The sequence below is a fragment of the Allobosea sp. BE125 genome, assembly GCF_031456075.1.
GTDB lineage: Bacteria > Pseudomonadota > Alphaproteobacteria > Rhizobiales > Beijerinckiaceae > Allobosea.
The window spans coordinates 55701-112352 of the sequence record NZ_JAVDTY010000002.1 but is presented as its reverse complement, the minus strand read 5'-3'; the positions used below and the strand labels follow the sequence as shown (position 1 = coordinate 112352).

At 65.8% G+C, this 56652-nt stretch carries 50 protein-coding genes (1 of these 50 cut by a window edge); 20 read left to right on the top strand and 30 right to left on the bottom strand.

The genetic code is table 11. The annotated features are described in order from the left end of the window. The 3 genes from tpiA to J2Y55_RS05820 form a co-directional block, all read left to right on the top strand. Positions 1 to 66 carry the end of a triose-phosphate isomerase gene (tpiA, locus tag J2Y55_RS05830; protein WP_310149082.1) on the top strand. Its footprint begins 696 nt before the window's first position, so only the last 66 of its 762 coding nucleotides appear in the window; its start codon lies beyond the left edge, outside the window; it ends in the stop codon at positions 64 to 66. A 146-nt stretch (positions 67 to 212) separates the two neighbouring features. Then, the gene (gene secG, locus J2Y55_RS05825; RefSeq protein WP_092165732.1) at positions 213 to 611 is read left to right on the top strand and encodes a preprotein translocase subunit SecG; all 399 of its coding nucleotides are present in this window, start codon (positions 213 to 215) and stop codon (positions 609 to 611) included. Between the two features lie 280 nt (positions 612 to 891). Beyond that, positions 892 to 2520: a CTP synthase gene (locus J2Y55_RS05820; RefSeq protein WP_310149077.1), complete on the top strand. Its 1629-nt coding sequence runs from the start codon at positions 892 to 894 to the stop codon at positions 2518 to 2520. A 186-nt stretch (positions 2521 to 2706) separates the two neighbouring features. On the opposite strand, the gene J2Y55_RS05815 is transcribed toward J2Y55_RS05820, so the two are convergent. Further along, positions 2707 to 3084: a GFA family protein gene (locus tag J2Y55_RS05815; RefSeq protein ID WP_310149074.1), complete on the bottom strand. Its 378-nt coding sequence runs from the start codon at positions 3082 to 3084 to the stop codon at positions 2707 to 2709. A 150-nt stretch (positions 3085 to 3234) separates the two neighbouring features. Here J2Y55_RS05815 and J2Y55_RS05810 point away from each other — a divergent pair, with 150 nt between their 5' ends. The 5 genes from J2Y55_RS05810 to J2Y55_RS05790 all read left to right on the top strand — a co-directional run bounded on the left by J2Y55_RS05810 (position 3235) and on the right by J2Y55_RS05790 (position 6822). After that, entirely contained in the window at positions 3235 to 3636 is a 402-nt protein-coding gene (locus tag J2Y55_RS05810; protein WP_310149071.1) for a DUF350 domain-containing protein, read from the top strand. A 12-nt stretch (positions 3637 to 3648) separates the two neighbouring features. Next, complete coding sequence (locus J2Y55_RS05805) at positions 3649 to 4254, top strand: DUF1190 domain-containing protein (RefSeq protein ID WP_310149068.1); 606 nt, start codon at positions 3649 to 3651, stop codon at positions 4252 to 4254. A 1-nt stretch (position 4255) separates the two neighbouring features. Next, a complete protein-coding gene (locus tag J2Y55_RS05800) occupies positions 4256 to 5425 on the top strand; it encodes a glutathionylspermidine synthase family protein (protein ID WP_310149065.1) in 1170 nt (389 codons plus the stop codon). A gap of 80 nt (positions 5426 to 5505) precedes the next feature. Continuing rightward, positions 5506 to 6381 carry a VOC family protein gene (locus tag J2Y55_RS05795; RefSeq protein ID WP_310149060.1) on the top strand — a complete coding sequence of 292 codons (876 nt, stop codon included), beginning with the start codon at positions 5506 to 5508 and terminating at the stop codon, positions 6379 to 6381. Positions 6382 to 6432: 51 nt separating this feature from the next. Next, a complete protein-coding gene (locus tag J2Y55_RS05790) occupies positions 6433 to 6822 on the top strand; it encodes a DUF350 domain-containing protein (RefSeq protein ID WP_404978823.1) in 390 nt (129 codons plus the stop codon). A 37-nt stretch (positions 6823 to 6859) separates the two neighbouring features. Here the strand turns inward: J2Y55_RS05790 and mdoH are convergent, their stop codons facing one another. Continuing rightward, positions 6860 to 9046 carry a glucans biosynthesis glucosyltransferase MdoH gene (gene mdoH, locus J2Y55_RS05785; protein ID WP_310149053.1) on the bottom strand — a complete coding sequence of 729 codons (2187 nt, stop codon included), beginning with the start codon at positions 9044 to 9046 and terminating at the stop codon, positions 6860 to 6862. After that, entirely contained in the window at positions 9034 to 10593 is a 1560-nt protein-coding gene (locus J2Y55_RS05780) for an OpgD/OpgG family glucan biosynthesis protein (protein ID WP_310149050.1), read from the bottom strand. The genes mdoH and J2Y55_RS05780 overlap by 13 nt, the downstream gene beginning before the upstream one ends. A gap of 324 nt (positions 10594 to 10917) precedes the next feature. Here J2Y55_RS05780 and glmU point away from each other — a divergent pair, with 324 nt between their 5' ends. The 3 genes from glmU (at position 10918) to J2Y55_RS05765 (ending at position 15146) form a co-directional block, all read left to right on the top strand. Next, the gene (gene glmU / locus J2Y55_RS05775; RefSeq protein WP_310150619.1) at positions 10918 to 12288 is read left to right on the top strand and encodes a bifunctional UDP-N-acetylglucosamine diphosphorylase/glucosamine-1-phosphate N-acetyltransferase GlmU; all 1371 of its coding nucleotides are present in this window, start codon (positions 10918 to 10920) and stop codon (positions 12286 to 12288) included. A gap of 120 nt (positions 12289 to 12408) precedes the next feature. Continuing rightward, on the top strand, positions 12409 to 14235 hold the full coding sequence (gene glmS, locus J2Y55_RS05770) for a glutamine--fructose-6-phosphate transaminase (isomerizing) (RefSeq protein ID WP_310149045.1): 1827 nt from the start codon (positions 12409 to 12411) through the stop codon (positions 14233 to 14235). A gap of 200 nt (positions 14236 to 14435) precedes the next feature. Continuing rightward, on the top strand, positions 14436 to 15146 hold the full coding sequence (locus tag J2Y55_RS05765; protein ID WP_310149043.1) for a DUF502 domain-containing protein: 711 nt from the start codon (positions 14436 to 14438) through the stop codon (positions 15144 to 15146). Positions 15147 to 15185: 39 nt separating this feature from the next. On the opposite strand, the gene recG is transcribed toward J2Y55_RS05765, so the two are convergent. After that, on the bottom strand, positions 15186 to 17288 hold the full coding sequence (gene recG, locus J2Y55_RS05760; protein ID WP_310149040.1) for an ATP-dependent DNA helicase RecG: 2103 nt from the start codon (positions 17286 to 17288) through the stop codon (positions 15186 to 15188). Between the two features lie 158 nt (positions 17289 to 17446). Between recG and J2Y55_RS05755 the strand changes: the two genes are divergently transcribed. Both J2Y55_RS05755 and mfd read left to right on the top strand, forming a co-directional pair. Next, positions 17447 to 17743, top strand: coding sequence for an FAD assembly factor SdhE (locus J2Y55_RS05755; protein WP_310149037.1), 297 nt, complete (start codon positions 17447 to 17449; stop codon positions 17741 to 17743). Between the two features lie 135 nt (positions 17744 to 17878). Beyond that, positions 17879 to 21427 (top strand): transcription-repair coupling factor, encoded by a 3549-nt coding sequence (gene mfd, locus J2Y55_RS05750; protein WP_310149035.1) that lies wholly within the window; start codon positions 17879 to 17881, stop codon positions 21425 to 21427. A gap of 15 nt (positions 21428 to 21442) precedes the next feature. On the opposite strand, the gene J2Y55_RS05745 is transcribed toward mfd, so the two are convergent. Next, the gene (locus J2Y55_RS05745; protein ID WP_310149032.1) at positions 21443 to 22462 is read right to left on the bottom strand and encodes an AMP-binding protein; all 1020 of its coding nucleotides are present in this window, start codon (positions 22460 to 22462) and stop codon (positions 21443 to 21445) included. Between the two features lie 10 nt (positions 22463 to 22472). Next, complete coding sequence (locus tag J2Y55_RS05740) at positions 22473 to 24326, bottom strand: extracellular solute-binding protein (protein WP_310149029.1); 1854 nt, start codon at positions 24324 to 24326, stop codon at positions 22473 to 22475. A gap of 240 nt (positions 24327 to 24566) precedes the next feature. Here J2Y55_RS05740 and J2Y55_RS05735 point away from each other — a divergent pair, with 240 nt between their 5' ends. Beyond that, entirely contained in the window at positions 24567 to 25376 is an 810-nt protein-coding gene (locus tag J2Y55_RS05735) for an invasion associated locus B family protein (RefSeq protein WP_310149026.1), read from the top strand. A gap of 118 nt (positions 25377 to 25494) precedes the next feature. On the opposite strand, the gene hspQ is transcribed toward J2Y55_RS05735, so the two are convergent. Together hspQ and J2Y55_RS05725 are read right to left on the bottom strand one after the other, a co-directional pair. Next, a complete protein-coding gene (gene hspQ / locus J2Y55_RS05730) occupies positions 25495 to 25824 on the bottom strand; it encodes a heat shock protein HspQ (RefSeq protein WP_069691631.1) in 330 nt (109 codons plus the stop codon). Between the two features lie 127 nt (positions 25825 to 25951). Further along, a complete protein-coding gene (locus tag J2Y55_RS05725) occupies positions 25952 to 27001 on the bottom strand; it encodes an HpcH/HpaI aldolase/citrate lyase family protein (RefSeq protein ID WP_310149021.1) in 1050 nt (349 codons plus the stop codon). A 343-nt stretch (positions 27002 to 27344) separates the two neighbouring features. Between J2Y55_RS05725 and J2Y55_RS05720 the strand changes: the two genes are divergently transcribed. Together J2Y55_RS05720 and J2Y55_RS05715 are read left to right on the top strand one after the other, a co-directional pair. Beyond that, positions 27345 to 28316, top strand: coding sequence for an AEC family transporter (locus J2Y55_RS05720; RefSeq protein WP_310149017.1), 972 nt, complete (start codon positions 27345 to 27347; stop codon positions 28314 to 28316). 35 nt (positions 28317 to 28351) lie between these two features. Beyond that, positions 28352 to 29479, top strand: a complete 1128-nt coding sequence (locus J2Y55_RS05715) for a CaiB/BaiF CoA transferase family protein (RefSeq protein WP_310149014.1) — start codon at positions 28352 to 28354, stop codon at positions 29477 to 29479. Positions 29480 to 29502: 23 nt separating this feature from the next. Here the strand turns inward: J2Y55_RS05715 and J2Y55_RS05710 are convergent, their stop codons facing one another. Together J2Y55_RS05710 and J2Y55_RS05705 are read right to left on the bottom strand one after the other, a co-directional pair. Continuing rightward, complete coding sequence (locus J2Y55_RS05710; protein ID WP_310149011.1) at positions 29503 to 30678, bottom strand: UbiH/UbiF family hydroxylase; 1176 nt, start codon at positions 30676 to 30678, stop codon at positions 29503 to 29505. A 55-nt stretch (positions 30679 to 30733) separates the two neighbouring features. Beyond that, complete coding sequence (locus tag J2Y55_RS05705; protein ID WP_310149009.1) at positions 30734 to 32380, bottom strand: SulP family inorganic anion transporter; 1647 nt, start codon at positions 32378 to 32380, stop codon at positions 30734 to 30736. A 137-nt stretch (positions 32381 to 32517) separates the two neighbouring features. Between J2Y55_RS05705 and J2Y55_RS05700 the strand changes: the two genes are divergently transcribed. Beyond that, positions 32518 to 33492 (top strand): quinone oxidoreductase family protein, encoded by a 975-nt coding sequence (locus J2Y55_RS05700; protein ID WP_310149006.1) that lies wholly within the window; start codon positions 32518 to 32520, stop codon positions 33490 to 33492. A 111-nt stretch (positions 33493 to 33603) separates the two neighbouring features. Continuing rightward, positions 33604 to 33978, top strand: coding sequence for a hypothetical protein (locus tag J2Y55_RS05695; RefSeq protein WP_310149003.1), 375 nt, complete (start codon positions 33604 to 33606; stop codon positions 33976 to 33978). A 107-nt stretch (positions 33979 to 34085) separates the two neighbouring features. On the opposite strand, the gene rimO is transcribed toward J2Y55_RS05695, so the two are convergent. From rimO to kdpF, 19 genes are all read right to left on the bottom strand, one after another. Further along, complete coding sequence (gene rimO / locus J2Y55_RS05690; protein WP_310149000.1) at positions 34086 to 35405, bottom strand: 30S ribosomal protein S12 methylthiotransferase RimO; 1320 nt, start codon at positions 35403 to 35405, stop codon at positions 34086 to 34088. Between the two features lie 99 nt (positions 35406 to 35504). Further along, positions 35505 to 36374: a sulfurtransferase gene (locus J2Y55_RS05685; RefSeq protein WP_310148997.1), complete on the bottom strand. Its 870-nt coding sequence runs from the start codon at positions 36372 to 36374 to the stop codon at positions 35505 to 35507. Further along, positions 36371 to 36808: an OsmC family protein gene (locus J2Y55_RS05680; RefSeq protein WP_069691622.1), complete on the bottom strand. Its 438-nt coding sequence runs from the start codon at positions 36806 to 36808 to the stop codon at positions 36371 to 36373. The genes J2Y55_RS05685 and J2Y55_RS05680 overlap by 4 nt, the downstream gene beginning before the upstream one ends. 65 nt (positions 36809 to 36873) lie before the next feature. Next, positions 36874 to 37920, bottom strand: a complete 1047-nt coding sequence (locus tag J2Y55_RS05675) for a sulfate/molybdate ABC transporter ATP-binding protein (protein ID WP_310148991.1) — start codon at positions 37918 to 37920, stop codon at positions 36874 to 36876. Positions 37921 to 37934: 14 nt separating this feature from the next. After that, the gene (gene cysW, locus J2Y55_RS05670) at positions 37935 to 38828 is read right to left on the bottom strand and encodes a sulfate ABC transporter permease subunit CysW (RefSeq protein WP_310148988.1); all 894 of its coding nucleotides are present in this window, start codon (positions 38826 to 38828) and stop codon (positions 37935 to 37937) included. Then, positions 38821 to 39666: a sulfate ABC transporter permease subunit CysT gene (gene cysT / locus J2Y55_RS05665; protein ID WP_310148986.1), complete on the bottom strand. Its 846-nt coding sequence runs from the start codon at positions 39664 to 39666 to the stop codon at positions 38821 to 38823. The genes cysW and cysT overlap by 8 nt, the downstream gene beginning before the upstream one ends. Positions 39667 to 39669: 3 nt before the next feature. Continuing rightward, positions 39670 to 40707: a sulfate ABC transporter substrate-binding protein gene (locus tag J2Y55_RS05660; RefSeq protein WP_310148983.1), complete on the bottom strand. Its 1038-nt coding sequence runs from the start codon at positions 40705 to 40707 to the stop codon at positions 39670 to 39672. A gap of 263 nt (positions 40708 to 40970) precedes the next feature. Continuing rightward, entirely contained in the window at positions 40971 to 42428 is a 1458-nt protein-coding gene (cysG, locus tag J2Y55_RS05655; RefSeq protein ID WP_310148979.1) for a siroheme synthase CysG, read from the bottom strand. Further along, on the bottom strand, positions 42425 to 42592 hold the full coding sequence (locus J2Y55_RS05650) for a hypothetical protein (protein WP_310148973.1): 168 nt from the start codon (positions 42590 to 42592) through the stop codon (positions 42425 to 42427). The genes cysG and J2Y55_RS05650 overlap by 4 nt, the downstream gene beginning before the upstream one ends. A gap of 76 nt (positions 42593 to 42668) precedes the next feature. Then, the gene (locus J2Y55_RS05645) at positions 42669 to 43190 is read right to left on the bottom strand and encodes a DUF934 domain-containing protein (RefSeq protein WP_310148969.1); all 522 of its coding nucleotides are present in this window, start codon (positions 43188 to 43190) and stop codon (positions 42669 to 42671) included. Next, positions 43177 to 44847: a nitrite/sulfite reductase gene (locus J2Y55_RS05640; protein ID WP_310148966.1), complete on the bottom strand. Its 1671-nt coding sequence runs from the start codon at positions 44845 to 44847 to the stop codon at positions 43177 to 43179. Before J2Y55_RS05640 ends, J2Y55_RS05645 begins: the two co-directional genes overlap by 14 nt. A gap of 3 nt (positions 44848 to 44850) precedes the next feature. Next, entirely contained in the window at positions 44851 to 45207 is a 357-nt protein-coding gene (locus J2Y55_RS05635) for a DUF2849 domain-containing protein (protein ID WP_310148963.1), read from the bottom strand. Further along, complete coding sequence (locus J2Y55_RS05630; RefSeq protein ID WP_310148960.1) at positions 45207 to 45521, bottom strand: 2Fe-2S iron-sulfur cluster-binding protein; 315 nt, start codon at positions 45519 to 45521, stop codon at positions 45207 to 45209. The genes J2Y55_RS05635 and J2Y55_RS05630 overlap by 1 nt, the downstream gene beginning before the upstream one ends. 371 nt (positions 45522 to 45892) lie before the next feature. Beyond that, the gene (locus J2Y55_RS05625; RefSeq protein ID WP_069691613.1) at positions 45893 to 46588 is read right to left on the bottom strand and encodes a response regulator; all 696 of its coding nucleotides are present in this window, start codon (positions 46586 to 46588) and stop codon (positions 45893 to 45895) included. Beyond that, a complete protein-coding gene (locus J2Y55_RS05620) occupies positions 46585 to 49305 on the bottom strand; it encodes a DUF4118 domain-containing protein (RefSeq protein ID WP_310148951.1) in 2721 nt (906 codons plus the stop codon). The genes J2Y55_RS05625 and J2Y55_RS05620 overlap by 4 nt, the downstream gene beginning before the upstream one ends. Next, entirely contained in the window at positions 49305 to 49895 is a 591-nt protein-coding gene (kdpC, locus tag J2Y55_RS05615; RefSeq protein WP_310148946.1) for a potassium-transporting ATPase subunit KdpC, read from the bottom strand. The genes J2Y55_RS05620 and kdpC overlap by 1 nt, the downstream gene beginning before the upstream one ends. A gap of 23 nt (positions 49896 to 49918) precedes the next feature. Continuing rightward, positions 49919 to 51955 carry a potassium-transporting ATPase subunit KdpB gene (gene kdpB, locus J2Y55_RS05610; protein WP_404978822.1) on the bottom strand — a complete coding sequence of 679 codons (2037 nt, stop codon included), beginning with the start codon at positions 51953 to 51955 and terminating at the stop codon, positions 49919 to 49921. A gap of 21 nt (positions 51956 to 51976) precedes the next feature. Next, positions 51977 to 53692 (bottom strand): potassium-transporting ATPase subunit KdpA, encoded by a 1716-nt coding sequence (gene kdpA, locus J2Y55_RS05605; RefSeq protein ID WP_310148943.1) that lies wholly within the window; start codon positions 53690 to 53692, stop codon positions 51977 to 51979. Between the two features lie 26 nt (positions 53693 to 53718). Next, complete coding sequence (gene kdpF / locus J2Y55_RS30080) at positions 53719 to 53805, bottom strand: K(+)-transporting ATPase subunit F (RefSeq protein ID WP_069691608.1); 87 nt, start codon at positions 53803 to 53805, stop codon at positions 53719 to 53721. A 470-nt stretch (positions 53806 to 54275) separates the two neighbouring features. On the opposite strand from kdpF, the gene J2Y55_RS05600 reads away from it, so the two are divergent. After that, positions 54276 to 54659 carry a c-type cytochrome gene (locus J2Y55_RS05600; protein ID WP_310148940.1) on the top strand — a complete coding sequence of 128 codons (384 nt, stop codon included), beginning with the start codon at positions 54276 to 54278 and terminating at the stop codon, positions 54657 to 54659. Positions 54660 to 54699: 40 nt separating this feature from the next. On the opposite strand, the gene J2Y55_RS05595 is transcribed toward J2Y55_RS05600, so the two are convergent. Then, complete coding sequence (locus tag J2Y55_RS05595) at positions 54700 to 56001, bottom strand: MFS transporter (protein WP_310148937.1); 1302 nt, start codon at positions 55999 to 56001, stop codon at positions 54700 to 54702. Positions 56002 to 56114: 113 nt separating this feature from the next. On the opposite strand from J2Y55_RS05595, the gene J2Y55_RS05590 reads away from it, so the two are divergent. Next, positions 56115 to 56567: a winged helix-turn-helix transcriptional regulator gene (locus J2Y55_RS05590; protein WP_310148934.1), complete on the top strand. Its 453-nt coding sequence runs from the start codon at positions 56115 to 56117 to the stop codon at positions 56565 to 56567. The last annotated feature ends 85 nt before the right edge of the window (positions 56568 to 56652 follow it).

Genomic DNA, 56652 nt, shown 5'->3' with positions numbered 1-56652 from the left:
GCACTGGTCGGCGGCGCGAGCCTGAAGGCCGAGGACTTCCTGGCGATCGCGCGGGCCTGCGCCTGAGTCCGGGGCACCGCCAAGCGTGATTTGCCGGGTGGTGCGCTTCGTAGACGCGTGCTATGTGCGCCGCGACCTCTACAAGCCCGATACGGGCAGACGGGGCGGGGCGCTCTTGCGGCGGCCCGCTCCATACCCATTTTCGTGAGACCATGCAGAACGTTCTCATCGTCATCCATTTGATCATCGTGGTCGCACTCGTCGGCGTCGTCCTCCTGCAGCGCTCCGAAGGCGGCGGGCTCGGCATGGGCTCCGGCGGCGGCGGCGCGGGCGGCTTCATGACGGGCCGCGGCCAGGCCAACGCGCTGACCCGCGCTACCGCTATTCTGGCCGGCGCCTTCTTCCTGACCTCGATCGTGCTCGCAGTGATCGCGAATCGTAGCCGCGTGCAGCGTTCGATCATCGACGGCGCGCCCACGACGAGCGCGCCCGTCAACCCGACTGGCCCGAGCGCCCCCAATGCCGGCGGCGTGCTCGACCAATTGCGGCAACTGCAAGGGCCGAGCGGCGGCTCGCAGCCGCCGACGCCCCCCGCGGCGCCGCAGCAATGACGACAGGGCAGGGGCCGGGAAACCGGCCCTTCTCTTTTGACGAGAAGCCGCCGGGAAACCGGCCCTTCTCTTTTGACGAGAAGCCGCCGGGCAACCGGCTGCTTCCACCGGGCCTGGTCCAGCTGCGCTGCTATAGTGGCCCTGATGGATCGGTCTCGACGGACAAAGGCAGCCTGGAGGGTCGCTGGACTCGTCAGGCTGTGGACAAGCGTGTGAAGCACAACGGCCCTGCGCGGCGCCGCTTCGCGAATCGAAACCTTGGCGTTAAAGGTGACCTCCCATGACGCGGTATGTTTTCATCACCGGCGGCGTGGTGTCCTCGCTTGGCAAAGGCCTGGCGTCGGCGGCTCTCGCAGCTCTTCTTCAAGCGCGCGGCCACACGGTCCGCCTGCGCAAGCTCGATCCCTACCTCAATGTCGATCCGGGCACGATGAGCCCGTATCAGCATGGCGAGGTCTTCGTCACCGATGACGGGGCCGAGACGGATCTCGATCTCGGCCATTACGAGCGCTTTACCGGCCGGCCCTGCAACCGGGGTGACAACATCACCACCGGCCGCATCTACATGGACATCCTGACCAAGGAACGCCGTGGCGATTATCTCGGCGCGACCATCCAGGTCGTTCCGCACGTCACCAATGCGATCAAGGAATTCATCCTCACCGGCAATGAGGGCTATGATTTCGTCCTGATGGAAGTCGGCGGCACGGTCGGCGACATCGAGAGCCTGCCCTTCCTGGAGGCGATCCGCCAGACCAGCCAGCAATTGCCGCGCGGCCAGTGCATCTTCATCCACCTGACGCTGCTGCCCTACATCCCGACCGCAGGCGAGCTGAAGACCAAGCCGACCCAGCATTCGGTCGCCGAATTGCGCTCGATCGGCATCCAGCCCGACATCCTGCTCTGCCGCACCGATCGCGAGATCCCGCGCGAGGAGCGTCGCAAGCTCGCCTTGTTCTGCAATGTCCGCGAGACCGCCGTGATCGAGGCGAGGGACGTCGCATCGATCTATGACGTGCCGCTGTCCTACCATGCGGAGGGGCTCGACAATGAAGTGCTGGCCGCCTTCGGCATGGATGCCAGCGCTGAACCCGACATCTCGAACTGGCGACGCATCTCCGAGCGGGTGAAGAACCCCGAGGGTGAGGTCACCATCGCCATCGTCGGCAAATATACCGGCATGAAGGACGCCTATAAGTCCCTCATCGAGGCGCTGACGCATGGCGGCATCGCCAACCGGGTGAAGGTCAATCTCGACTGGATCGAATCGGAGGTCTTCGAGAAGGAGGACCCGACGCCCTTCCTCGAGCATGTCCACGGTATCCTCGTGCCCGGCGGCTTCGGTCACCGCGGCGCGGAGGGCAAGATCAAGGCTGCGACCTTCGCCAGGCAGCACAAGGTGCCGTATTTCGGCATCTGCTTCGGCATGCAGATGGCCGTGATCGAAGCGGCCCGCTCGCTTGCCCATATCGAGAAGGCGAATTCCAGCGAATTCGGACCGACGGAAGAGCCCGTTGTCGGCCTGATGACGGAATGGATGCGCGGTAATGAGCTCGAGCAGCGCGCGGCCGACGGCAATCTCGGCGGCACCATGCGGCTTGGCGCCTATGCCTCGATCCTCGATCCCGACACCAAGATCGCCAAGATCTATGGCGGGACTGAGATTTCCGAGCGTCATCGCCATCGCTACGAAGTCAATATGAGCTATCGCGAGCGGCTCGAGGCGCAAGGGATGAAGTTCAGCGGCGTCTCGCCCGATGGGCTCCTGCCGGAAACGGTCGAATATCCCGACCATCCCTGGTTCATCGGCGTGCAGTATCACCCGGAGCTGAAGTCGCGGCCCTTCGAACCGCACCCGCTCTTTGCAAGCTTCGTTGAGGCTGCCGTGGTGCAAAGCCGGCTGGTCTGAACCAGGCTGGAGCGAATTGTTTCAGCGCGTTTTCTTCACGCGAGCCGGTATCCGCTTCGCTCGAAAACACTCTACGGCATCAGACCGAATATCGTATTCGGTCTGATGCTGTAAGGCCTTGACCTTGCATCGGCTTGTTCCGGAAACCGGTTCCCACTTTTCGGGCCGATGCATCTAGCGGTCGCCTCACTCAGGGGCGGCGACCCAGGGATGCCGGTGTTCCCGATAAACGCTCTTCGTGGGGGCGGGGAACGCCGGATCCGCGAAGGCTCCGACGGCAACGGCGATCACATCCGGCTTTCGCGTTGGTTCCCAGAAGACGGTGCTGCCGCAACTGGGGCAAAAATGATGCATCACCGCATAGCCGCTGTCGGATGGTCGCGAGTAATCCGAGAAAACACCCGAGATGCTGATCTTGGAGCGCGGGAAGAAGGCGGCGATCCCATAAGTACTGCCGGTCCGTCGCTGGCATTCGAGACAATGGCACAGGGAGACGCTGACGGGCTCGCCCTCGCAACTGAGGCGAAGCTGGCCACAAGCACAACTGGCTGCGCGTATCTTCATGAGGGCAAGCTACCGCAATCCTGACCGGGCCTGGAAGGCGTCTATACAACCCGCCGAGTTCCTAGACCGCCCGAATTTCTGTACACTGGCGTTGTGTCATAACTCACGTATAGTCATCGAACAGCTTTTTGCGGCCCGGGGGCGAGCGGCATGGCAATCTCGATGGCGGGGCTTCCCGCCTTTCTGCTCTATTTCGTGGTCGGCGCCGCGCTTATCGCGGGCTTCGCCATTATCTATCTGCGGATCACCGCTCATGACGAGATCGCGCTGATCCGCGCCGGAAATCTTTCGGCGGCGATCGCGTTCGGCGGCAATCTGACGGGCTTTTCGATTCCGCTGGAAAAAGCGATCGCGCAGGCGAGCAGCATTCCCGACTGCGTGCTCTGGGCCATCGCCGCGATGCTGATCCAGTTCGCCGTCTATGGCCTTGCTCGCCTCATCATTCCCGAGCTTTCGCGCAAGATCGAGGAGGATCGCATTCCCTCGGCGGCGATGCTGGCCGTCATCGCCGTGATTTCCGGCACGCTGGCGGCCGCCAGCATGACTGTCTGAGAGGGCGGCGCGATGAAGCGCTCGACGCAGATCGGATTGGCGGCGGCGGGCGTGGTGCTGGTCGCGACCGTCTGGTCACTCTCAGGCAGCGACGATGATGACAGCCTCGTCTACAACACCCTCGCCGAGTGCCGCGCCGGCGGGCAATTGAGCGCCAGCCAATGCGAGCAGCGCTTCAACGAGGCCACGGCCAATCATTTGCGCGACGCCAGGAAATTCAGCAACACCAGCGCCTGCGAGACCGAATATGGCGCCGGCTCCTGCCAGAGCGCAACCTGGAACGGGGCGCAGGTCGTCATTCCCGCCCTTGCCGGCATCATGCTGGCGCGCAGTTTGAGCCAGGGCGGCGGCGCGGCGCAGCCGCTATTGCCGCCGACGCGCGACGCCTGCCCGCCGGGCTCCCAGGCACAGGAATGCCAGCAGGCGCGCTCCTCATCGAGCAGCAGCGGTGGTGGTTCCCGCGGGGGCAGCTATTCCCGCGCCTATTCGACGTCATCTGGTCAAGCGTTGGTCGCGCGCAGCGGCGGTTCCAGCAGCGGCGTCAGCACGACCAGCGTTGCTTCGCGCGGCGGCTTCGGCTCGACTTCGCATTCCTTCAGCTCCTCATCCTCGTCCTGAGATGCGCCGCGTCGTCTTCGAAGCGCGCGCGGATTGGCAGGCTCAGGTCGAGCGCCTCGGCTTTGCCTTCCACACCATCGACGGCGCAACCTATTGGGATGAAGGCGCGGCCTACGCCTTCACGCTGGACGAGATCGAGCGCGATATCGAGGCGCCGACCGAGGCGATCGAGCAGCTCTGTTTCGCCTTCATCGAGAAGGCGATCGACGATGACGCGGTCCTGACTCGGCTCGCCATTCCCGAAGCGCAATGGGCCTTCATCCGCGAGAGCTGGCAGCGCGGCGAGCGCAATCTCTATGGCCGGCTCGACCTGGCCTATGACGGGCGTGGGCCGGCCAAGCTGCTCGAATATAATGCCGATACGCCGACGGCCCTGTTCGAATCGAGCGTCGTGCAATGGGACTGGCTCGAGCAGGCCATGGCGAATGGCAGGCTGCCCGCCGGCTGCGACCAGTTCAATTCATTGCATGAGCGATTGATCGCCGCCTTTGCCGGGCTGCGTGCGCCGTCGCCCTATCGACTGCATCTTGCTTGCGTGCAGGAGAGCGCCGAGGACAAGGGCACGGTCGATTATCTGCTCGATTGCGCCAAGCAGGCCGGGCTCGACGCCCGCTTCACCTTCATCGAAGAGATCGGCCTGCTTACCGATGGCTGCTTCTGCGACGGTTCGAACGTGCCGATCGAGACCATGTTCAAGCTCTACCCCTGGGAATGGCTCTTCCGCGAACGCTATGCCAGCGCGCTTTCGGGCTCGCGCTGCCAGTTCATCGAGCCGCCCTGGAAGGCGCTGCTCTCGAACAAGGGCTTGCTGGCTTGCCTCTGGGAGATGGAACCCGGCCATCCGAACCTGCTGCCGGCTTTCTTCGAAGGCGATCCTCGCTGCGAAAGCCTGTCGCCGCGCCGGGTTCGCAAGCCGCTCTATTCGCGCGAGGGCGCCAACATCACCTTGCTGGAGCGCGGCAAGGTGCTGGACAGCGATGATGGTCCCTATGGCGCCGAGGGCTTCATCCTGCAGGACGCCGCGACCAACCTGTTCCAGTCCGACGGAAACTACGCGGTGATCGGCTCCTGGCTCGTCGCCTCGCAGGCTTGCGGCCTCTGCATTCGGGAGGATGCGACGCCGATCACCAAAAACACCTCACGCTTCCTGCCGCACTATATCGAGCCATGACCTGCATCGCGCCATGACCTGCGCCCGATGACCTGCTAGACAAGGAGCTGTCCGAGCCTCCTGCCTTGCGAGACATCGCCATGCCTGCTCCCACCACCCCTCGCGGCCTTGACCATCTCGTCATCGGCGTGCGCGATCTCGACGCCGCCGGCGCCTTCTATGAGAAGCTCGGTTTCCGCGTCGGAGTACGCAACAGCCATCCCTGGGGCACGCAGAATCGGATCGTCCAGTTTCCAGGCTCCTTCCTCGAGCTGATCACCATTGGCGATGCCGAATCGATTCCGGCGCCTGCGCCGGGTCGCTTCTCCTTCGGGGCTTTCGTGCGCGATGCCCTGGAGCGCGGCGAAGGCATGTCGATGCTGGTTCTGGAAAGCCAGGACGCCAAGGCCGACAATCTCGCCTTCAAGGCCGCCGGCATCGGCGCCTTCGAGCCGTTTTTCTTCGAACGGCAGGCACGCCGCCCGAGCGGGGAGGAGGTGCGCGTCGCCTTTTCGCTTGCCTTTGCCGACGATGCCGCCGCGCCTGAATGCGGCTTCTTCGTCTGCGAGCAGCACGAACCGCAGAATTTCTGGAATCCGGCCTTTCAGCAGCATGAGAATGGCGCGACCGGGCTGTCTGCGGCGATCCTGGTGACGGACGAGCCCGAGCAGCACCGCGCCTTCCTCACCGCCTTTACCGGCGGGGCCGAGATCCTCGAGGGCAATGAGGATTACGTCCTGGACCTGCCGCGCGGTCGCATCGACGTGCTCGATGGCGAGGCCGCGAGCGCGATCTACCATGTCGAGCCGGACCCGACGCCGGCGCGCTTTCTCGGATTTTGCGTGACGGTGGCGGATCTCGAAGCCGTCGCCACGCGGCTGCGTGCAGCGGGCGCTCCCTTCGCACAGGGCGAGGAGCGGATTGTCGTGCCGGCGGCCGCTGCGCTGGGCTGCGTTATTGCCTTCGAGCAGGGTTGAAGCCATCCTGTCCCGGCGAACGGGACAGGGCCATCCATGATAGCTGACGCTTTGGCGAAACTTCCGGATTTCGCCCTGTTCTTTACCGGCTCGCTGGCGCTCGCCGGCCTCTACCTACTGATCTACACGCTCGCGACCTCGCATAACGAGTTCGGCCTGATCCGTCAGAACAACCTCGCTGCCGCACTCTCGCTGGGTTTGAGCCTGATCGGCTTCGCGCTGCCCTTGTCGAGCGCCATCGTCCATTCCACGACGATCGTGGATCTCGCGGTCTGGGGCATCGTCGCCATCATCGTGCAATTGGTCGTCTATGCGCTGGTGCGGCTGGTGCTGCCCAACCTGTCGTCGCGGATCGCCTCGGGAGAGCTCGCCGCGGCGCTCTTCCTTGGAGCGGCCTCACTTGCGGCTGGCGTCATCAACGCCGCCGCGATGAGCTTCTGATCGCGCAACAAGGCTTCTGATCGCGCAAGACGCCGCTTCAGGCTGAGGCGCGCTCTTTGGGCAAGGTCGCCAGCAGGCCGACGAGCGCCCGGTCGTGCAGCACGACCATGCGCTCCTTGGGCTTCAGCCAGATCGCGGCATCCTCGATCGTCTCGGCATCGACGAGCTTGGCCTGCGCCACGGCGCGGTCGGGCTCGATCTCGCCGCGCCGACGCGGCTGGCCCTCCGGCAGCATCATGTCATGGGCGTGGCGCAAAGCCGCGTCGGCATGAAGCGCCACGAGCCCGTCCGCCTCGTCGAAGCCAGCCTCGGCGAATTCAGCCTGCAGCGCGTTCGCCCGCAGCGCGATGGCTGGCGGGTCGCCTTCCTCTGGCGTCACCAGTAATTTGTGCCGCTTCAGCCAGAGGCCCAGCCCCAATTGTCCCGATGCCCAGGACAAGGGAATCGCCAGCACGAGGCCGACGATCGTGGGCGACATCCAGGCGAACAGCGATGTCGCGATCATGAAGGCCGAGATGCCGGCGACCACACCGAGCACCGTGTGGGTCCGGTGCCGGCGGATGATGTCCTTCAGCGGGATCGAGCCGTCGTCGCGCCGCTGCGGATTCCAGCCGGTGTCGCGCCCGAGCAGGATCTGGAAGACCGAGCCGGACTGGATCAGCATCATGATCGGCGCGAAGAAGGCGGAGAACAGGATCTCGAGCAAGGCCGAGAAGATCAGCCTGATCGCGCCGCCGCCGGCGCGCCGGAGCTTGCCGTTGATCAGGGTCAGGACGAGCCCGAAGCCTTTCGGCGCGAGCAGGATCGCCATGGTCAATGCGAACAGGTTCAAGGCGCGCTCGGGGTCGAAGCGCGGCCAGACCGGGAAGAGCGTGAACTCCTGCGTGAAATATTCCGGTCGCGCGTAATTGACCTGCAGCACGATCAAAATACCGACGACCAATTGCATCAGCCAGAAGGGCGAGGCGAGATAGCCCATGATGCCGGTGGCGAAATGCTGGCGCGTCGACCAGACGAAGCCCTTCGCCCCGATGATGCGCGAATGCTGCAGGTTGCCCTGGCACCAGCGCCGGTCGCGCACCGAGATGTCGATCAGCGAGGGCGGGCTCTCCTCATAGGATCCCGTCAGGTCGGGCAGCATATAGACCGACCAGCCGGCACGGCGCATCAGCGCCGCCTCGACGAAATCGTGGCTCAGCACATGGCCGCCGAAGGGCGGCTTGCCCTTCAGGTCAGGCAGGCCGCAATGGTCGGCGAAGGCCTTCGTGCGGATGATCGCGTTGTGGCCCCAGTAGTTGCCGTCGCGGCCCGACCACATGGCGAGCCCGGTCGCGATGACGGGGCCGTAGACGCGGGCGGCGAATTGCTGGAGCCGCGCGAAGAAGGTGTTGCGGTTGATGATCAGCGGCAGCGACTGGATGATGCCGGAATCGGGATCGGCCTCCATCGCGGCCGCGAGCCGGACGATGCAGGTGCCGGTCATCAGGCTATCGGCGTCGAGCACGACCATATGCTCGTAGTAGCCGCCCCAGCGCGTGACGAAATCGGCGATGTTGCCGGCCTTGCGGTGGTGGTTCTTCGGCCGATGCCGGTAATAGACGCGGGCTTCGGGGCCGAGCTTTTCGCGCAGCGCCAGGAAGGCGCGTTCCTCGGCGATCCAGACATCGGCATTGGTCGTGTCGGAGACGATGAAATAGTCGAAATGCTCGCCAAGGCCCGTCGCCTCGACGGATTCCTTGATGGCCGCGAGCGCGGCGAAGGTCCGCGCCGTCGATTCATTGTAGATCGGCATCACCACGACGGTGCGGTGCTGCAGCGTCTCGACCCGGCTCGTGCGTCCGCTTCCGACCAGAAGCCCGAAGAAACCCAGCAGGGCGCTGGTGAAGGCGAGCGCGATCCATGAGAAATTGACCGTGAACAGCACGAGCAAGACGTACTGCAGCGAGGTCGTGCGGCTCACCGACACGACATTGTACATTTCCCAGGCGCCATAGGCTGTCAGCACCATGCCACCGCCGAAGACGAACAGCCGCTTCAGCCAGGGCGTCGTCCAGAGCTTCGGCACAGCGGGCTTGCGCCGGTCGGACGCCTTCCAGCTCCGGAAGGATTGCACCGGCATGAGCAGCCGGTTCTCGGGCGGCGTCGCCGGCTCGGCGCTGACTGCATAGCGTCGCGCTTCAGTCCCGGCGGCCGTATCCGGGCGCGCTGCGGTCACCACGTCCATCGATTCAACCAGGTTTCCGAGACCGGCTGACCGCCGGACTGCAAGACGAGCCTGAGCTCGCTCAAATTCTCCGTGCCGGGATCGACCTCGAAGCCGACGCGCATCAGCTTGCGCTCTGGATAGGGCCAGATCCGGACATTCTGGATCGTACCCGGCGTCGCAGTGATGTTGGCACGGGTGGACGCGACGACCGCGGCATCGGCCAGGCGGTCGCCGGTGAAGTCGACGATGAAGCGGCGGCGGCGGCCTTGTGAGCCGCGTCCTTGCCGCACGCGTCCCGAGACCGCCAGCGCCGGCCGCTCCGGCGGCTGCCAGCACCAGGCCTGCCGATAGGCCAGTGTCGTCTCGCTGCCCGGCGCCAGCACCTGGCGCGGCCGCCAATAGAGGATGACGTTCTTGTTCACATCGGAATCGCTGGGGATCTCGATGAGCTGTACCGAACCCGCGCCCCATTCGCCGAGCGGCTCGACCCAGACGCTCGGCCTCAATTCGAAACGCTGGTCGTCATCCTGGAAGGCTGCGGGGTCGCGCTCGCGCTCGACCAGGCCGAAACCGCGGGGGTTGGAGTCCATGAAGGACGAAACCTGCAAGGTCGCGGGATTGTTCACGGGACGGTAGATCCATTCGCCGTTGCCCGTCAGCATCTGCACTCCGGACACCTCGTGCACGGAGGGGCGCAGATCGTCGAAGGTTCGCCGGCTCTGCGGACCCGAGAGGAAGGTGCCCATCGTGCAACCCAGCCCGACATGGTCGAGCGCTTGCCGCGCGAACAGCGTCATCTCGACATCGATCAGGGTGATGTCGCCGGGGCGCAATGTCATCCGCACCGCGCCGGTGAGGCTTTCCGAATCGAGCAAGGCGTGGATGACGAGCGAACCGGAAGCGGGGCTCGGCCGCTCGATCCAGAAGGCGCGGAAGAATGGAATCTCTTCACCGCGCGTCTCGCCCGGCCGCAGGATCAGCGCCCGCGCGGTCGAACCATAATTCTGCCCGCGCGCCAGCGAGCGGAAGAAGGTTGCGCCCTGGAATATCGCAACCTCATAGGGCCGTTCCAGCCCGGTCGCGATCCGCATCCCGGAGAATTGCAGGTCGACATTGGCTGGGGGCGGGGTAACGCGGCCATAGTCGAACTTGCCGCGGTCGAAGGCGACGCGGCGCACGATCTCGTCCTCGACCGTGAACAGGCTGACCGGGCTGGAGAAGACATAGCCGCGATGCAGCGGCTCGATGGTGAAGCCGCGATTCTCTCCAGCCCAGATCAAGCCTCCGGGTTGCGCCCTGATTCCCGAATACTGATCGAAGGGCAGGGCGGTATAACCGTCCGGCAGATCGGTCGCGACGACCGGCACCAACGGGCGACGCGCCAGTTGACGTGCGGTCTCGACGACCAGGGCCGGGTCGAATTTCTGGCCCTCGGCGATCACGGACTGAACCAGCGCCGCCCAGCTGCTCTGCGCAGCCGCCGGCGTCGCGCCGATCAGCGGAGCGGAGGCCAGGCCGATCGCCGCGCCTTCCAGAAACTGCCGACGATTCAAGGATTTCGACATGATATCCAACATAGACGGGCGACGCCCTCGCCCTCTCGCGCTTCTAGAGCATTTTCTGGCAACGTGAAAAGCGTTTGCGTCGGGAAAATGCAGATGGTCGCGTTCCTAGAGACTGTTTCTTACGTCGCCGTATACAATGCCGCCGCCCGCCGACCGATTGCGCCGCAACGGCAGCTCTCGGAAGCGACTTTGGCAAATGCCGACAGGATCGGCTATCCACGGCGTTCGCAACACCACCATGCACCAGATCGCCAGCGACGACCCAGGATGTGACCGGCAGGATTTGCCGTTGGGGCGCCAAGGGAAACGATAATCATGACCAAAATGCAGTCCGACCGGTCTTGTCTCGCCATCATTCTCGCAGCCGGCGAGGGCACGCGCATGAAATCGCGGCAGCCGAAGGTGCTGCACGAGGTCGGTGGCCGTTCGCTCTTGGCTCATGCGCTCGCCACCGTGGCGGAGGCCGGCGCCGACACGGTCGTGGTCGTGATTGGCCCCGGCCGGCCCGATGTCGCAAGCGAGGCGCGCGCGCTGCTGCCCTCGGCTGCGATCGCGATCCAGGCCGAGCGACGCGGCACGGCTCATGCCGTGCTCGCGGCGCGCGAGGCGCTGTCGGGCAAGCATGACGACATTCTTGTCGCCTTCGCCGATACGCCTCTCATCCGGCCGCAGACCTTCCTCGGCCTTCGCCAGGCTCTGGCCGAGGGCGCGAGCGTTGCCGCGCTTGGCTTCGAGGCGCAAGATCCGGCCGGCTATGGACGGTTCGTGACCGCGGACGGCGAACTCGTGGCCATCGTCGAGCACAAGGACGCAACCGAGGCGCAGCGCGCGATCCGCCTGTGCAATGCCGGGCTGATGGCGCTCGACGGCGGCCAGGCGCTATCAATCCTGGAGGCGATCGGAAGCGCCAATGCGCAAGGCGAGTTCTACCTGACCGATGCCGTCGGCGTCGCGCGCGAACGCGGGCTGAAGGCGGTCGCGCTGCAGGCCGCCGAGAGCGAGGTGCAAGGCGTCAACGATCGCGTGCAACTTGCTGCCGCGGAAGCTGAATTCCAAAGACGCAAGCGACTGGAGGCGATGAAGCAGGGCGCGACCTTGATCGCGCCGGAGACGGTGTTCTTCAGCTTCGATACGCGGTTGGGGCAGGATGTGCTGGTCGAGCCCAATGTCGTCTTCGGTCCGGGTGTCACCGTCGCTGACGGCGCAGTCATCCACGCCTTTTCGCATCTGGAGGGGGCGGAAGTGGGGCCTGGCGCGACGGTCGGCCCCTATGGCCGCCTGCGTCCGGGCGCAAAGCTCGGCGCCAATGCCAAGGTCGGCAATTTCGTAGAGATCAAGGCAGCCGATATCGGCGAAGGCGCCAAGGTCAGCCATCTCACCTATATCGGCGATGCCAGTGTCGGAGCCGATGCCAATATCGGCGCCGGCGCCATCACCTGCAATTATGACGGCTTCTTCAAGTATAAGACCTCGATCGGAGCCGGCGCCTTCGTCGGCTCCAATTCCGCGCTGGTCGCGCCGGTGACGATCGGTGACCGGGCCATCATCGGCTCGGGCTCGGTGATCACCAAGGATGTTCCAGCCGACGCGCTGGCTATCGGCCGCGGCCGTCAGATCGAGCGCGAAGGTTGGGCGAAGACATTCCGCGACAAGGCCATGGCGAAGAAGTCCGCAGCCAAGAAAACGCCGGAATAACCGTGAAAAGCGGCCGTCCCCGCAAGCCGCCGTTCATAGTTCTACATTTAGAGTGATTGGGAATGTTCGCCGTTGCCCGCTATGCGGTGTGCCAACGGCAACGTCTGAAGAGGTTTTGGCATGTGCGGCATCGTGGGTATTCTGGGCAAGGAAGCGGTCGCGCCCCAGGTCATCGAGGCGCTGCGGCGGCTCGAGTACCGTGGCTATGATTCGGCTGGCGTCGCGACGCTGGAAAACGGCCTGCTCGCCCGCCGCCGTGCCGAAGGCAAGCTCAAGAACCTCGAGATCAGGCTCTCGAGCGAGCCGCTCGAAGGCCTGATCGGCATCGGCCACACCCGCTGGGCGACCCATGGCAAGCCCAACGAGACCAACGCCCATCCCCACGCGACCCCGAAGCTCGCGGTCGTGCATAACGGCATCATCGAGAATTTCCGCGACTTGCGTGCCGAGCTCCAGGCCGACGGCTACGTCTTCGAGACCGAGACCGATACCGAGATCGTCGCCCATCTCGTCACCCGCGAACTCGATCGTGGCAAGAACCCGGTCGATGCGGTCGCTGCCAGCCTGCCACGCCTGCACGGCGCCTTCGCGCTCGCCTTCCTGTTCCAGGGCGAGGACGACCTGCTGATCGGAGCCCGCAAGGGCTCGCCGCTGGCCGTCGGTGTCGGCGAGGGCGAGATGTATCTCGGCTCGGACGCACTGGCGCTCGCGCCCTTCACCAATCTCATCGCCTATCTGGAGGAGGGCGACTGGGTCGTGCTCCATCGCCGCGGCGCGACCTTCTACGACAAGACCAACAAGCAGGTGGAACGCCGCGCCCAGCGAGTCGCTGCCGGCGCCTTCCTGGTCGAGAAGGGCAATCACCGCCATTTCATGGCCAAGGAGATCTACGAGCAGCCCGAGGTCGTCGGCCACACGCTGACGCAGTATCTCGACATGGCCAACGGCAAGGTGCGCTTGCCCTTCGGCGACCAGATCGACTGGAAGAGCCTTTCGCGCCTGACGATCAGCGCCTGCGGCACCTCCTATTATGCCGGCCTGATCGCGAAATACTGGTTCGAGAAGCTGGCGCGCCTGCCGGTCGAGATCGATGTCGCCTCCGAGTTCCGCTATCGCGAGGCGCCGCTGCCGGACCAGGGCCTGGCGCTCTTCGTCTCGCAATCCGGCGAAACCGCCGATACGCTAGCCGGGTTGCGCTATGCCCGCCAGAACGGGCAAGTCATTCTCTCGGTCGTCAACGTGCCGACCTCGACGATCGCGCGCGAGAGCGATGCGGTCGCGCAGACGCTCGCCGGCCCCGAGATCGGCGTCGCCTCGACCAAGGCCTTCGTCTGCCAGCTCGCGGTTTTCGCGTCGCTCGCGCTCGCCGCAGCCCGTGCCCGCGGCACGCTCTCGGCCGAGGACGAGGCCGGCCATGTGCAGCATCTGATCTCGCTGCCGGGTTTGATGGCTCGCGCGCTGGAGCTCGAGCCACAGATCGAGCAGCTCTCGCACAAGCTCTCGCGCGCAAAGGACGTGCTTTATCTCGGCCGCGGCACCAGCTTCCCGCTGGCGCTGGAAGGCGCCTTGAAGCTCAAGGAAATCAGCTACATCCATGCGGAAGGTTATGCGGCTGGCGAACTCAAGCACGGTCCGATCGCATTGATCGACGAGGATATGCCGGTCATCGTCGTCGCGCCCCATGACGCGCTGTTCGAGAAGACCGCGTCGAATATGCAGGAGGTCGCGGCGCGCGGCGGGCGGATCATCCTCATCACCGATGCCAAGGGTGCCGCCGAATGTGGCATCGAGCCGGAGGCGACGATCGTCATGCCGGACATGGATCCGACCTTCGCGCCGATCGTCTACGCCCTGCCGATCCAGATGATCGCCTACCAGACCGCCGTCTTCATGGGTAAGGACGTCGATCAGCCGCGCAATCTGGCGAAGTCCGTCACGGTGGAATGACGGCTGTGCGCGAGCCGGCCCCGGCCGGCTCGCGGCGAACCGACATCAAACGGCAATATGTTGGGGCGAGCTTGTTCGCCGGGCCACGCCACGATCCTTGAATTCCGCTGGATCCTTGAATTCTGCTGGGAGCGTTGGCACGTCTGTCGCATGGTGGCCGGCCAATGGCGGCTGAACGCCCGACTGACCGGAACCTTCGCATGACCGCCGGCCCGCCTGATCCCCGCCTCATCATCCAGACCGACCTGTTGCGCCCGACGGCCGGCACGCGGCTGCGGCGCTATTTCCTGACCGGGCTCGTCATCGCGGCTCCTCTGGCGATCACAGCCTCTGTGACCTGGTGGTTCATCACCCTGATCGACGGGCTGGTGAAGCCGTTGATCCCGAACTCCTATCTGCCCGATTCCTATCTGCCGTTTCCGATTCCTGGCCTTGGCATCATCATCGGCTTGATCGGGCTGACGTTGCTCGGCTTCCTCACCGCCAATTTGGTCGGCCGCACCTTGATCGAGGCGGGCGAAGCGCTGCTCAATCGCATGCCGGTGGTGCGCAGCCTCTACAAGGGCGTGAAGCAGGTCTTCGAGACGATCTTCTCGCAATCGGGCACCTCGTTCCGCAAGGTCGGGATGGTGCAGTTCCCGCAGCCGGGCATGTGGTCGATCGTCTTCATCGCGCAGGAGGCCGCGCCCGAGATCGCCGGAAAACTGCCTGATGGAAATGAGCAGATCGGGGTTTTCCTGCCTTGCACGCCGAACCCGACGACGGGCTTCTTCTTCTACCTGCCGCGCAAGGAGGTCATCGAACTGACGATCTCCGTCGAGGACGGCGCCAAGCTGATCATGTCGGCGGGACTGATCCAGCCGGGCGAGGCCGCGCCGAAGCTGATGCCGGGCACGGATACCGGCAAATAGCACTGGTCGGATCCTCCGGGGCGCGTTTGATCGGGATTGCTACCCCGCGCGCAACAGCCTGATCGCGACATCGCGCTCGAATAGATAGAGCAATGTCCTCACAGCCTCGCCGCGCGGACCCTCGAGCTGCGGATCGCGCTCGATCAGCAGGCGGGCATCGTCGCGCGCGGCGGCGAGCAGATCGCCATCCGTTTCCGGTCGCGCAATCTGCCAGTCCGGCGAGCCCGACTGCTTGGTGCCCAGCACCTCGCCTTCGCCGCGCAACCTCAGATCCTCCTCGGCGATGCGGAAACCGTCCTCGGTTTCGCGCATGATGGTCAATCGTGCTTCGGCTACCGGTCCCAAAGGTCCCTTGTAGAGCAGGAGGCAGTTCGAGGCGGCCGAGCCGCGCCCGATGCGCCCACGCAGCTGGTGGAGCTGCGCCAGACCGAAGCGTTCGGCATGTTCGATCACCATCACGCTGGCATTGGGCACGTCGACGCCGACCTCGATCACCGTGGTCGAGATCAGGACGCGCGTTTGGCCCGCCACGAAAGCCGACATCGCCGCATCCTTGTCGCGTCCAGGCATCTGGCCGTGCAGCAGCCCGACCCGCTCGCCGAAGAACTCACGCAGAGCATCGAAGCGCTCCTGCGCGGCGGCGACGTCGAGCGTGTCGGATTCCTGCACCAAGGGGCAGACCCAATAGACCTGGGCGCCGGCCTCGACCGCACGCCCGACCGCGCCGACGACCTCGTCATAGCGGTCGAGCGAGATCGCCTTGGTCGCGATCGGCTTGCGTCCCGCCGGCTTCTCGGCCAGCACGGAGATATCCATGTCTCCGAACCAGGTCAGCGACAGCGTGCGCGGGATCGGCGTCGCCGTCATCACCAGGATATCGACCGCTTCGCCCTTGGAGCCGAGCAGCAGGCGCTGATGCACGCCGAAACGGTGCTGCTCATCGACGATGGCAAGCGCGAGATCGCGAAAGGCGACCCCCTCCTGGAACAGCGCATGGGTACCGACCGCGATCGCGATCTCCCCATTCGCCAGCCCCTCCAGCACACGGGCCCGGCCCGGACCCTTTTCGCGCCCGGTCAGCAATGCGAGCTTGAGGCCCGCGGTCTCGGCGAGTGGAGCCAGCCGCTCGGCATGCTGGCGCGCCAGGATTTCGGTCGGGGCCATCAGCACGGATTGCCGCCCGGCCTCGGCGGCGGCGGCCATCGCCATCAAGGCGACGACCGTCTTGCCCGAGCCGACATCGCCCTGCAGCAGGCGCAGCATGCGCTCGGGCTTTTCCATGTCGTCATGGATGTCATTGAGCGCCTGCCGCTGGCCCTCCGTCAGCGTAAAGGGCAGGGCGGCCTCGATCCGCCGCCGCAACACGCCATCCCCAGCGGTCGCCCGGCCGGCCTTCTTCTTCTGCTGCCGTCGCACCAGAGCGAGCGCGATCTGGCTCGCCAGCAATTCGTCATAGGCGACGCGGCGACGCGCGATCGTGTCGCCCTCGATCGCCTTGAGATCGGGCGGATGATGCAGGGCCTGCATCGCCTCGAAGAAGGGCGCAAACCCGCTCTTGGCCAGGAAGCTCGGGTCCTGCCATTCCGCCAGATCGGGGCATTTTTCTGCAGCCGCGCCGGCTATCCGCGTCATCACCCGGGCACTGAGGCCTTCGGTCAGTCCGTAGACCGGTTCGATCGCCGGCAACGTCGCGGCGAATTTGGGATCGAGGATGCGGTCGGGATGCACCATCTGGCGCATGCCGTCCCAGAGCTCGAGCTTGCCGGAGATGAGCCTGTAGGCGCCGATCGGCAGGGTCTGCAGGAGATGGCGCACATCGGCATGGAAGAACACCAGCGTCACGTCGCCGGTCTCGTCCTCGACGATGATGCGATAGGGCGCCTTCGCCTTGGTGGGCGGCGCGGGGCGATGCTCGGTCACCTGCGCATTGAAGGTCGCGACATCGCCGATCGGCGCATCGGCGATCGAAGGGCTCGGCCGCCGGTCGATCGCACCGGTCGGCAAGCGAAACAGCAGGTCGATGACGCGTGCGGGGCGCGTCTCGTCGCCGAGGAGCTTGTCCAGCAGCTTGCCGAGCTTGGGGCCGACGCCCGGCAGCGTCGTCACGGGGGCGAACAGCGGGTCGAGAAGGGATGGGCGCAAGCGGCTACTCGGGACATGTCAGGAGTGCGAAGATCTTAGGCGTTCTGCCGCTGACTTCGTCGGGTCGCAACGCTATATAGCGCGCGACGGCAGGCTCCGCGACGGGGCCGGCCCAATCGTCATTGCACCGTTCCAGATTTCTTGCCCGAGGTTTTCACATGAGTGGCTCGACGAGGACCAGCGCCGATCTCGACCCGCGCCGGCGAAAGATCCTGTTTCGCGCCTGGCATCGCGGCATGCGCGAGACCGATCTGATCATGGGCCGCTTCGCCGACGCCGAGATCGGCACGCTGAGCGACGCCGAACTCGATCTGTTCGAGCAACTGATCGAAGTGCTCGACCGCGACCTGCTGTCATGGATCACGGGCGAAGCCGAGGTTCCCACAAATTACGATACTGACCTGTTCCGGCGGCTGAAGGCATTTCATCACCACGGCAAGCCGATTCATGTGTGAGACGATGAGGCGCGCGCTCGCGCCTTCGTCCTGGTCGGGCTTGACCCGACCATCTCTGAAACCAGTGGCCTCTTGTCCCGAGATTCTCGGGACAAGCCCGAGAATGACGCTTTCCACGAGAATGACGCTTTTCATATGAGCATCCCGCCTCCCGCCCAACTCGCCAAGCTGCAGAGCGACCGCATCCTCGATGCGCTCAACCGCGGCGACAAGCCGACGCTCGCCAGCGTTCCCGACGGATTCGACGCCGTCATTCTGGCCGATCTCGTGCGCGCCCGGGCGAAGAAGGCCGAGGGCGCGGCCATGCTCGTCTTCATCGCCCGTGACGGTCAGCGCCTGCAGGTGCTTGAGAACGCCTTGCAATTCGTTGCGCCCGATCTCGAGGTGATGTCCTTCCCGGCCTGGGACTGCCAGCCCTATGACCGCGTCTCGCCGGCCCCCTCGATCGTCGCGCATCGCATGACGACACTGTCGCGGCTCGCCAAGACGAAGTCCGGCGACAAGCCGCGCCTGCTGCTGACGACCGTCAATGCGGCGCTCCAGCGCGTTCCGGCCTTCAGCAAGGTGGCCTCCGAGAGCTTTTCGGCCGCGCCGGGCAATATGGTCGACACCGAGCAGCTCGCGCGCTGGCTCGACATGAACGGCTACTTGCGCACCTCGACCGTGCGTGAGACCGGCGAGTTCGCCGTGCGCGGCGGCATCGTCGATCTCTTCCCGCCGGGCATGCCGGCGCCGATCCGGCTTGATTTCTTCGGCGATACGCTGGAATCGATCCGCACCTTTGATCCCGAGACGCAGCGCACCACCGGGCAATTGCGCGGGCTCGATCTCGTGCCGATGTCCGAGGCGCAGATGACCAGCGAAAGCATCAAGCGCTTTCGCCAGAGCTACATCACGACCTTCGGCACGCCCGGCCGCGACGACACGCTCTACGAAGCAGTCAGCGAAGGCCGCCGCCCAGCCGGGCTCGAGCATTGGCTGCCGCTCTTGGCCGACAAGCTCGACACGCTCTTCGCCTATCTGCCCGATGTCCCGCTGGTGCTCGATGCCCAGGCCGATGACGCGGTGGGCGAGCGCATCAGCCTGATCAAGGATTATTACGACGCCCGCAAGGCGGCGATGGACCAGCCGAGCGCCGGCGGCGCGCCTTATAAGCCGCTGCTGCCGAATGCGCTCTATCTCTCGCCGGCGGAATGGCGCGGGATCGTCGACCAGGCCGGCGTCGCCGCGCTGACGCCGTTCCAATTGCCCGACAGCGACGGCAAGCTGATCGTCGATCTCGGCGCGCGCCAGGGCCGCAGCTTCGCTGCCGAGCGCGCCGACAATGCCGGCAGCGTGTTCGATGCAGCCGTCGCCCATGTGAAGGCGCTGCAGGCCGATGGCCGCCGCGTCATCCTCGCAGCCTGGTCGGAAGGCTCGCGCGAGCGTTTGGCGCATGTGCTGGCTGATCACGGCCTGAAGACCGTGCAGACGACGGGTTCGCTGCGCGCCGCCTTCGATCTCAAGCCCGGCACGACGGCGCTGGCCGTCTGGGGCTTCGAGACCGGCTTCGAGGCCGGCAAGCTTGCGGTCATCGGCGAGCAGGACATTCTGGGCGACCGCCTCGTGCGCCCGCGCAAGAAGACGCGCCGGCCGCAGGATTTCATCGCCGAACTGTCATCGCTTAGCCCCGGCGATCTTGTGGTTCATGTCGATCACGGTATCGGCCGCTTCATTGGCCTGCGCACGATCACGGCGGTCGGCGCGCCGCATGACTGCCTCGAAATCCACTATGCGGCGGATTCGAAACTCTTCCTGCCGGTCGAGAACATCGAACTGCTCTCGCGCTACGGTTCGGAGGATACCGAAGTTCCGCTCGACCGTCTTGGCGGCGGTGGCTGGCAGGCGCGCAAGGCCAAGCTGAAGCAGCGCATCCGCGAGATGGCGGGCAAGCTGATCGCGATCGCAGCCGCGCGCGCACTCAAGGAGGCCCCGCGCCTGGTCCCGCAGGAAGGGCTCTACGACGAGTTCTGCGCCCGCTTCCCCTTCGAGGAGACCGAGGATCAGCAGGCCACGATCGATGCCGTGCTCGACGATATGGCCGCGGGGAGGCCGATGGACCGGCTGGTCTGCGGCGATGTCGGCTTCGGCAAGACAGAGGTCGCGCTGCGGGCTGCTTTCGCCTGCGCGCTGAACGGCAAGCAGGTCGCTGTGGTGGTGCCCACCACGCTGCTGGCGCGCCAGCACTACCGCAATTTCGCCGAGCGCTTCAAAGGGCTGCCGGTCCATGTCGGCCAGGCCTCGCGCTTCGTGGCCGCGGCCGACCTCAAGGCGGTGAAGGCCGGGATCAAGGACGGCACGATGGATATCGTCGTCGGCACCCATGCGCTGCTGGGAAAGGCGATCGAGTTCAAGGATCTCGGCCTTGTCATCGTCGATGAGGAGCAGCATTTCGGCGTCAACCACAAGGAGCGGCTGAAGGAGTTCCGCGCCGAGGTCCATATGCTGACCCTGACGGCGACGCCGATCCCGCGTACGCTCCAGCTCGCCATGACCGGTGTGCGCGAGCTCTCGATCATCGCGACGCCGCCGGTCGATCGGCTTGCGGTGCGCACTTTCGTGACGCCTTTCGACCCGCTGATCGTGCGCGAGGCCTTGCTTCGCGAACGCTACAGGGGAGGCCGCAGCTTCTATGTCGTGCCGCGCATCGAGGACATTTCCGACGTCAAGGATTTCCTGGACAAGCAGGTGCCCGAGGCCAAGGTCGGCATCGCCCACGGTCAGATGGCGGCAGGCCAGCTCGAGGACGTCATGACGGCCTTCTACGAGGGCCAGTACGACGTGCTGCTCTCGACCACGATCGTCGAATCGGGCCTCGATATTCCCAATGCCAACACGCTCATCGTCCACCGCGCCGACATGTTTGGCCTCGCCCAGCTTTATCAGCTCAGGGGCCGTGTCGGCCGCTCCAAGGTGCGCGCCTATGCACTCTTCACCATGCCGGCCAACCGCAAGCTGACCGAGCAGGCCGAGCGCCGCCTCAAGGTCCTGCAATCGCTGGACACGCTGGGCGCCGGCTTCCAGCTCGCCAGCCACGATCTCGACATCCGCGGCGCCGGCAATCTGCTCGGCGACGAGCAGTCGGGCCATATCAAGGAAGTCGGCTACGAACTCTACCAGCAGATGCTGGAGGAGGCGGTCGCGGCGCTGAAGTCCGGTGTCGATTTCGAGAGCAACGCGCAATGGTCGCCGACGATCCAGATCGGCGCGCCGGTGATGATCCCCGAGCATTACGTCACCGACCTGACGCTCAGGCTCACGCTCTACAAGCGCCTCTCGACGCTGGACGACGATGGCGACATCCAGTCCTTCGGCGCGGAATTGGTCGATCGCTTCGGCCCGCTGCCGGACGAAGTGCAGCAGCTTCTGGAAATCGTCGCGATCAAGGCCCTGTGCAAACGCGCCAATGTCGAGAAGGTCGAGGCTGGCCCCAAAGGCATCATCGTCGCCTTCCGCGACAACGAGTTCGCCAACCCCGAGGGCCTCGTCGGCTATGTCGCCAAGCAGGGCACGCTGGCGAAGGTGCGCCCCGACATGCGCGTCGTCTTCATCGATGATTTCGAGACTGCCGAGGAGCGGCTCAAGGGCACGCGCCGCCTGTTGACAGACATGGCCCGGATTGCCGAGCGCAAGAAGGCGGCTTGAAAGGCCGCCTGACGATCAGCGCCTGCTAATGTCGATCTCCGCCGCCGAGCGGACATCGATGTCGACGATGGCGAGATCGGGCCGGTCGAGCGCCGGCAAGCTGCGCCCGTCTCCTGGGCGGTGCACCAGGACGACGCTCGCCAGCGAGGGGTCGGCGGCCAGCCGCGAGCGCGCCAGCGCCGGCTCCATCGCACCCGGCAGGACGAGATGGACGTTGCGTCCACCCGCGACGCAGGCCTGCAGGTCGCCGAGGCTGAACAGGCCGAGCGGCAACAATTCGACGCCGGTCAGCAGCGCCATGCCCGGCCCGGTCGCCAAGGCGGCGAGGTCGCCGCCGACCAGCGTGGTCACGATCCGCGACGAGGCCAACGGCTTCAAAAGGCGCGATATCTCCAGCGACTTGCCGAGCACGTCGCGCTCGGAAACCATCAAGGGCCCTGCGAAGCTCAGCGCATCGACGACCTGGAGAACCGGTCGCCCGCTTTGTTCGGGCAGCGGATGCAGGCCGGCGCTCGCCATCAGCGCATCGAGAGGCGCGACGCCGTCGGGGACATCCTGCCCGAAACCGCCCACGAAGCGCGTGCCAAAGGCCCGGACGGCGAGATTGCGCAGCATGATCAGCGGCCGCAGCGGCCCGACACGGCCGACGCCGAGCGCCATCACTGCGTTGGACGCCTCGACCAACCCCAGCAGCTCGAGTTCATTGCCGTGCAGCGGCAGCATCAGCGGCGACAGGCCCGCGCGCAAGCTGGCGAGGATGGCGACGATCGCCTCCGGACCGAGCGGCGCCAGGATGGCGACGGTCGCGCCCGGCTGCGCGTGATTGACGGCGAGCAATCGCGCGAGTTGGTCGACACGCTCCTCGAGCTGCATGAAGCTCAGCGAGGTCGGGATCGTGTCGCTCCAGCCCCGGCGTCCCGGCGGGTCGCGCAGCGCCGCCTCATACCCCCGGCTGCGGGTCAGGGCTTTCAGCAGGGTGTCGAGGTCAAGCCCGTCGAGCAGGGCGGAAGCGGCGTCGTCCTGTTCTGCCCGCATCGGCTGCCCTTCAGTTGGCCGGCGCCGACGCCGCCGGGCGGCGCGCCAGAGCTTCGGTGGCGAGGAAATAGGCCGGCTTGCGTGTTGGCAAGGTGACATCGCGTGAATGCGCCAGCCATGTCTCGGGCAGGTAATATAGCGGCACGACATAGAAGCCCGAGAGCAGCGCCCGATCGAGTACGCGCACGGCCGCGACGAAATCCTCGCGCTCGCGCGCTGCCAGAATAGCCTGCAGGGCAGCATCGACGGCCGGCGATTTCACGCCGGCATAATTCAGCGCGCCCTTGCGGTCGGCATTGACTGAGCCCCAGCGGCCGACCTGTTCGTTGCCGGGCGAGGCGGAGGCCGGCCATGTCCACTGGATCATGTCGAAATCGAAGGCCGACAGCCTGCGCCAGTACTGCACATCGTCGATCAGCCTGACGTTGACACCGACGCCGAGACGCCCGAGCGAAGCGGCATAGTTCAGTGCAAGACGCTCCTGAGGCCGGTTGGTGACGGTGATCTCGAAGGCGAGTGGCTCGGTCGTCCTGGTATTGCGCAGAACCCCGTCCTGAAGCTCGTATCCAGCCGTCTGCAGCAGATCGAGCGCCTTGCGGGCCTGTTCGCGGTCGCGGCCTGAGCCGTCGCTTGCAGCCGGCACCCAGGTTCCGGCGAGAATATCGTCGCGCACGCTGCCCGGAAACGCAGCCAGCAAGGCTTTCTCCCGCGCATCAGCGGGGACGCCGAGCGCCGACAACTCCGAATCGGAGAAGAAGCTGCCGGCGCGGCGATAGACGCCGTGGAACAGGTTGCGGTTGACCCATTCGAAATCGAACATGATGCCAAGCGCTTCGCGGACGCGGACATCGGCGAAGGCCGGCCGGCGTGTGTTGAAGACGAGGCCGGTCATGCCTTTGGGGGCCTGGAAGCGCAGCGCTTCCCGCACGATGCGACCATCGCGCACGGCAGGCACGTCATAGCCGGTCATCCAGCGTGTCGGATCGGGTTCGAGCCGGATGTCGTAAAGGCCTGCCTTGAAGGCCTCGAACAAGGCGTTGGCGTCGCGATAGAAATCGTAGCGGATCTCATCGGCATTGAAGAGGCCGCGCGTCAGCGGATGGTTTTCGGCCCAGAAATCCTTGCGGCGCTTCAGCGTCAGCGCCTCGCCGGGCCTGACGTCGCTGACGAGATAGGGGCCAGAGCCGAGCGCCGGCTTGAAGCTGGTTTCGCCGAAAGTGTCCGCATTGGTGGCGTGCCTGGCGAAGATCGGCATCGCGCCGATCACCAATGGCAATTCGCGGTTCGAGCCGTCGCCGAACTCGAACACGACAGAGCGCGGCGAGGGCGCCTCGGCCTTCGTCACGCGGCCGAGGCTGGAGCGGTGGAATGGCTTGCCCTTGGTCTTCAGCATCTCGAAGGTGAAGAGCACGTCGTCGGCAGTCACCGGCGTCCCGTCGGAGAAGCGCGCTCTTTCGTCGATCTCGAAGGCGAGCCGGGTCCGCGCCTCATTGAGCTCGACGCGGGATGCGAGCAGGCCATAGGCGGTGAAGGGTTCATCGGCTGAGCGGTAGAGCAGGCTCTGCTGGACGTAGCGCGGCACGGCGTCGGGCGCGACGCCGAGCACGACCAGCGGATTCAGGCTGTCGAACGTGCCCTGCAAGCCAAAGACGATGCGCCCGCCCTTGGGGGCGTCAGGATCGGCATAGGGCAGATGACTGAAGCCCGGCGGCAGGGCCGGCTCGCCATGCATCGCGATGGCATGGGCAGAGGAGGGCGATTCGGCATGCGAATCCGCGCCCATCGCCAGGATGAGCGTCAATGCAGAGAAGATTGCTTTGGCCGCAGTGCGCAATGCGGAGCGGCCCATGCGAGGCGAAGACATCGTCAAACCTGATTCCCGTGCGTGAGGATAACACGGCAACTTCGCAGTCACGCAGCTATTCGGACTGGAATCATGTAACGGAACTCGCTAAAGGCGACGCTAGGTGTCATGCAAACGCCTCAATCACCCCTGATGTGCTCGGCTTGCGGTGGCTGGCGCTGATATGCGATTGGGCTGTCGATGGTGGCGCGCGCGGCTTGCGAAGTCGTGGTCCCGAATTCGCAGATTAAGGAATGACAGATGTCCGCTTCGTTTAGCTTGTCCTCGCGCGTTCTGGGCGCCGCCCTCAGCGTAGCGCTGGGTCTTGGCCCCGTCGCCGCCTTCGCCCAGGCCCCGCGCCCCGCGCAGCGCCCCGCGCAGCCTGCCCAACCGGCTCAGCAGCCCGCCGCTCCCCAGGGCGGACAGGCCGCAACCGGCCCGACCGTCGTTCAGGTCAAGCCCGAGCCCTCGCAGACCAACTGGACCAAGGTCTGCGGCAAGGACCAGGCTGCCAACAAGGAAATCTGCTACACCACGCGCGATTTCGTCTCCGACCAGGGCCAGCCGGTGCTCGCGGTCGCCGTCTATGACGTCAAGGGCGATCCCAACAAGATCGTGCGCTTCCTGATGCCGCTCGGCCTGCTGCTGCAGCCGGGCATCCGCTTCGGCGTCGATACCGCGCAGCCCACCCCGGGCCGCTATGCAATCTGCTTCCCGAACGGTTGCTTCGCCGAGGCGCAGGTCAAGGACGACTTCATCAATGCGATGAAGAAGGGCACCAATCTCAGCATCAGCGTCCAGAACCAGGGCGCGCGCGAGGTCTCCTTCTCCATTCCGCTCTCCGATTTCGCCAAGGGGTTCGACGGCGCGCCGATCGATCCCAAGGTGCTCGAGGACCAGCAGAAGGCCCTGCAGGACGAGTTGGCCAAGCGTCAGGAAGAGCTGCGCCAGCGTCTTGGCGGCAGCGGCGCCAACGCCACTCCGGGCGTCCCGGGAGCTGCGCCTGCCGTGCCGGGCGGGCTTTCGGCCCCGGGCGCTGCGCCGGCCCCTGGAGCTGCTCCCAAGCCCTGATAGGCAGGAGACGACGTCACAAGGAAAAGGCCGGTCCCAGGAGGGGCCGGCCTTTTTCATGATCGCCGGCCTTCTCATGACCACATGGATGTGGGCTTGCGTGGATCGAGGGCCGGCCTCAGTTCAATCCGGCGCGATCGATCTGGTATTGCCCCTTGCGATCGCGGCGGAAAAATTCCTTGGCTTGCGGATGGCGGATCGGCCGCCCCGACTCGTCGATCACAAGGTTCTGCTCCGAGACATAGGCGACGTATTCCGTCTCCTCGTTCTCGGCGAAGAGATGGTAGAAAGGCTGGTCCTTCGACGGGCGCAGATTCTCCGGGATCGCCAACCACCATTCGTCCGAATTGGCGAAAACGGGGTCGACGTCGAAGATCACGCCACGGAACGGATAGACGCGGTGCTTGACCACCTGTCCGATCCTGAATTTCGCCGAACGTGCTTGCATCGTAGGCTTTGGTCCATGCTGGGGCGGGTAAGCGGAAGAGGTGCCCGGCTAAAATATTGTCAGGCGCTTGCTTGAGGATTGCGTCGCAAATACGTCAAAATCAACAAGTTCCAACTGAAATTAGTGATTATAACCCATAGCGTTCCGCAAGTGCCGGGTCGCGTCCCGCGACCTGTTTCGCCAGATCGACGATGACCTTGGCCTGTTTCCAGGTGGCATCATCCTGCATCTTGCCGTCGATCATCACAGCGCCGGAGCCGTCCGGCATCGCTTCCAGGATGCGCTTGGCGAAGGCGACCTCGGCGGGATCCGGGCTGAAGACGCGTTTGGCGATCTCGATCTGCGAGGGATGCAATGTCCAGGCGCCCGAGCAACCGAGCAGGAAGGCGTTGCGAAACTGCGCCTCGCAGGCGGCCGTATCGGCGAAGTCGCCGAAGGGCCCGTAGAACGGCTTGATGCCGGCCGCTGCGCAGGCATCGACCATCTTGGCGAGCGTATAGTGCCAGAGGTCCTGCTGGGCGACGGCGCGCGGGGCGCCATCCGTCGTGGGATCCGCTATGACCTTGTATTCCGGGTGGCCGCCGCCGACGCGTGTCGTCTTCATCGCTCGCGAGGCCGCGAGATCGGCCGGCCCCAGGCTCATCCCATGCATGCGCGGGGAGGCGGTTGCGATCGTATCGACATTCTTCACCCCCTCGGCGGTCTCGAGGATGGCGTGGATCATGATCGGCTTGGGCAGGCTGTGCCGGGCTTCGAACTGGGCCAGCAGCTGGTCGACATAATGGATGTCCCATGGCCCCTCGACCTTGGGCACCATCACGACATCGAGCTTGCCGCCGATCTCCGCCATGATCGCGGTGATATCGTCGAGGAACCAGGGCGAATTCAGCGCGTTCACCCGCGTCCACAGCCCGGTCTTGCCGAAATCGACGGCCTTGCCCATCGCGATGAAGCCGTCGCGGGCCGCCTGCTTCGCCTCGACGGGAATGGCGTCCTCGAGGTTGCCGAGCACGATATCGACCTGGCCCGCGAGCTCACCGACCTTGGCGCGCACCTTTTCCAGATGCGGCGGCACGAAATGGATCATCCGTTCCAGTTTCAGCGGGAGCTCGCGGAACGGCTCCGGCGCGCCGATGGCGAGCGGGCGGAAGAACTGGCGCGGCGTCTTGACGGTCATGGCGAGGCTCCATGGTGCAATGCCGCAATGTGACGAAGGCCGCCTATCCCGTCCATCGTCCATTATGCGGGCAGCGGGAGGCGGAGATTCAATGCCTAGGAAATATTACCTAACACATTTGTTAGGTCTATATTCCCAGGAATAATACCCTTGCCCGGCGATGGCTGACTGCCGGCACGGCGCGAACGCGCTTGCACGCTGGCATGAAGCGGCTAAACGGCAGGCAACGCCGTCATTCCGGCTCTCATAAGAGTTAGAGCAGGATGCGAAAAACCGGTGCCCACTTTTTCGCATCCTGCTCTAACGCGGGCCACAGCGCCCGTCTCAGGTAGCACCCATCCGCATGGCCGACCTCGCCGGAATCTTCAATCTCGTCGCGCCCTTTTTCGGGCTGATCCTGCTCGGCTTCATCATCGGGCGTTACAAGCGATTGCCGGAGGCGGGGCTCGCCTGGCTGCAGTTCTTCCTGATCTATGTCGCGCTGCCGCCGCTGTTCTACCGGCTGATCGCCGACAAGCCGCTGAGCGAGCTCAGCAATTGGCGCTTCGTCATCGCTACGACGCTGTCGACCTTCTGCGCCTTTGCCCTGTCTTTCGCGATCGGGATGAAATTCACCCGCCGCGACATACCCCAGTCGGTGATGCAGGGAGTGGCCGGCTCCTATTCGAATATCGGCTATATGGGCCCGCCGCTGATCCTGGCAGCGCTCGGTCCGGCCTCGAGCGCGCCGCTGGTGCTGGTCTTTGTCTTCGACAGCATCCTGTTGTTTTCGCTGGTCCCTTTCCTGATGGCGATCGCCGGTGTCGAGAAGAAGAGCCTGCCCGCAACCATGGGCGAGATCGTCTGGAAGGTCCTGACCCACCCCTTCAACCTCGCCACCGCGGCAGGTGTGATCGCGGCCTTCACCCATCTCGAATTGCCGACGGCGATCGACAAGATGACGCTTTGGCTCTCGCAGGCGGCCGCGCCCTGCGCGCTCTTCCTGCTCGGCGTCACGGTGGCGCTGCGGCCGATGAAGGCGATGCCCGGCGAGGTGCCGCTGCTGGTCCTGGTCAAGCTCGTGCTGCACCCGCTGCTGGTCTGGGTACTGCTCTCGGCCATCGCCGATGTGCCCGACCAGTGGATCTTCACCGCCATCATCATGGCCGCTCTGCCGCCGGCGCTGAACATCTTCGTGATCTCGACGCAGTACAAGGTGGGTGTCGAGCGCGCCTCGGCCTGCATCCTGGTCGGCACCATCGTGTCGATGGGCACTTTGACGGGCTTCCTGTGGCTGGTGAAGACGGGCAGGATGGTCGCCGACCTGTTCCCCTGAGCGCGCGGCCAAGCCGGTGCCGAAGCGAGGCGCCGATGCTGCCGCTGGACGACCTGCTGGTTCTGGATTTCTCGACGCTGCTGCCGGGACCGCTGGCGAGCCTGTTCCTGTCGGAGGCAGGGGCGCAGGTGGTCAAGATCGAGCGCCCGGGCGGCGAGGACATGCGCCGCTTTCCGCCGCGCTTCGGCGAAACCTCCGCCCCCTTCGCCGTGCTCAACCGCGGCAAGGCGAGCCTCGAGATCGACCTCAAGGCAGCGGATGCCCTGGCGCGCCTGACACCGCTGATCACGCGCGCCGATATCCTGATCGAGCAGTTCCGGCCCGGCGTGATGGAGCGGCTCGGCTTCGGCTTCGAAGCATTGAAGGCCATCAATTCGCGCCTGATCTATTGCTCGATCAGCGGCTTCGGCCAGACCGGCCCGCGCGCGCAGGAAGCCGGCCACGACATCAATTACCAGGCTATCGGTGGGCCGCTCGGCCAGTCGCTGAAGCGCGGCGCACCGGCGCCACTGCCGCCCGCGCTCGTCGCTGATATCGGCGGCGGCACGATGCCGGCCGTGCTCAACATCCTGCTCGCCCTGCGCCAGCGCGAGCGCAGCGGCGAGGGTTGCCATCTCGATATCGCCATGTCGGACGCGATGCCGGCCTTCGCCTGGTACGGCATGGCGCAGGGGCAGGCGGCCGGACGCTATCCCGCCGGCGGGGAGGGCCTCTTGACCGGGGCAAGCCCGCGCTATGGGCTCTATGCCACTCAGGACGGCTGGTTTCTCGCAGTCGGCGCTCTGGAGCCGAAATTCTGGAACGGCTTCTGCGAGGCGATCGCTCTTGAAGAGCGCTTGCGCGACGACAGTACCGATCCGGCCGCCACGAAAGCCGCCATCGAAGCCATCATCGCATCAGCCCCCGCTGCGCATTGGCGCGATCTGCTGGAGCCGCTCGATTGTTGCTGCACGGTCGTGCGCACGCTGGAGGAGGCCGTCACGGACCCGCATCTGACCGCGCGCGGCCTACTTGATGCGCAGGCCGAAGAGCCGGGCGGACAGCGCCTCGTTTCGACGCCGCTGCCGCTCGCGCCGGTCTTTCGCGATCAGGCGCAAGCCTTGCGCAAGGTTGCCGCCAGCGGAGTGGATACCGATGAGCTGCTCAAGCCCAAGAACGGCTGAAGCCCCAAGCGGGCCAGCGCACTTCAGCGGGCAGTCCCGCCCGCCAGCCCCTGTCGCATGACGAAGCGGCGCAACGGGCCGATCCGCGACAGCGCCAGAAGCCCGGCGCCGCGCAGCAGATCGGCCGGCAGCAGATCGGTCAGCAGCGTGCGGTTCAGCGCATCGACCGCACTGGTGCGCAAGCGCACATCGCTCTGGCGCGCCCGGTCATAGGCCGCCATCACGACATCGTCGCCCGGATCATCCGAGCCGAGCAGCGCCTCGCGCAAGGCCATCACATCGCGCAGGCCGAGATTGAGCCCCTGTGCGCCGATCGGCGGAAACACATGCGCCGCCTCGCCGATCAGCGCCATGCGGTTGGCTGCGAAACGCTCGACGGAAAGGCCACCCATCGGAACGCGCCCGCGCGGGCCGGCAAGGCTCATCGCGCCGAGCAGCGAATGCGTCTGCGTCTCGACCCGGCGGGCGAAGCCGGCATCATCCAGCGCAGCGACCGCCTCTGCCTCCGCGGGATCCAGCATCCAGACCAGCGATGAGCGTCGGCCGGGCAGCGGCACCAGCGTGCAGGGGCCCTTGCGGGTGTGGAATTCGGTCGAGGTCTCCTGATGGTCTCGGCGATGATCAAGGATCGCCGTCAGCGCGACCTGCGGATAGCGCCAGTCGCGCGCGGCAATGCCGGCGGCGGCGCGCACCCGCGACTGGCGGCCATCGGCCCCGACGACGAGGCGGGCGCGCAATGGCGAAAAGCCCTCGCCGGTGAGCATCACGCCACCCTGATCGGGCGTGATCGCCGAGACCAGGCTTTCGACCAGCCGGATGCCGTCATGCTCGCGCGCCGCGCTCACCAATGCCGCCACGAGCTCGGCGTTCCCAACATTCCAGCCGAAAGCCACGAGCCCAGCCTCCGAGGCCCTGAATTCGACCGGCGGCTGGCGGAATAGGCTGCCGGTGTCGTCGACAAGCCGCATCACTTCCAGCGGAGCAGCCTTGCCGGTGAGCGCATCGGTCAGCCCGAACTCGGCCAGGAGCCGCCAGGAGCCGTCGAGCAAGGCCACGGTCCGCCCATCATGCGGCGCGGCGAGGGGGCCGAGCACGGCGACGCGTCGCCCGTCCTTGGCCAGCGCAAGCGCGGCAGCGAGACCGACGGCCCCGGCGCCGACGATCGCGATATCGACCTCGTTGTCCTGCGAAGTGCTCATAACTGTGTCGCTAGCTGAAGCAGACAGGCTTGGCCACCGGTCGCCGCGTCGCAGGTCAAGCGTTGCGGAAGGCGACGAGTGGCTCGCGGATGCCCTCATGCAGCAATACGCGCCGCACGGCCGGGGTGGCGCCGCTGATCTCGACGGTCGCGCCATGATGCTTCGCCTTGTCGATCACCGCCTTCAAGGCCACGGCCGCGCTCGAATCGGCGAAGGGCACGCCCGAGAGATCGAGCACGATCCGCTCCGGATAGCTGCCGATCCGGTCGAGCACGGTGATGACCTGCGTACTCGCGCCGAAGAACAGCGGCCCGTTGATCTTGTAGTGAAAGACGCTGCCATTGTGCTGTGCCGCGACAGCCATATCGGCCTCATCTTCTTCGGAGGCGGCCTCCATGCCGGCCTCGACAGTCACGACCTGCGCCATGCGGTGCATGAAGATCAATGAGCCGAGCACGACGCCGACGCCGATACCCACCATCAGATCCTCGAACATCACCAGCAGGAAGGTCGCGAGCAGGACGACGGCGTCGGCGCGTGAATGCTTCAGGATCGCGGCGAAGGCCGCCTTCTCCGCCATGTTCCAGGAGACGACGGCAAGCACGCCTGCCAGCGCCGCGAGCGGGATATAGGCCGCCAATGGCGCGGCGATCAGGATGAACAGCAGGATGAACAGCGCGTGCAGCATGCCGGCGACCGGCGTGACGCCGCCGGCCCGCACATTGGTCGCCGTGCGCGCGATCGTGCCGGTGACGCAGATGCCGCCAAACAGCGAGGACGCCATATTGGCAACCCCCTGGGCGACCAGTTCCATGTTCGAGCGATGCCGCCGCCCGGTCATCCCGTCCGCGACCACGGCCGAGAGCAGGGATTCGATGCCGCCCAGCGCCGCGATCGAGAGCGCGGCGGGCAGGATCGCGACCAGCTTGTCGAGCGTGAAGCCAGGCCAGTGCGGGGCGGGCAGGGTGCTTGGGATGCCGCCGAAGCGCGTGCCGATCGTCTCGACCGGCAGCTTCAGCAGGAAGACCAGTGCGGCTGCGAGCGCCACCGCGATCAAGAGCCCAGGCCATGTCGGCCGGATGCGCCTGAGACCCAGAATGACGCCGATGGTGAGCAGCGAGAGCACCAAAGCGGTGGGATTGAGCGTGCCGAGCGCGGCGGCAAGCGCCCCGAGCTTCGGCAGCAGCGCCGCCGGCTCCTTGCCGGGCAGCGTCAGCCCGAGCAGGTCGCGGATCTGGCTGGCGAAGATGATGATGGCGATCCCGGTGGTGAAGCCCACCAGCACGGGATGCGGGATGTAGCGGATATAGGTGCCAAGCCTCAGCAGGCCGATGGCGATCAGGAGTGCGCCTGCGATCAGCGTCGCCAGCAGCAACCCATCGAAGCCGTGCTGGTCGATCGTCGCCGCGATCAGGACGATGAAGGCCCCGGCGGGCCCACCGATCTGATAGCGGCTGCCACTCAGTGCCGAGACGAAGAAGCCGCCGATAATCGCGGTGAACAGGCCCGCCGCCGGTGTTGCTCCGCTGGCGATGGCGATTGCCATGGAGAGCGGCAGGGCGACGATCGCGACCGTGAGGCCCGCCAGCGCGTCGGCCTTCAAGCGATCGGGGCCGTAGCCTTCCTGCAGTGCCGAAATAAGCTTGGGAGTGAATTGCTTGAGGATATCGGCATCGCCACGACGGACGATTGGTTCGGTCATGTCACGCGCCCGCCCCGTATGTGCAAGTTTCGCGAGTCCGACTCGGCGTCCAACGCCGGTCCCCAGCGCAGTCCAGCCGTTGCACGGTACGGATGCAAGTCCCTATGGTCCCCTCTTCAAGCTAGGGAGTTGGATTCATGGTCAAGGCCATCCGCGTTCACAAGGTCGGCGGCCCCGAAGCGCTGCAATGGGAAGACATCACGCTGCCCCAGCCGGGGCCGGGCGAGGTGCTGGTCAGGAACCGCGCCATCGGCCTGAACTTCATCGACACCTATTTCCGCACCGGCCTCTACGCCGCCCCGCAACTGCCCTTCGTGCCCGGCAATGAGGGCGCGGGCGAAGTTCTGGCGGTCGGCCCCAATGTCAGCGAGTTCAAGGTCGGCGACCGTGTCGCCTATGTTGCGACGCTCGGTTCCTATGCCGAGGAGCGCATCGTCGCGGTCAATTCGGTTGTCGCGCTGCCGGACGCCGTCACCTATGAAGCCGCCGCCAGCATGATGCTGAAGGGCATGACGGCGGAATACCTGCTCCACCGCACCTATAAGGTGAAGCCGGGCGACACCATCCTCGTCCATGCCGCGGCCGGCGGCACCGGGTTGATCCTGTGCCAGTGGGGCAAGGCGCTGGGCGCGACCGTGATCGGCACTGTCGGTTCCAAGGAAAAGGCCGCGCTCGCCCAGGCGCATGGCGCCGACCACACCATCCTTTATCGCGAGGAGAACTTCCCGGCCCGCGTCAAGGAGATCACCGGCGGCAAGCTCTGCGCGGTGGTCTATGACGGCGTCGGCAAGGATACTTTCCTGCCCTCGCTCGACTGCCTGAGCCCCTTCGGCGTGCTGGCGAGCTTCGGCAATGCGTCGGGCGCCGTCGAGCCCTTCAATCTCGGCCTGCTCGGGCCGAAGGGCTCGCTCTATGTCACCCGGCCGACGCTCTTCACCCATATCGCCAAGCGCGAGACCATGATCGAGATGGCGGCCAATCTGTTCGGCGCCGTCGCGTCGGGCGCCGTCACCGTGCCGGTCAACGCGACCTTCGCGCTGCAGGACGCAGCCAATGCGCATCGCGCCCTGGAAAGCCGCGGCACCACCGGCTCGACCGTCCTGATCCCCTGACGCGAGCTTCAAGGCCGATTCGAGAAAAATCGCCTCGGCTTTGAACCTGTCCGGCCCGGCCTGCGACCAATGAGGGTCAGCACATGCTGATCCTCATTCGGGAGACAGGTCATGAACCGGACCATTCGTTTCGCGGGGCTCGTCTTGGCTTCGCTCACCATCTCGACAGTCGCCATGGCCCAGCAGGGTGGCGGTGGAGGCCGTGGCGGCGACGGCGGCGGCAATGGCGGCAGCGGAGGGGGCGGTGATCCCTCGATCCTGCAGGTGCTGCGCGAGGATCACGCCAGGGCCCGCCTGACCCGTGCGGTCGAGCTGCGGCGCGCCGGTACGGGCTGCCTCACCCATGTCTGCAACGAACCGCCGCCGCCGCGTCAGCCGCCCGTGCGGCAGGTCGCGGAGACCGGCAATGCCTGCGCCGGCGGCGAGGTCTTCGCGGTGCGCGGCCGGGGCGGCCAGATCATCCGCTATTTCTGCGAGTACCCTTGATGGTCTTAGAGCGTTTTCGAGCGAAGTGGACACCGGTTCGCGTGAAGAAAGCGCGTTAAAACAAAGAGCTAGAGAAATTGAACGATCCAATCGGATCGGAAATTGCTCTAGACGGCGACGCCGTGCAGGTCATAGGCGTCGGCCCGCTCGATCTTCACCGTGACGATGTCGCCGGGCCTAAGCGGCCGGCGGCTCGCGACATAGACATTGCCGTCGATCTCGGGTGCGTCCCATTTCGAGCGGCCCTTGGCGACGGTCGGACCGGCCTCGTCGATGATGACGGAAATGCGCTTGCCGACGCGGTTCTTGACGATGCGCGTGCTGATCTCGGCCTGCGCCTTCATGAAGCGGTGCCAGCGCGCCTCTTTTTCCTCTTCCGGGACCAGAGCGAGGCCCAGATCATTGGCCGGCGCGCCCTTCACAGGCTCATATTTGAAGCAGCCGACGCGCTCGAGCTTGGCTTCCTTCAGCCAATCGAGCAGGAAATGCACATCCTCCTCCGTCTCGCCGGGAAAGCCGACGATGAAGGTCGAACGGATGGCGAGATCAGGACAGATCTCGCGCCATTTGCGCAGTCGGTCGAGCGTGCGGTCCTGATGAGCCGGCCGCTTCATCGCCTTGAGAACATTGGGGGAAGCGTGCTGGAAGGGAATGTCGAGATAAGGCAGGATCAACCCCTCCTGCATCAGGGGGATGACCTCGTCGACATGCGGATACGGATAGACGTAGTGCATCCGCACCCAGATGCCCATCTGGCCCAATTCGCGGGCCAGCTCGAAGAAGCGGGTCCGAACTTCGCGGTCCTGCCACATCGAAGGCGCGTATTTGATGTCGAGGCCATAGGCGCTGGTGTCCTGCGAGATCACCAGCAGTTCCTTGACGCCGGCCTTGACCAGCTTCTCGGCCTCGCGCAGCACCTCGCCGATCGGCCGCGAGACGAGATCGCCGCGCAGCTTCGGGATGATGCAGAAGCTGCAGCGGTTGTTGCAGCCTTCTGAAATCTTCAGATAGGCGTAGTGGCGCGGCGTCAGCTTGATGCCCTGGTCGGGGACAAGGTCGATGAAGGGGTCGTGCCGTGGCGGCACCGCCTGGTGCACGGCCGAGACGACGCTCTCATAGGCCTGGGGGCCGGTGATCGCGAGTACGTTGGGGAAGGCATCGCGGATCTGCTCGGGCTCGGCGCCCATGCAGCCGGTGACGATGACCTTGCCGTTTTCCGACATGGCCGCCCCGATCGCCTCCAGCGATTCCGCCTTGGCGCTGTCGAGGAAGCCGCAGGTGTTGACGATGACGAGATCGGCGCCCGCATGCGACTTGCTGAGCTCATAGCCCTCCGAGCGCAGCGAGGTGATGATCCGCTCGGAATCGACCAGGGCTTTGGGGCAGCCCAGCGAAACAAAAGAGATTTTCGGCGCGACGGCGTTCATCGGCAGGCGACTCGACAATTCTGAAAGGAAGCGGCGCGGCATGGCGCGCGCACGGCGCTTCCTTTGAACCGTTTCAGCCTGTTTGGCAAATCTGGAAGGTTATGCCGCGGCTTCCGTCGAAACCGGCCGCTCCGAATCCTGCGTCCAGTCGGTCATCGAGCCATCATAGAGCGCGACCTCCTCACGGCCGAGCACCTCGGACATCACAAACCAGTTCAGCGCCGCCGTGTGGCCGGTGTTGCAATAGGAGATCGCCGGCCCGTTCGGCACGCCGGCAAACAGGGCGGACAGATCGTGGATCGGCTTCAGAGCGCCTGTCCCGGGGTCGAAGGCCTCGGCATAGTCGCGTGAGACCGCCCCGGGGATATGGCCGGCGCGCGCCGCCTCGGCAGCCTTCTCGCGGCCCTCGAAATAGCTTGTTGAACGCGCATCGACCAGGGTCGCGAGCTTGCTGCGCGAAGCCACGAGGGTTGCGTCGGTGTTGCTGCGCAATTGCTGTTGCATCACGACCAGATAGGGATCGGTCGATTTCGGCACGGACGGGCCGGTTTCGACCGGGCGCTGCGGATCGGCGCTCCAGGCCTTGAAGCCGCCGTCGAGAATGGCCTGCTGGCCGTGGCCGATCAGCTTCAGCGTCCAGTAGACCCGCGCGGCGGCGGCAAAGTCGGTAGCGCTGACGCCGGCCGGCACGATGACGACGTCGTCATCCGGCTTGATGCCGAGCCGTCCCGCGAGAGCGGCCAGATGCTCCAGCGGCGGCAGCATGCCTGGTGCATTGCCGACCTTGGCGCGCCAGCCGTCAGCCGCGTAGTCGCTGTGTACGGCGCCGGGAACATGTCCCGCTTCATAAGCAGCCTTGCCTCCGCCATCGACCGAGGAACGGATGTCGACGACGACGAGATTGCCGTCGCCCAGGCGCTGCTCGAGAGCTGCGGGCGTGATCAGTCCGGAGAATTGGGCTTTGCTCATTCGGCTGCTACCTTCTGCAATTCGTCGACCACATCGAGCGTGTAGCTCATCTCGGCCGTCGCCCCGAGCATGATCGAAGCGGAACAGTATTTTTCCTTCGACAATGTGACGGCCCGTTCCGCCTTCGCCTGCGATAGCCCACGCCCGGTGATCTTGTAGGCGAGGTGGATCTTGGTGAAGACCTTGGGATCCTCCGTGGCGCGCTCCGCCTCGACCTCGACCTCGCAACCGGTGACGCTCTCGCGGCCCTTCCTGAGGATCTGCACGACATCGAAGCCGGTGCAGCCGGCCAGTCCGATCAGCAGCATCTCCATCGGCCGGATGCCGATATTGCGGCCGCCATATTCAGGAGCGCCGTCCATCATCACGGCGTGGCCGCTGCCGGCCTCGCCCATGAAGGCCATGCCTTCGACCCATTTCGCCCGCGCTTTCATCGTTCGCTCCAATGCAAATCACTTGCACACAGGCTAGCGGCTGGTGAAGGCCGAAGCGAGACCGCTCAGGCTGCCGCGAACAGACTGCCATGTGTGATGCGCAAGCGGATGCGCTCGCCGATCGCCGGTGCGACCTGGCTCGCCAGATCCACGTCGAGGCGCTTCGCCAGCCCCTGGACCGCGACTTCGGCGCGCCGCAACGGGCCGTTCCGGCGCAGATGCTCGACGACGCCGGGCAGCGCCAGCGGCAGATCGTCGACGATGCGCAGATGCTGCGGCCGGACATAGAGCGCGGCCTGTCCGCCCTGGTTCTGCGACAACCCGCCCAGAACCGGTCGATCGCCGAAAAAGGCCTGGCTGCCGACGACCTTGACCGGCAGCTTGTTCACCTCGCCGAGGAACTCGCAGACAAAGGGCGTCGCCGGATGGTCATAGACATCATCGGCCGAACCGACCTGCTCGATACGGCCGTCATTCAGGATCGCGACGCGATCGGCGAGTTCGAGCGCCTCCTCCTGGTCATGCGTGACGAAGACGGTGGTGTGTCCGGTACGGCGATGCAGATCGCGCAGCCAGGCGCGCAGATCCTTGCGGACCTTGGCGTCGAGCGCCCCGAAAGGCTCGTCGAGCAGCAGCACCCGCGGCTCGATCGCCAGCGCGCGAGCCAACGCCACGCGCTGACGCTGGCCGCCCGAAAGCTGGCTCGGATAGCGCTTGTCGAGGCCGGGCAGTTGCACGAGTTCGAGCAGGTCGCCGACGCGCTTTCTGATCTCCGCATCGTCCGGCCGCTCCGCGCGCGGGCGCGACTTCAGGCCGAAGGCGACATTCTCTCCGACCGTCATGGTCCGGAACAGGGCGTAGTGCTGGAAGACGAAGCCGATCCGCCGCTCGCGGAGAGAGAGATCGCGCATATCGGTCTCGCCGAACAGCACGCGGCCCCGATCAGCCTGTTCGAGGCCGGCGATCAGGCGCAGCAGTGTCGTCTTGCCTGAGCCCGAGGGGCCGAGCAAGGCGACGAGCTCGGCAGGCTGGATATCGAGCGAGACGCCGCGCAAGGCAGCGAAAGCGTCGAAGCGCTTCTCGATCGATTCGATGGTGACTGCGACCGACATGCTTGCGTCCTTCATCAATGGCGGCGGCTGGCGGCGATGGAATCCGAGTAACGCCATTCCAGCAGCGTCTTGAGCGCGAGCGTGACGAGCGCCAGCCCTGCCAGAAGCGAGGCGACGGCAAAGGCCGCTGCGCTCATGTACTCGTTGTAAAGAATCTCGACATGCAGCGGCATGGTGTTGGTCAGCCCCCGAATCTTGCCGGAGACGACCGCAACCGCACCGAACTCGCCCATGGCGCGCGCGTTGCAGAGCAGCACGCCGTAGAACAGGCTCCACTTCACATTGGGAAGCGTGATCGTCAGGAAGGTCCGCCAGCCCGAGGCGCCGAGCGTCAGCGCCGCTTCCTCGTCGGCCGAACCGAGCGATTGCATATGTGGGATCAGCTCGCGTGCGACGAAGGGGAAGGTCACGAACACCGTTGCCAGGACGAGACCGGGCAGGGCGAAGACGATCTGCACGTCATTGGCCTTGAGCCAGGCGCCGAAATAGCCCTGCGCGCCGAAGAGCAGCACGAAGACGAGGCCCGAGATCACCGGAGACACCGAGAAGGGCAGGTCGATCAGGCTGATCAGCAGGTTCTTGCCGCGAAACTCGAACTTGGCGATCGCCCAGGCGGCGGCGATGCCGACGACAACGTTGAAGGGCACGGCGATACCAGCGACCAGCAGGGTGAGATGGATCGCGGCGACCGCATCTGGCTCGGTCACCGCCGCCTTATAGGCCGTCCAGCCGCGCGCACCCGCTTCGACAAAGACCGAGACCAGCGGCAACAGCAGGAACAGCGCCAGAAAGGCGAGCGAGACACCGATCAGCACGGCCTGGACGACAATGCCTTCGCCGCGGATGCGGCGCGTATCACGCGTCCGGGCCGTGTCGGTCCGGAATTGGGGCAGGGCAGAATCAGACATCGCCGAACCTCCGGCGCGCCCGCGCCTGGATCAGGTTGACGAGAAGAATGAGGCTAAAGGAGATCAGCAGCATCAGCATCGCGACGACGGCGGCGCCGGCATAGTCGAATTGCTCCAGGCGGATCACGATCAGCAGAGGCGCGATCTCCGAGACCATCGGCACATTGCCGGCGATGAAGATGACCGAGCCGTATTCGCCCACCGCACGCGCAAAGGCGAGGACGAAGCCGGTCAGCAATGCCGGATAGATCGGGGGCAGGATCACCGTGAAGATGGTGCGCCAGCGGCCGGCCCCGAGCAGCGCCGCGGCCTCCTCGACATCGGCCTGCATCTCCTCCAGCACCGGCTGCACGGTGCGCACGACGAAGGGCAGGCCGACGAAGATCAGCGCCACCATCACGCCGAGCGGCGTATAGGCGACCTTGATGCCATAGGGCGCCAGCAAGCTGCCGACCCAGCCATTGGGCGCATAGATCGCTGTGAGCGCGATGCCGGCGACCGCCGTCGGCAAGGCAAAGGGCAGGTCGACCGCCGCATCGATGAAGCGACGACCCGGAAACTCGTAACGCACCAGCACCCAGGCGAGGATCATGCCGAAGACGGCGTTGATGCAGGCGGCGAACAGCGCTCCCAGAAATGACAGGCGCAGCGCCGCCAGCGTCCGCGGCGAAGTTGCGACCGCCCAGATATCGGCCGGGCCGGCACTCGCCGCCTTCAGCGCCAGCGCCGCCAGCGGCACGAGCACGATCAGGGACAAAGCGCTCAGCGTGATGCCGAGCGCGATGCCAAATCCCGGCAGGATGCTCGGCTGCCGCCAAACTGAGGTCGCCGCCGCCATCAGCTAGCGCGCCGGCTTGTAGAGCTGGTCGAAGGTGCCGCCGTCGCCGAAATGGGTCGGCTGCGCCTTGGCCCAGCCGCCGAAATCCTTGTCGATCGTGACCAGCTCGAGCTTCGGGAAATTCGCGATGTCCTTGGGGGCGGCCGCCTCGACATTGCGCGGCCGATAATAGTTCTTTGCGATGATCGCCTGGGCCTTCGGTGTGTAGAGGAAGTCGAGATAGGCCTGCGCCTCGGCCCGGGTGCCCTTGGCGTCGACATTGGCGTCGACCAGCGCGACCGGCGGTTCGGCCAGGATCGAGAGGCTCGGCACGACGATGTCGAACTTGTCGGCGCCGAATTCATGCAAGGCGAGGAAGGCCTCGTTCTCCCAGGCCAGGAGCACGTCGCCAATGCCGCGCTGGGTGAAGGTCGTGGTCGCGCCACGCGCACCGGTGTCGAGCACGGGCACGTTTGCCAAAAGCTTGCCGATATAATCGCGGACCTTCGCCTCGTCCTTGTTGAAGGCCTTGTCGGCATAGGCCCAGGCGGCGAGGTAGTTCCAGCGCGCCCCGCCCGAGGTCTTCGGGTTCGGCGTGATGATCTGCACGCCCGGCTTGACCAGGTCGCCCCAGTCCTTGAGCGCCTTGGGGTTGCCCTTGCGGACGAGGAAGACGATCGTCGAGGTGTAGGGCGAGGAGTTGTTGGGCAGGCGCGTCTGCCAGTTTTCCGGCAGCTTCTTCGAGCGCTGGGCGATGGCGTCGATGTCGCCCGCAAGCGCCAGCGTCACCACATCCGCATTGAGGCCGTCGATGACCGTGCGGGCCTGGGCGCCCGAGCCGCCATGGGACTGGCGGATGGTCGTGATCTTCTTGGTGTTCTTCGCGTTCCATTCGGCGATGAAAGCCGCGTTGAGATCGCGGTAGAGCTCCCGCGTCGGGTCGTAGGAGACGTTCAGCAACTCGGTCTGGGCGCGTGCGCCGGCCACGACGCCGAAGCACAGGGAGAAGGCCCCGAACACGAGCCCGGCTCTGAGCACACGGCGAAAGATGGGTTGCGTCATGTCAGGGCTCCGTTGCGATCAATGCCGGAAGCTCGCCAGGAACCACCGACATTCGTTCTGAATAACAAACGAAACGTACTGAATTTTCGCACCAGCCTCAACGGCATGCTGCAGCAGGCCCGTTCCAAACTTGAACCCTATGGGAGAAAACGCGTCTCCCTTGAAGGCGTTCCACCGCATTTTTGGTCAGGCATTTCCCGCACAACGAGATTCGCGGGCAAATCAGGCACAAATCCAAATAGGCCGTTGTTGCGGCGCCGAATTCAGGCCCGGCGCAAATCCTGAGATACGGTGGTGGCGGCTACCGCCCCCAGTGCATGCCCCACCAGGACAAGCACGGGCCCCTTGGCCGGCAACTGGGCGAGCATATCAGGCAATGTCGCGATCGTCGCGGCCACCCGGACTTCGTCCGGCCGCGTCGCCGCCAGCACGGCAACGGCCGGCGTCTGCGGATCAAGCCCAGCCGCCACGGCGCGGTCGCGGAAGCCTGCGAGCGTGGCGCGCGCCATGTAGATCACCGTCGTCGCATAGGGGTCGGCCATGGCCTGCCAGTCGAGATCGTCAGGCAGGTCGCCGCTGCGGGCATGGCCGGTGACGAATTGCAGGCGGCGCGCATGGTCGCGATGGGTCAGCGAGAGGCCAAGCGAGGCCGCGGCCCCTTGCGCCGCCGAGATGCCCGGCACGATCGCGACCGGGATATTGGCGGCAGCGCAGGCCTCGATCTCCTCGCCGGCGCGGCCGAAGATGCCGGGGTCGCCGCCCTTGAGGCGCACGACATGCTTGCCCTGACCAGCCAGGGCGACGATCAAGGCGTTGATGTCGCTCTGTTTGACGGAAGGCCCATAGCCGGTCTTGCCGACCAGCATGCGCTTGGCTTCGCGGCGGGCGAATTCCAGCACGCCAGGCGAGACGAGGTCGTCATACAAGATGATGTCGGCGCTCTGCAGCGCGCGGATGGCCTTCAGCGTCAGCAGTTCCGGGTCGCCCGGGCCGGCGCCGACCAAGGTCACCCGGCCGGTGCCGTCATGGGCGCTTTCGAGCCTGTCGAGCGCGCTGAAGAGGTCGCTCCTGTCGATCTCGCCGGGGTCACGTTCGGGAGCGGCGATGGCGCGCGCCGTGAAGCGCTCCCAGAACGCGCGGCGAAGCGCGAAAGGAAGCTCGCGTAGCTGCACGGCGGGCCGCCAGTCCTTGGCCGCCTGGGCCCAGCCCTTCAGCCCGGCCGGCAGCAACCCCTCGATCTTGGCGCGAATCGCCTGCCCGAAGACGGGGGATGCGCCGTCGGTCGAGATTGCGACGATCAGGGGCGAACGGTTGACCAGCGAACCGAAGGCAAAATCGCAGAATTCAGGCTTGTCGACGACATTGACCGGCACACCCAGCTGCCGCGCCGCGGCAGCGAAGGCGCGCGCCTCAGTGAGGTCCTCGATATCGCCGATGGCAAGCGCGGCATCGGCCAGATCGTCCGGCTGCCAATGCCGGGCGACCACGCGCACGCTGCCGGCCGGCGGTTCGTTGGCGAGGGCCGTGAAGCGGTCAATCGCATCGCCGGCGAAAACACGGAGGTCGGCCCCGGCCGCCGCGATCAATTCGGCCTTCCAGAGCGCGCCCTCGCTGCCGCCGGCGAGTACGACCTTGCGTCCTTCCAGCTTGTGGAAGAGCGGCAGCGTCGCCAGCCTGTCGATGCGGCGCGCGGTGGTCGGCTCTGGTTGTCTTTCGCTCATCGCGTCGCTGTGGTGGCTCTGACTTCCGTGGGGCGCGTCTCGCCCCCCGCTGGCGGCATCAGCAACCAGAAGACAGCCAAGAGCATAATGATAAGGCGAAAGCAAAGATCGAACCAGCGCTCATGGGGCTGCTTCGGAAGCAGATTTGCGATCTCGCTGTCCATGCTGTCCTCCTTCAATCCGCGCAATGTCGCCGGTCCGGCGGCGCTGTCTCTATCGGCCGCGCGGGGCGTCATCGCGTTACGATGCGGCGAGGCGGCCGGCGGCACGGGCCGTCCGGCGTTGGTCGAGGATGTTGTGGCTGTCGCCATAGCCACGCTGGTAGCCATGGCTGATCTGGCCCACCGCCTTGAGCCATTGCTCGACCGGCTGACGCGCAGCGCTGGCCTCGGGCAGTTCGATTTCGTCGAAGCCACAGGACAGCGCATAGGCGAACTGGTCGGCGATCAGGGGGCCGCTCGCACGCAAGGTTCCGGTGAAGCCGTGATTGCGGATCAGCTTGGCGAGGCTGAAGCCGCGCCCGTCCGAATAGGCCGGGAAGCTGACCGCGATCAGCGAGAGCTGGCGTAGCACCAGCTTGAGCTCGGCGATGCGGATATTATTAGGGATCACGACGCCGATGCGCTGGTCGCGCGTCTTCTGCTGAAGCGCTTCGGTCAGCGCTTCCCACGGCACCAGCGCTTGCGAGAGATTGTCGACCCCTGAGCCTTCGCTGCGCGTCCAGGCGTCGACTTTGGTGCCGTTCCGATCAAGCAACGGCATGGGCGACCTCCTGGAAGGCGGCCTTGAACGGAGCAAGGCCGATGCGGCGGACGTTCTCGATGAAGCTCTCGCCCTCGGCCCGCTCGGAGAGATAGACGTTCACGATCCGCTCGATCGCGTCGGGAACATCCTCCGCCGCGAGGCCCGGCCCCAGGATCTCGCCGATCGCGGCGTTCTCGGTCGCGTCGCCGCCAAGCGTGATCTGATAGGATTCGATCCCGCGCTTCTCCAGGCCGAGAATGCCGATATGGCCGACATGGTGGTGGCCGCAGGCGTTGATGCAGCCCGAAATCTTGATGTTGAGCTCGCCGATCGCCTTCTGGCGATTGTCGTCGGCGAAACGATGCTGGATCGCCTGCGCGATCGGGATCGAACGCGCCGTCGCCAGCGCGCAGTAATCGAGCCCGGGGCAGGAGATGATGTCGGTGATCAGGCCGATATTGGCACTTGCGAGCCCAGCTTCACCGAGCCTCTGCCAGATCGCGAACAGGTCGCGCTGGCGGACATAGGGCAGCACGAGGTTCTGCGCATGGGTCACGCGGATTTCGGCTTGCGAATACTGCTCGGCGAGATCGGCGACGAGCCGCATCTGGTCGGAGGTCGCATCGCCCGGCGCCTCGCCGACGGGCTTCAGCGAGATCGTCAGCGCCGCATAGCCCGGCGCCTTGTGCGGGATCGTATTGACCTCGACCCAGCGCGCGAAGGCGGGGTTGGCGGCTTTCGTCGCCTCCAGCAGCCGGCTCGTCGCCGGCAGGACCTCATAATCGGGCGCCTTGAAATAGGCGGCGATGCGCGCGACCTCGGCCGGATCGGCGTTCACCGACGGCCCATCGAGCCGTGCGAACTCCTCCTCGACACGGCGGCGAAACTCCTCGACGCCGATCTCATGGACGAGGATCTTGACCCGTGCCTTGTATTTGTTATCGCGCCGGCCTTCGAGATTATAGACCCGCATGATCGCCTCGAGGAATGCGAGCAGATCATTCTTGGGCAGGTAGTCGCGCACGACCTTGCCGATCATCGGGGTGCGGCCGAGGCCGCCGCCGACGCTGACCTCGTAGCTGACCTCATGGGTGTCGGGATGGCGGCGCAGGCGCAGGCCGATGTCGTGCGCCTTGATCACGGCACGGTCATGCTCGGCACCGGTCACCGCGATCTTGAACTTGCGCGGCAGGTAGTCGAATTCCGGATGCAGCGACGACCATTGCCGGATCAATTCGGCGGTCGGGCGCGGATCCTCGATCTCGTCCTGCGCCACGCCGGCGAAATGGTCGGCCGTGACGTTGCGGATGCAATTGCCGGAGGTCTGGATGCAATGCATCTCAACATCGGCGAGCAGGTCCAGGATTTCGGGCACGTCGCGCAGCTTCGGCCAGTTGAACTGCAGGTTCTGGCGCGTGGTGAAATGGCCGTAGCCGCGGTCGTAGCGTTCGCCGATCAGCGCAAGCTGGCGCAATTGCTTCGACGACAGCGTGCCATAGGGGATGGCGATGCGCAGCATATAAGCGTGGAGCTGCAAATAGACGCCGTTCTTGAGCCTGAGCGGCTTGAACTCGTCCTCGGTGATCGAGCCGTCGAGCCGCCGCGAGACCTGGTCGCGGAACTGGGCGACCCGCTCGCGGACAAAACGCTCGTCGAATTCATCATAGCGGTACATCGGTCAGGCCCTCTGCCCGGCATCGATCCCGTCCCCGGCCTGCTTGCCGAGATCGGGACGGTTGCTGGGCCCCAGCGTTTTGAACCTCTCGCGGAAATGTCGCGGAACCGGCTGGCCGGCCTCCATGGTGACATCGACGAGATAGGCATCGACCACGCGATTGCCCGCGAGCTCGGCCGCCGCGAAAGCCTCGAGGCTCTCTGCCGCGGCATCGTCCGACGCGACCAGCGCCAGCGCCGGATCGCGCGTCCAGGCGAGTTGTCCGTTGGCGTCGGCAACGGCGAATACGACATCGCCGTCGAGCAGGTCATTGGCGAGCAGGATCGCCGGCAAGGGAACGCGCTTGGGGGCGGCAGCCATCACGCAGCCTCCGCCAAGGTGAGCGTCAGTCCGTCGAGATCGTCGGACCAGATGATCTGGCAGGAGAGGCGCGAGGTCGCCTCGATCAATGGCAAGGTATCGAGCGCGTCGATTTCATCCTCGCGCGGCTCCGGCAGGCGCCTGGCCCAATCGGGCGCGACGACGACATGGCAGGTGGCGCAATCGCAGGAACCACCGCAGACGCCCTCGATCCCGACCTTGTAGTCGCGCAGAATCTCCATCACCCGCCAGCCTTCGACGGCTTCGAGTTCGTGGGCGCGACCGTCGCGGTCGATCACATTCAGAATGGCCACTGCGCCGCTTGTCCCGTTCGTTCTTCCGAACGTTTCAAATAAGCCAGAGCGGCGATGGGTTCAATTCACGCGAGGTAGCGTGTTTTTTCTTATTCCCGATCAAAAGGAGGAGATTTCTCTTTCCGGCTCATCGCGCATGGCGCGCATCGAGTGGATTTTCCTCCACAGGGGGCAGGGGCATCGCATTTGGACTTTTTGAGCCTCATCCTGAGGAGCCGCGGCACGCGGCGTCTCGAAGGATGCTCCAGTTTGCTCCGGAAACGCCTTCTGGAGCATCCTTCGAGACGCGCTTCCTGCGGAAGCGCTCCTCAGGATGAGGGCTGTGGGGACAAATGTGATAGCCCTCCATGGGAGCAGAGGCGACGATGGCGTCAGACCAATCCGCCCAGCCGATAGCCCACGCCCGGCTCGGTCTCGATCAGCTTCGGCGCCGCCGGATCGTCTTCCAGCTTCTGGCGCAACTGCCCGACGAAGACGCGCAGATATTGCACGTCATGCTCATGCGCCGGCCCCCAGACGGCCGTCAGGATCTGGCGATGCGTCAGCACGCGGCCGTTTCCGCCGGCCAGGCTGGCGAGCAGGTCGTATTCCTTCGGGGAGAGTTTGACATGCACCCCGGCGCGGCTGATGCGGCGGTTGACGAGATCGATCTCGACATCGCCGGAGCGGATCGTCGCCTCCGCGCCTTGCCGCTCGATACGGTGGCGCAGCGCGACGCGCAGGCGCGCCAGCAATTCGCCGACGCCGAAGGGTTTTTCGACATAATCATCGGCGCCAGCGTCGAGCGCATCGATCTTCTCGGTCTCGCGGTCGCGGGCCGAAAGGATGATCACCGGCCCGTCATAGAAAGCACGTGCCTTGGCCAGGGCCTCCTTGCCGTCCATGTCGGGCAGGCCGAGATCGAGCACCACGGCGTCAGGTGGTTTGCGCGCGATCTCGCGCAGGCCGGCGGTGGCGTCATCGGCGCGGACATGCTCGTAACCGGCTGCATCGAGCGCAGGCCCGAGGAAACGATGGATCTGCGGCTCGTCGTCGATGACGAGGATACGGGGGCGGAAAGCGGTCATGACAGAACCTCCGGCGCCGCGCCGTCCTTGCGCAGGCTGATCAATATGCGGGTGCCGCCCTTGGAACCGTCGGGCCGGTCCTGGATCGGGCTTGCGGCCGCGATGCGCCCGCCCATGGCCTCGACGAAGCCCTTGGAGATGGCAAGGCCGAGGCCCGCCCCCTTGCCGCGCTCGCCGCCGCGATCGGTCGCCTCTTCCATGCGCCGGAACTTCTCGAAGACGCGTTCGAGCTCGGCCGTCGGGATGCCGCGACCTTCGTCCTCGATCGAGATCACGACATTGCCCCGGTCCTCATAGGCCGCGGTTTCGATCAGCGAACCGTTCTCGCTATAGGCGATCGCGTTCTCCAGGATGTTGACCAGGGCCTGTTCGAGCAAGGACGGGTCGGCCGGCACGGCCGAAAGTTCGGCTGGAAAATCGCGCTGGATGCGGCGGTTCTCCAGCCGCCGCGATACCCGCGCGATCGCGGCCGAGATCACGTCGCGGACATCGGTCCAGTCGCGGCGTGTCACCAGCGCACCACCCTCCAGCCGCGTCATGTCGAGCAGGTCGCCGACATAGCGGTTGAGGCGCTCGGCCTCCTCGCGAATCGACAAAAGCAGGTCATCGGCCACGGCCGGCTCGACGCTCTTGCCGAAATCGATCAGCGTCGTCACCGAGCCGAGCACGGTTGCGAGCGGCGTGCGCAGATCATGGCTGACCGAGTTCAGCAGCGCCGAGCGCAACCGGTCCGTCCGGCGCAGCGCCTCGGCATCGACGGCGGCTGCGGCGAGCTCCACCCGCTCCAGCGCGATCGCGCCCTGGTCGAGCAGCGCCATGGCGAAGCGCTCATTCTCCGCACCCAGCAGGGCCTTGGGCTCGAATCCGACCACGCCCGTGCGCGCCCGCACGCCCTGCAAGGGCCGGAAGGTCCAGGCGACATTGGGCAGCGTGCCGGTGCCGGCTCCGGCGGGCTCGCCCCGGTTCCAGCTCCAGCGCGCCGCCGTCATGTCGGCGGTGGTCAGCGGCTCCAGCGAGGGCGCACCGGCGCTGGGCGCGATCTCGTCTCCTTGCGGCAGCAGGACGATGATCTTTCCGGCCGTCGCCGCCGAAAGCTGCTCGGCCAGCACGGTCGCGGCGTCCTCCCGGCGTGCGGCGCCTGAGAGCCTGCGGCTTGCCGCCAGCAGCGCCGTGATCGCCGAGGCGCGCCGCGCCGTTGCCTTGGCCTGGTCGCGGATGCGCCCGGTCAGGCCGCCGGTGGCGACGGCCGCGACGAAGAACACGGCGAAGGTCAGCACATCGGCCGGGTTGCCGATCCACATCGACAGGCGCGGCTCGAGAAAGAAGAAATTATAGGCGAAAGCGGCGAGCCCTGCCGCCGTCAGCGACGGCCAAAGGCCGAAGGCGACGCCTGCTCCCAGCACGCTGACGAGAAACAGCATGGCGAGGTTGGCGTTCTCCGCCTGACGATCGACCAATGTCGCGACGACGACTGCCGCGGCGACCATGACCGCCGCACCGATATGGCCGCGCCAGGAAAGATCCCGCTTAGGGGCGGCCGGGGGCGGGCCGGCTGGTACGGAGGCGATATCGGTGATGATGTGAAGCGCCGCACCGTTCTGCGCCTGCAGCAGGGCCGGGGCGAGCGAGCGATGGAACCAGGCGCGCCAACCCTTGCGATGCGATTTTCCGACGACGATCTGGGTGACGTTGTTGCGCCGCGCATATTCCAGCACGCTGGCGACGAGATCGTCGCTGGTCAGCACGACATTGGCGGCCCCAAGCTGTTCGGCGAGCTTGAGCGCTTCCGCCAGCCTCTGACCGCGTGCCGGATCGGCGTCCGAACCGTTGGGCCGCTCGACATGGGCGACCGTCCAGGGCGCATCCATCATCATGTCGGAGAGGCGCCGGCCGGCGCGCACGAGCGAGGACGCCATCGCATCGGGCCCGATCAGGACCAGGATGCGCTCGCCCGCAGCCCAGGGCCCTTCGACGCCGGCGCGCTTCATCGCCTGGTTCAGATGGTCGTCGACCGTCTGCGCGGCGCGGCGCAAGGCGAGCTCGCGCAGCGCGGTCAGGTTCTCCGGCTTGAAGAAATTATCGGCCGCGAGCCGAGCCGTCTCGGGGAGGTAAACCTTGCCCTCGGCCATGCGCTGGCGCAGTTCGCTCGGCGTAATGTCGATCAACTCGATCTCGTCGGCGCTGCTCAACACGCTGTCGGGCACCGTTTCACGCTGGCGCACGCCGGTGATCTTCCAGATCACGTCGACGAGGCTCTCGAGATGCTGGACGTTCAGCGTCGTCCAGACATCAATCCCAGCTGCCAGCAACTCCTCGACATCCTGCCAGCGCTTGGGGTGCCGGCTGCCTGGCGCATTGGAATGCGCGTATTCGTCGACCAGCAGCAGGCGCGGCTTGCAGGCCAGCGCCGCGTCGAGGTCGAACTCCATCAGCATGCGGCCATTATGCTCGATCGGCCGGCGCGCCATCACCTCTAGCCCGTCGAGCAGCGCTTCGGTCTCGCGGCGGCCATGCGTCTCGACGAGGCCGACCAGCACCTCGCCATGCTCCGCTTGCGCGCGCTTGCCCTGGGTGAGCATCTCATAGGTCTTGCCGACACCCGGCGCCATGCCGAGAAATATCTTAAGCCGGCCGCGTTTACCGCGGCCGGCCTGGGCCAGAAGGGCATCGGGATCAGGGCGACCCTGTTCCCGGAATCGGGTCTCGTCCGTGGTCATTACGGCTTAGCTTGAGCCTTCGGATAGCGCGCGTCGAGGGCGAGGTTGGCGGTCAGCACGTTCACGCGCGGCCGGCCGATGAAACCGAGCAGATAACCTTGCGTGTTCTGGGCGATGATCTCGGCGACCTGCGCCGGCTGGGCGCCGCGCGTCTTGGCGATGCGCTCGATCTGGCGCGCCGCGTTCTCCGGCGAGATATGCGGGTCGAGACCAGAAGCCGACGCCGTCACGGCGTCGACCGGCAGCGGGCCAGCGCCGTCAGCGGCACGGATCGCCTCGGCATCGGCCTTGATGCGCGTGGCGAGATCCTCGTTCAGCGGCCCGAAATTGGAGCCGGAGGAATTGGCGGCGTCATAGCCGTCCTTGCCGGCAGCCGAGGGGCGGGGGCGCAGATAGGCATCGTCCTTGAAGATCTGGCCGATCCATTCGGAGCCGATGATCTCGCCGGCCTGGTTGCGGATCAGCGAACCGCCGGCCTGCGCCGGGAACATCGCCTGGGACAGCCCGGTGACGCCGAGCGGATAGGCGATACCGAGCAGGAGGGTGAAGAAGACCATCGAGACGATGGCGGGGCGAAGATGGGACCACATGGTCGTTGTCCTTTGATGAGCGATCAGGCGAGCTTCAGCGCTGCGACGATCATGTCGATCAGCTTGATGCCGACGAAGGGCGCGATCAGCCCGCCGATGCCGTAGATGGTGAGGTTGCGCGAGAGCAGCTTGGCGGCGCCGATCGCCCGGTAACGCACGCCGCGCAGCGCCAGCGGGATCAGCGCGACGATGACGAGCGCGTTGAAGATCACCGCCGAGAGGATGGCGCTCTGCGGGCTCGACAGGCCCATGATATTCATGGCGCCGAGCGAGGGCAGGGCGACGACGAACATCGCCGGGATGATGGCGAAATACTTCGCCACGTCGTTGGCGATCGAGAAGGTCGTCAACGCCCCGCGCGTGATCAGGAGCTGCTTGCCGACCTCGACGATCTCCAGGACCTTGGTTGGGTCGCTATCGAGATCGACCATGTTGCCGGCCTCGCGGGCAGCCTGCGCGCCGGTCTGCATGGCGACGCCGACATCGGCCTGGGCCAAAGCGGGCGCGTCGTTGGCGCCGTCGCCGCACATCGCGACCAGCCGGCCCTTGGCCTGCTCAGTGCGGATGATGCGCAGCTTGTCCTCGGGCGTCGCTTCGGCGAGGAAATCGTCGACGCCGGCTTCCGAGGCGATGGCGGCAGCCGTCACCGGGTTGTCGCCGGTGATCATGACGGTGCGCACGCCCATGCGGCGCAGATCGGCGAAGCGGTCCTTCACGCCGGGCTTCACCACATCCTTGAGATGGATGACGCCGACCAGCGCGCCATTCTCGCTGACGGCGAGCGGCGTGCCGCCGGAGCGCGCAACGCGGTCGACCGCCTGGCGCAATTCGGTCGGAACCTGGCTCTCGGAGAGGTCGAGCGACCGGATGACCGCATCCACCGCACCCTTGCGCCAGGACTTGCCGTCGGCGTCGAGGCCAGACTGGCGGGTCGTGGCGCTGAACGGGATCGAGGTCGCCCCCGCCGGAGCTTGCGCCGTGACGCCCTGGTTGCGGGCGAGCTCGACGATCGAGCGGCCTTCGGGCGTCTCGTCGGCAAGCGAGGCGATCAGCGCCGCGCGCAGCGCCGCATCGGGCCGCACACCGGGAGCCGGCACAACCTCGACCGCCATGCGGTTGCCGAAGGTGATCGTGCCGGTTTTGTCGAGCAGCAGGGTGTCGACGTCGCCGGCCGCCTCGACCGCGCGGCCGGAGGTCGCGAGCACATTGACCTTCAGCAGCCGGTCCATGCCGGCGATACCGACCGCGCTGAGCAGCCCGCCGATCGTGGTCGGGATCAGCGTCACGAAGAGCGCGCCGAGCACCATGGGGTCGAGCGTCACGCCCGAGAAGGCGCCAAGCCCGGTCAGCGTCACGACGGCGATCAGGAAGACCAGCGTCAGCCCAGCCAGCAGCACGGCGAGTGCCAACTCGTTGGGCGTCTTGCGGCGGTCGGCGCCTTCCACCATCGCGATCATGCGATCGAGGAAGGAGGAGCCCTGCTGCGAGGTGACCTTCACCTTGAGCCAGTCGGAGACGACTGTGGTGCCGCCGGTGACGGCTGAGCGGTCGCCGCCGCTCTCGCGGATGACGGGAGCGGATTCGCCGGTGATCGCAGCCTCGTTGACCGAGGCGACACCCTCGATGATCTCGCCATCGGCGGGGATCACGTCGCCGGCCTCGACCAGCACGATGTCGCCCGGCACGAGTTCATGAGCCGGCGTCGGGACTATCGCGTTACGGGTGGCGTCGATGATCAGCTTGGCCTTGGTCGTGACGCGGGTGGCGCGCAGGCTGTCGGCAGCTGCCTTGCCGCGCCCTTCGGCGATGGCCTCGGCGAAATTGGCGAAGAGCACGGTCAGCCAGAGCCAGGCCGCGATCTGGATCGGGAAGCTGGCCGGCAGGCCGCCTGCGATGGCGACGCCGGCCGAGACGGTCGCGAGCGCCGCGACCACCTCGGTTGCGAGGATCACCGGGTTGCCGGTGAGTGCGCGCGGGTCGAGCTTGACGAAGGCGCTCTTCAGCGCGGTCGTCACGACGCTCTGATCGATCGCGCCGGATTTGACGAAAGACATGGACATGATTGAATTTCCTTTGTCGGCTCAGCGTGAAGCCGCAGCCGCAAGCAGCTGGAAATGCTCGACGATCGGGCCCAGAGCGAGCGCGGGGAAGAATTGCAGGCCGCCCAGGATCAAGACGATGCCGATCAGCAGGCCGACAAAGAGCGGGCTGTCGCTCGGCAAGGTGCCGGCGGTCGGCTGAAGCTTCGGCTTGGCCGCGAGCGCGCCGGCGATGGCCAGCACCGGCACGATATAGGCGAAGCGACCGAGCAGCATGCCGATGGCCAGCGTCGTGTTCCACCAGGGGGTGTTGGCCGTCAGACCGGCAAAAGCCGAACCGTTGTTTCCTGCCGCCGACGAATAGGCGTAGAGGATCTCGGACAGCCCGTGGGGCCCCTTGTTCAGCAAGCCTTCGAGCGCGACCGGCAGCACGGCGGCGATAGCCGAGAAGCCGAGAATGGCGAGCGGCAGGATCAGCACCGCCAGCATGGCGAACTTGATCTCGCGCGCCTCGACCTTCTTGCCGAGATATTCAGGCGTACGCCCGACCATCAGCCCCGCAACGAAGACCGCGAGCAAGGCCATCACCACCATGCCGTAGAGGCCGGAGCCGACGCCGCCCGGCAGGACCTCGCCGAGCTGGATCATGAACATCGCGACGCCGCCGCCAAGCGGCATGAAGCTGCCATGCATGGCGTTGACCGAACCATTGGAAGCGCCGGTCGTCTGCGCCGCCCAGACCGATGAGGCGGCCGGCCCGAAGCGGACCTCTTTGCCTTCCATGTTGGACGGGGCGTCGCTGATGCCGGCTGCGATCATCGCCGGCTGCGGCGTGAGCGTTTCCGAAGCATAGATCGCGGCGGCGGCGACGCCGACGAGGATGATCATCACCGCGATCAGCGCCTTGGCCTCCTTGCGCGCCCCGGCGATGCGCCCGAAAGCGATCACGGTGCCGAAGGCGAGCGCGTTGATCGATGTGGCCTCGATCAGGTTGGTGAACGGCGTCGGGTTCTCGAACGGATGCGCCGAGTTGACGTTGAAGATGCCGCCGCCATTGGTGCCCCACTGCTTGATCGCCTCCTGCGAGGCGGTCGGGAACAGCGAGATCACCTGCTTGGCGCCTTCGATGGTCGAGGCTTCGACATTGGCGAGCAGGGTCTGCGGTACGCCGGCCGCGACCAGCACAAGCGCGGTCACGATCGAAAGTGGCAGCAGCACGTAGAGCGTGGTGCGGGTCAGATCGACCCAGAAATTGCCGAGGTTCTCGCCGCGGTCGGTGGCAAAGGCGCGTGCGACCGCAGCCGCGATCGCGAGACCTGTGCCGGCCGAGACGAAGTTATGCACGGTCAAGCCCGCCATCTGGCTGAGATTGCTCATCGTCGCCTCGCCGGCATAGGACTGCCAGTTCGTATTGGTGACGAAGCTCACCGCCGTGTTGAAGGCGAGATGCGGCGACAGGCCGTCGAAGCCTTGCGGATTGAGCGGCAGCAGGTTCTGGAAGCGCAGCTGCAGATAGAGCAGCACGAAACCAGCTGCGCTGAAGGCGAGCACCGCCCCGGCATAGCCCAGCCAGTTCTGCCCCTTGTTGCGGTCGATGCCGAAGGCGGCATAGGCGAGCGCCTCGACCGGCCGCAGCACCGGATCGAGCCAGGTGCGTTCGCCCGCCCAGACGCGCGCCATGAAGATACCGAGCGGCCAACCCATGGCCACCGTCAACGCGATCGTGAAAACGATCTCGGCCCAGCCCCGCCAATCCATTGCGAGGTCTCCTTATGTTTTTGAGGTCAGAAGCGGTCGGGGCGCAAAAGCGCGGCGACCATGTAGACCGCGAGCCCGAGGGCAGCAGTCGCGTAAAGCCAGGTGAGCGCCATGATCGTCAGACCTTGCGCAGCAGCGTTGCGTAGTAACCGAAGAGCACGAAGGCCCCGGTTCCCAGCACGAGATAAAGGATGTCGGCCATGAGCCTTACTCCGGTCAGGTTAGACCGGAGAGATGGTGCCCGGAGGGCTCAAGGGTCGAGCCGGAAGGGCAGGGCAGCGCATAAAGGCGGCATAAAGATCGAAACGGGCGCACCATGAAGCGGCGCGCATTTTGATGTAACGCAACGACATTCGTTCGAACTGCGAGCGAGGCTATGCGGACGAGAGCGTGCCCGGATTTGTGCGAACGAAGAGCTGTCGAAGCGCCTCATCCCCAGAATGTGAGCTGACAGGGGGGACATGCTGCCGCCAGCTTCTCGGGGTTTCCATATTCGCAAGTTAGAACACTTCGCAGACCGCAACGATTCTCCCGCGCCCATATCTCATCGGTGCGGCCCCAGCCCAGCCTCGAAGGAAGCCTGATGAAAGCGATCGCCTGCGCCATTCTGATCTCCGCCACCGCCATCCTACCGGCCCTTGCCCAGGACATCACCGCCGGCGAGCGCTCCTGGAACAAATGCCGCGCCTGCCATCAGACCGGCGAAGGCGCCAAGAACCTGGTCGGCCCTGAGCTCAATGGCCTGTTCGGGCGGCACTCGGGCTCGGTCGAGGGCTATAGCTACTCCGCGGCCAACAAGAACTCCGGCATCACCTGGGACGAGGCGACCTTCGCCGAATACATCAAGGACCCCAAGGCCAAGATTCCCGGCACCAAGATGATCTTCGCCGGAATCAAGAACGAGCAGGAGATCAAGGACCTCACCGCCTTCCTCAAGCAGTTCGGCCAGGACGGCAAGAAGCTCTAGGACGGAAAGAAGCTCTAGATTGCGCTGAGGTTTAGCCAGATCACTCCGCGGCCATCGAGCGCCCTGTGGCCATTGCAGGCGTGGCCCGCAAGGTCGCAGCCCAGAAGGCGATCGTCAGCGCGCTGATGCCGGCGCCGAGCAGGCAGACGCCGTTCCAGCCTGCATAAGCGTAGACGATCGTGGAGAGTGATGAGCCGAGCGCGCTGCCGATGGAGTAGAACACCATATAGGCGGCCGTCAGCCGGCTCTGCGCCTCCGCCCTGACGCGATAGATCATGCCCTGGTTGGTCACATGGGTTGCCTGCAGGCCGAAATCGATGATGACGACGCCCAGGATCAGCCAGAGGATCGAGTGTCCCAGCCATGAGATCGGCAGCCAGGCCAGCAGCATGAGGCCGAGCGCGATGCCGGTGATGCGCTGGCCCAATCCCTGATCCGCCCAGCGCCCGGCCCGCGTGGCGCCAAGCGCGCCTGCGGCGCCGGCGAGGCCGAAAAGGCCGACTTCGGTGTGAGACAGCGAGAAGGGCGGTGCGCTCAGCGGCAAGACCAGCGGTGTGAGCAGCGTCGTGATGTTGGCGAAGATCAGCATGGCGATCACGGCACGGATGCGCAGCACCGGCTCCTCGAGGAAGAGCGTGACGAGCGAGCCGATCAGGCGCGGATAGGAGAGTGTCGCGGGCAAGCGCTCCTGCCGGGGCAGGGCTTTGTAGAGAAGGCCGGCGATCAGGAGCGTCAAGGCCGCGGAGACGAGATAGACCGTGCGCCATCCCGACAGATCGGTCAGCAGCCCGGCGGCGGTTCGGGCGAGCAGGATGCCGAAGACAATGCCGCTCGTGACCATTCCGACGATCTGCCCGCGCTCGGCCGGCCGCGCCAGGCTCGCAGCATAGGCGACAAGGGTTTGCGTGACGACAGCCAGCAAACCAAGCGCGGCCATCGAGGCCAGGAGCATCGTGGCCGTCGATGAGAAGCCGACCGAAATCAGCGCGAGAGCAGACAGCAGCGACTGACCGACGATGAGGCTGCGCCGATCGATGAGATCGCCCAGCGGCACCAGCAGGATCAGACCCAGCCCATAGCCGAGTTGGGTCGCCCCGACGATCAGGCCCGCGATCGTCCGGGAGAGCCCGAGCTCCTGCGCCATCACATCGAGCAAGGGCTGGGCGAAATAGGCGTTGGCGACTGCAAGCCCGCTCGCGACCGCAAACAGCAGCGTGACCGGGCGAGTCAGCCGGGACGCCTGTGGTGAAGCGCAGGCGACGATCTGCCCATCGGCCCGCTCTTGAAGGCGCGCGCCATCGCTGACGGCGCCGGTGGACGCCGCCTCCTGCTGTCCATGCATTATAAGCTCCGTCGGGAATCGGTTTTATAATGAAACCAATCGACCTGTACCGTTTTCAGTTTTATGATGCAACCGGATTAAGCTGCCCATTCAACGACCCTGGAGCAAAATCGATGGTTGGGCGGCGAAGCCTGAAAGCGGATTTCTGCCCCAGCGCCCGCTCGCTCGATGTGATCGGGGACTGGTGGTCGCTGCTGATCGTGCGCGACGCCTTCGACGGCCTGGCGCGCTTCGGCGAGTTTCAGAAGAGCCTCGGCATCGCCAAGAACATCCTCTCGGACCGGCTGCGGACGCTGGTCTCGCGCGGCATCCTGGAGGTTGTTCCTGCCGGAGAGGGCGCCGTGCGTCAGGAGTATCGCCTGACCGAGATGGGCCGGGATCTGTTCCCGGTGATGGTCGCGCTCCGGCAATGGGGCGAGCGCCATCTGTTCGAAGCGGACGAGCCGCGCTCATCCCTGGTCGAGCGTGACACGGGTCTCTCGGTCCGGCTCGACATTCGCACACAAGATGGCCGAGCGATCGGCCCCGGCGAGACGGTGATCTTGAAAGTGCCTGAGCCGGATTAAAGCGGAGCTGCCGGACACATGATCGGTGCGACGTGGGAACGCGGGGAGGGCCATCAGATCGCGGTTCTCGGCGCGACGCTGAAAC

Excerpts from the sequence above, each read along its gene's own strand:
- secG (WP_092165732.1), top strand. The coding sequence starts at position 213 with ATGCAGAACGTTCTCATCGTCATCCATTTGATCATCGTGGTCGCACTC.
- J2Y55_RS05820 (WP_310149077.1), top strand. The coding sequence starts at position 892 with ATGACGCGGTATGTTTTCATCACCGGCGGCGTGGTGTCCTCGCTTGGC.
- J2Y55_RS05815 (WP_310149074.1), bottom strand. The coding sequence starts at position 3,084 with ATGAAGATACGCGCAGCCAGTTGTGCTTGTGGCCAGCTTCGCCTCAGT.
- J2Y55_RS05810 (WP_310149071.1), top strand. The coding sequence starts at position 3,235 with ATGGCAATCTCGATGGCGGGGCTTCCCGCCTTTCTGCTCTATTTCGTG.
- J2Y55_RS05805 (WP_310149068.1), top strand. The coding sequence starts at position 3,649 with ATGAAGCGCTCGACGCAGATCGGATTGGCGGCGGCGGGCGTGGTGCTG.
- J2Y55_RS05800 (WP_310149065.1), top strand. The coding sequence starts at position 4,256 with ATGCGCCGCGTCGTCTTCGAAGCGCGCGCGGATTGGCAGGCTCAGGTC.
- J2Y55_RS05795 (WP_310149060.1), top strand. The coding sequence starts at position 5,506 with ATGCCTGCTCCCACCACCCCTCGCGGCCTTGACCATCTCGTCATCGGC.
- mdoH (WP_310149053.1), bottom strand. The coding sequence starts at position 9,046 with ATGGACGTGGTGACCGCAGCGCGCCCGGATACGGCCGCCGGGACTGAA.
- J2Y55_RS05780 (WP_310149050.1), bottom strand. The coding sequence starts at position 10,593 with ATGTCGAAATCCTTGAATCGTCGGCAGTTTCTGGAAGGCGCGGCGATC.
- glmU (WP_310150619.1), top strand. The coding sequence starts at position 10,918 with ATGCAGTCCGACCGGTCTTGTCTCGCCATCATTCTCGCAGCCGGCGAG.
- glmS (WP_310149045.1), top strand. The coding sequence starts at position 12,409 with ATGTGCGGCATCGTGGGTATTCTGGGCAAGGAAGCGGTCGCGCCCCAG.
- J2Y55_RS05765 (WP_310149043.1), top strand. The coding sequence starts at position 14,436 with ATGACCGCCGGCCCGCCTGATCCCCGCCTCATCATCCAGACCGACCTG.
- J2Y55_RS05755 (WP_310149037.1), top strand. The coding sequence starts at position 17,447 with ATGAGTGGCTCGACGAGGACCAGCGCCGATCTCGACCCGCGCCGGCGA.
- mfd (WP_310149035.1), top strand. The coding sequence starts at position 17,879 with ATGAGCATCCCGCCTCCCGCCCAACTCGCCAAGCTGCAGAGCGACCGC.
- J2Y55_RS05745 (WP_310149032.1), bottom strand. The coding sequence starts at position 22,462 with ATGCGGGCAGAACAGGACGACGCCGCTTCCGCCCTGCTCGACGGGCTT.
- J2Y55_RS05740 (WP_310149029.1), bottom strand. The coding sequence starts at position 24,326 with ATGTCTTCGCCTCGCATGGGCCGCTCCGCATTGCGCACTGCGGCCAAA.
- J2Y55_RS05735 (WP_310149026.1), top strand. The coding sequence starts at position 24,567 with ATGTCCGCTTCGTTTAGCTTGTCCTCGCGCGTTCTGGGCGCCGCCCTC.
- hspQ (WP_069691631.1), bottom strand. The coding sequence starts at position 25,824 with ATGCAAGCACGTTCGGCGAAATTCAGGATCGGACAGGTGGTCAAGCAC.
- J2Y55_RS05725 (WP_310149021.1), bottom strand. The coding sequence starts at position 27,001 with ATGACCGTCAAGACGCCGCGCCAGTTCTTCCGCCCGCTCGCCATCGGC.
- J2Y55_RS05720 (WP_310149017.1), top strand. The coding sequence starts at position 27,345 with ATGGCCGACCTCGCCGGAATCTTCAATCTCGTCGCGCCCTTTTTCGGG.
- J2Y55_RS05715 (WP_310149014.1), top strand. The coding sequence starts at position 28,352 with ATGCTGCCGCTGGACGACCTGCTGGTTCTGGATTTCTCGACGCTGCTG.
- J2Y55_RS05710 (WP_310149011.1), bottom strand. The coding sequence starts at position 30,678 with ATGAGCACTTCGCAGGACAACGAGGTCGATATCGCGATCGTCGGCGCC.
- J2Y55_RS05705 (WP_310149009.1), bottom strand. The coding sequence starts at position 32,380 with ATGACCGAACCAATCGTCCGTCGTGGCGATGCCGATATCCTCAAGCAA.
- J2Y55_RS05700 (WP_310149006.1), top strand. The coding sequence starts at position 32,518 with ATGGTCAAGGCCATCCGCGTTCACAAGGTCGGCGGCCCCGAAGCGCTG.
- J2Y55_RS05695 (WP_310149003.1), top strand. The coding sequence starts at position 33,604 with ATGAACCGGACCATTCGTTTCGCGGGGCTCGTCTTGGCTTCGCTCACC.
- rimO (WP_310149000.1), bottom strand. The coding sequence starts at position 35,405 with ATGAACGCCGTCGCGCCGAAAATCTCTTTTGTTTCGCTGGGCTGCCCC.
- J2Y55_RS05685 (WP_310148997.1), bottom strand. The coding sequence starts at position 36,374 with ATGAGCAAAGCCCAATTCTCCGGACTGATCACGCCCGCAGCTCTCGAG.
- J2Y55_RS05680 (WP_069691622.1), bottom strand. The coding sequence starts at position 36,808 with ATGAAAGCGCGGGCGAAATGGGTCGAAGGCATGGCCTTCATGGGCGAG.
- J2Y55_RS05675 (WP_310148991.1), bottom strand. The coding sequence starts at position 37,920 with ATGTCGGTCGCAGTCACCATCGAATCGATCGAGAAGCGCTTCGACGCT.
- cysW (WP_310148988.1), bottom strand. The coding sequence starts at position 38,828 with ATGTCTGATTCTGCCCTGCCCCAATTCCGGACCGACACGGCCCGGACG.
- cysT (WP_310148986.1), bottom strand. The coding sequence starts at position 39,666 with ATGGCGGCGGCGACCTCAGTTTGGCGGCAGCCGAGCATCCTGCCGGGA.
- J2Y55_RS05660 (WP_310148983.1), bottom strand. The coding sequence starts at position 40,707 with ATGACGCAACCCATCTTTCGCCGTGTGCTCAGAGCCGGGCTCGTGTTC.
- cysG (WP_310148979.1), bottom strand. The coding sequence starts at position 42,428 with ATGAGCGAAAGACAACCAGAGCCGACCACCGCGCGCCGCATCGACAGG.
- J2Y55_RS05650 (WP_310148973.1), bottom strand. The coding sequence starts at position 42,592 with ATGGACAGCGAGATCGCAAATCTGCTTCCGAAGCAGCCCCATGAGCGC.
- J2Y55_RS05645 (WP_310148969.1), bottom strand. The coding sequence starts at position 43,190 with ATGCCGTTGCTTGATCGGAACGGCACCAAAGTCGACGCCTGGACGCGC.
- J2Y55_RS05640 (WP_310148966.1), bottom strand. The coding sequence starts at position 44,847 with ATGTACCGCTATGATGAATTCGACGAGCGTTTTGTCCGCGAGCGGGTC.
- J2Y55_RS05635 (WP_310148963.1), bottom strand. The coding sequence starts at position 45,207 with ATGGCTGCCGCCCCCAAGCGCGTTCCCTTGCCGGCGATCCTGCTCGCC.
- J2Y55_RS05625 (WP_069691613.1), bottom strand. The coding sequence starts at position 46,588 with ATGACCGCTTTCCGCCCCCGTATCCTCGTCATCGACGACGAGCCGCAG.
- J2Y55_RS05620 (WP_310148951.1), bottom strand. The coding sequence starts at position 49,305 with ATGACCACGGACGAGACCCGATTCCGGGAACAGGGTCGCCCTGATCCC.
- kdpC (WP_310148946.1), bottom strand. The coding sequence starts at position 49,895 with ATGTGGTCCCATCTTCGCCCCGCCATCGTCTCGATGGTCTTCTTCACC.
- kdpB (WP_404978822.1), bottom strand. The coding sequence starts at position 51,955 with ATGTCCATGTCTTTCGTCAAATCCGGCGCGATCGATCAGAGCGTCGTG.
- kdpA (WP_310148943.1), bottom strand. The coding sequence starts at position 53,692 with ATGGATTGGCGGGGCTGGGCCGAGATCGTTTTCACGATCGCGTTGACG.
- kdpF (WP_069691608.1), bottom strand. The coding sequence starts at position 53,805 with ATGGCGCTCACCTGGCTTTACGCGACTGCTGCCCTCGGGCTCGCGGTC.
- J2Y55_RS05600 (WP_310148940.1), top strand. The coding sequence starts at position 54,276 with ATGAAAGCGATCGCCTGCGCCATTCTGATCTCCGCCACCGCCATCCTA.
- J2Y55_RS05595 (WP_310148937.1), bottom strand. The coding sequence starts at position 56,001 with ATGCATGGACAGCAGGAGGCGGCGTCCACCGGCGCCGTCAGCGATGGC.
- J2Y55_RS05590 (WP_310148934.1), top strand. The coding sequence starts at position 56,115 with ATGGTTGGGCGGCGAAGCCTGAAAGCGGATTTCTGCCCCAGCGCCCGC.